The sequence below is a fragment of the Thermobifida halotolerans genome (assembly GCF_003574835.2).
Taxonomy (GTDB): domain Bacteria; phylum Actinomycetota; class Actinomycetes; order Streptosporangiales; family Streptosporangiaceae; genus Thermobifida; species Thermobifida halotolerans.
On the sequence record NZ_CP063196.1, the window covers coordinates 1,952,078 to 2,008,964 of the forward strand.

Annotated in this window: 50 protein-coding genes and 4 pseudogenes (1 of these 54 only partly in view); 25 read left to right on the forward strand and 29 right to left on the reverse strand. The window is 71.7% G+C overall.

Annotated elements, in window-relative coordinates; translation table 11 throughout:
* The 4 genes from NI17_RS08640 to NI17_RS08655 form a co-directional block, all read left to right on the forward strand.
* Positions 1-957: the 3' portion of a cytochrome P450 gene (locus tag NI17_RS08640; RefSeq protein ID WP_084012637.1), read on the forward strand. The gene continues 363 nt to the left of window position 1, outside the view; only the last 957 of its 1,320 coding nucleotides appear in the window; its start codon lies beyond the left edge, outside the window; the stop codon is at positions 955-957.
* A 104-nt stretch (positions 958-1,061) separates the two neighbouring features.
* Entirely contained in the window at positions 1,062-2,030 is a 969-nt protein-coding gene (locus NI17_RS08645; protein WP_119267593.1) for an SDR family oxidoreductase, read from the forward strand.
* Between the two features lie 359 nt (positions 2,031-2,389).
* Complete coding sequence (locus NI17_RS08650; RefSeq protein WP_068691822.1) at positions 2,390-2,581, forward strand: Rho termination factor N-terminal domain-containing protein; 192 nt, start codon at positions 2,390-2,392, stop codon at positions 2,579-2,581.
* A gap of 75 nt (positions 2,582-2,656) precedes the next feature.
* Positions 2,657-2,857, forward strand: coding sequence for a Rho termination factor N-terminal domain-containing protein (locus NI17_RS08655; protein ID WP_068691820.1), 201 nt, complete (start codon positions 2,657-2,659; stop codon positions 2,855-2,857).
* A 112-nt stretch (positions 2,858-2,969) separates the two neighbouring features.
* On the opposite strand, the gene NI17_RS08660 is transcribed toward NI17_RS08655, so the two are convergent.
* A complete protein-coding gene (locus NI17_RS08660; protein ID WP_068691818.1) occupies positions 2,970-3,929 on the reverse strand; it encodes a TIGR03885 family FMN-dependent LLM class oxidoreductase in 960 nt (319 codons plus the stop codon).
* 240 nt (positions 3,930-4,169) lie between these two features.
* Here NI17_RS08660 and NI17_RS08665 point away from each other — a divergent pair, with 240 nt between their 5' ends.
* Positions 4,170-4,880, forward strand: coding sequence for an alpha/beta hydrolase (locus NI17_RS08665; protein ID WP_068691816.1), 711 nt, complete (start codon positions 4,170-4,172; stop codon positions 4,878-4,880).
* A gap of 21 nt (positions 4,881-4,901) precedes the next feature.
* Here NI17_RS08665 and NI17_RS08670 read toward each other — a convergent pair whose 3' ends face one another.
* Positions 4,902-6,491, reverse strand: a complete 1,590-nt coding sequence (locus tag NI17_RS08670) for a carbamoyltransferase C-terminal domain-containing protein (RefSeq protein ID WP_068691814.1) — start codon at positions 6,489-6,491, stop codon at positions 4,902-4,904.
* A gap of 875 nt (positions 6,492-7,366) precedes the next feature.
* Between NI17_RS08670 and NI17_RS24650 the strand changes: the two are divergent.
* Both NI17_RS24650 and NI17_RS08680 read left to right on the forward strand, forming a co-directional pair.
* A pseudogene (locus NI17_RS24650) lies at positions 7,367-7,723 on the forward strand (SAM-dependent methyltransferase); the annotation flags it as partial.
* A gap of 159 nt (positions 7,724-7,882) precedes the next feature.
* Positions 7,883-8,515: a GNAT family N-acetyltransferase gene (locus NI17_RS08680; protein WP_234401959.1), complete on the forward strand. Its 633-nt coding sequence runs from the start codon at positions 7,883-7,885 to the stop codon at positions 8,513-8,515.
* Between the two features lie 83 nt (positions 8,516-8,598).
* Here the strand turns inward: NI17_RS08680 and NI17_RS08685 are convergent, their stop codons facing one another.
* Positions 8,599-9,579 carry a saccharopine dehydrogenase family protein gene (locus NI17_RS08685; RefSeq protein ID WP_068691810.1) on the reverse strand — a complete coding sequence of 327 codons (981 nt, stop codon included), beginning with the start codon at positions 9,577-9,579 and terminating at the stop codon, positions 8,599-8,601.
* Positions 9,576-9,851, reverse strand: coding sequence for a hypothetical protein (locus NI17_RS08690; RefSeq protein ID WP_147416866.1), 276 nt, complete (start codon positions 9,849-9,851; stop codon positions 9,576-9,578). The genes NI17_RS08685 and NI17_RS08690 overlap by 4 nt, the downstream gene beginning before the upstream one ends.
* Positions 9,852-9,891: 40 nt before the next feature.
* Here NI17_RS08690 and NI17_RS08695 point away from each other — a divergent pair, with 40 nt between their 5' ends.
* Positions 9,892-10,569 carry a TetR/AcrR family transcriptional regulator gene (locus NI17_RS08695; RefSeq protein ID WP_068691806.1) on the forward strand — a complete coding sequence of 226 codons (678 nt, stop codon included), beginning with the start codon at positions 9,892-9,894 and terminating at the stop codon, positions 10,567-10,569.
* A 67-nt stretch (positions 10,570-10,636) separates the two neighbouring features.
* Here NI17_RS08695 and NI17_RS24655 read toward each other — a convergent pair whose 3' ends face one another.
* From NI17_RS24655 to NI17_RS08705, 3 genes and pseudogenes are all read right to left on the reverse strand, one after another.
* Positions 10,637-10,942, reverse strand: a complete 306-nt coding sequence (locus NI17_RS24655; RefSeq protein ID WP_267887201.1) for a zinc ribbon domain-containing protein — start codon at positions 10,940-10,942, stop codon at positions 10,637-10,639.
* Between the two features lie 23 nt (positions 10,943-10,965).
* Positions 10,966-12,096, reverse strand: a pseudogene (gene tnpB, locus NI17_RS08700) (IS607 family element RNA-guided endonuclease TnpB); the annotation flags it as partial.
* Positions 12,093-12,662, reverse strand: a pseudogene (locus NI17_RS08705) (IS607 family transposase). The pseudogenes NI17_RS08705 and tnpB, both read right to left, overlap by 4 nt.
* 694 nt (positions 12,663-13,356) lie before the next feature.
* Here NI17_RS08705 and NI17_RS08710 point away from each other — a divergent pair.
* The 4 genes from NI17_RS08710 to NI17_RS08725 all read left to right on the forward strand — a co-directional run bounded on the left by NI17_RS08710 (position 13,357) and on the right by NI17_RS08725 (position 16,971).
* Positions 13,357-14,625: a beta/alpha barrel domain-containing protein gene (locus NI17_RS08710; protein ID WP_199860059.1), complete on the forward strand. Its 1,269-nt coding sequence runs from the start codon at positions 13,357-13,359 to the stop codon at positions 14,623-14,625.
* Positions 14,626-14,737: 112 nt separating this feature from the next.
* The gene (locus NI17_RS08715; protein WP_068691803.1) at positions 14,738-15,760 is read left to right on the forward strand and encodes an AEC family transporter; all 1,023 of its coding nucleotides are present in this window, start codon (positions 14,738-14,740) and stop codon (positions 15,758-15,760) included.
* A 27-nt stretch (positions 15,761-15,787) separates the two neighbouring features.
* Positions 15,788-16,084: an MTH1187 family thiamine-binding protein gene (locus tag NI17_RS08720; RefSeq protein ID WP_119267648.1), complete on the forward strand. Its 297-nt coding sequence runs from the start codon at positions 15,788-15,790 to the stop codon at positions 16,082-16,084.
* Between the two features lie 26 nt (positions 16,085-16,110).
* Positions 16,111-16,971: a fumarylacetoacetate hydrolase family protein gene (locus tag NI17_RS08725; protein WP_068691799.1), complete on the forward strand. Its 861-nt coding sequence runs from the start codon at positions 16,111-16,113 to the stop codon at positions 16,969-16,971.
* 161 nt (positions 16,972-17,132) lie between these two features.
* On the opposite strand, the gene NI17_RS08730 is transcribed toward NI17_RS08725, so the two are convergent.
* From NI17_RS08730 to NI17_RS08740, 3 genes are all read right to left on the reverse strand, one after another.
* Complete coding sequence (locus tag NI17_RS08730; protein WP_068691797.1) at positions 17,133-20,114, reverse strand: glycosyl hydrolase; 2,982 nt, start codon at positions 20,112-20,114, stop codon at positions 17,133-17,135.
* 826 nt (positions 20,115-20,940) lie between these two features.
* Positions 20,941-21,915 carry an aldo/keto reductase gene (locus tag NI17_RS08735; protein ID WP_068691793.1) on the reverse strand — a complete coding sequence of 325 codons (975 nt, stop codon included), beginning with the start codon at positions 21,913-21,915 and terminating at the stop codon, positions 20,941-20,943.
* Positions 21,916-22,158: 243 nt separating this feature from the next.
* On the reverse strand, positions 22,159-24,405 hold the full coding sequence (locus tag NI17_RS08740) for a glycoside hydrolase family 3 C-terminal domain-containing protein (RefSeq protein ID WP_068691791.1): 2,247 nt from the start codon (positions 24,403-24,405) through the stop codon (positions 22,159-22,161).
* Positions 24,406-25,610: 1,205 nt separating this feature from the next.
* On the opposite strand from NI17_RS08740, the gene NI17_RS08745 reads away from it, so the two are divergent.
* Positions 25,611-26,111, forward strand: coding sequence for an OsmC family protein (locus NI17_RS08745; protein WP_068691789.1), 501 nt, complete (start codon positions 25,611-25,613; stop codon positions 26,109-26,111).
* Between the two features lie 625 nt (positions 26,112-26,736).
* Here the strand turns inward: NI17_RS08745 and NI17_RS08750 are convergent.
* The gene (locus NI17_RS08750; protein WP_068691787.1) at positions 26,737-28,209 is read right to left on the reverse strand and encodes an MFS transporter; all 1,473 of its coding nucleotides are present in this window, start codon (positions 28,207-28,209) and stop codon (positions 26,737-26,739) included.
* 136 nt (positions 28,210-28,345) lie between these two features.
* Between NI17_RS08750 and NI17_RS08755 the strand changes: the two genes are divergently transcribed.
* Positions 28,346-29,275, forward strand: coding sequence for a LysR family transcriptional regulator (locus NI17_RS08755; RefSeq protein WP_199860058.1), 930 nt, complete (start codon positions 28,346-28,348; stop codon positions 29,273-29,275).
* Between the two features lie 58 nt (positions 29,276-29,333).
* Here the strand turns inward: NI17_RS08755 and NI17_RS08760 are convergent, their stop codons facing one another.
* A complete protein-coding gene (locus tag NI17_RS08760; protein WP_170163042.1) occupies positions 29,334-30,404 on the reverse strand; it encodes an IS701 family transposase in 1,071 nt (356 codons plus the stop codon).
* A gap of 466 nt (positions 30,405-30,870) precedes the next feature.
* On the opposite strand from NI17_RS08760, the gene NI17_RS08765 reads away from it, so the two are divergent.
* The 3 genes and pseudogenes from NI17_RS08765 (at position 30,871) to NI17_RS08775 (ending at position 32,969) form a co-directional block, all read left to right on the forward strand.
* Entirely contained in the window at positions 30,871-31,305 is a 435-nt protein-coding gene (locus NI17_RS08765; RefSeq protein WP_068691784.1) for a winged helix-turn-helix domain-containing protein, read from the forward strand.
* A 943-nt stretch (positions 31,306-32,248) separates the two neighbouring features.
* Entirely contained in the window at positions 32,249-32,617 is a 369-nt protein-coding gene (locus NI17_RS08770; protein ID WP_068691782.1) for a Scr1 family TA system antitoxin-like transcriptional regulator, read from the forward strand.
* Positions 32,569-32,969, forward strand: a pseudogene (locus tag NI17_RS08775) (Scr1 family TA system antitoxin-like transcriptional regulator). The gene NI17_RS08770 and the pseudogene NI17_RS08775 overlap by 49 nt, the downstream one beginning before the upstream one ends.
* Before the next feature lie 1,016 nt (positions 32,970-33,985).
* On the opposite strand, the gene NI17_RS08780 reads toward NI17_RS08775, so the two are convergent.
* From NI17_RS08780 to NI17_RS08825, 10 genes are all read right to left on the reverse strand, one after another.
* Positions 33,986-35,170 carry an alpha-hydroxy acid oxidase gene (locus NI17_RS08780; protein WP_068691780.1) on the reverse strand — a complete coding sequence of 395 codons (1,185 nt, stop codon included), beginning with the start codon at positions 35,168-35,170 and terminating at the stop codon, positions 33,986-33,988.
* 49 nt (positions 35,171-35,219) lie between these two features.
* On the reverse strand, positions 35,220-36,068 hold the full coding sequence (locus NI17_RS08785) for an ABC transporter permease (protein ID WP_084012634.1): 849 nt from the start codon (positions 36,066-36,068) through the stop codon (positions 35,220-35,222).
* An 18-nt stretch (positions 36,069-36,086) separates the two neighbouring features.
* Positions 36,087-36,989: an ABC transporter ATP-binding protein gene (locus tag NI17_RS08790; RefSeq protein ID WP_199860057.1), complete on the reverse strand. Its 903-nt coding sequence runs from the start codon at positions 36,987-36,989 to the stop codon at positions 36,087-36,089.
* 300 nt (positions 36,990-37,289) lie between these two features.
* On the reverse strand, positions 37,290-37,724 hold the full coding sequence (locus NI17_RS08795) for a nuclear transport factor 2 family protein (RefSeq protein ID WP_068691776.1): 435 nt from the start codon (positions 37,722-37,724) through the stop codon (positions 37,290-37,292).
* A 548-nt stretch (positions 37,725-38,272) separates the two neighbouring features.
* Positions 38,273-39,307 carry an ABC transporter substrate-binding protein gene (locus NI17_RS08800; protein ID WP_170163045.1) on the reverse strand — a complete coding sequence of 345 codons (1,035 nt, stop codon included), beginning with the start codon at positions 39,305-39,307 and terminating at the stop codon, positions 38,273-38,275.
* A gap of 189 nt (positions 39,308-39,496) precedes the next feature.
* Positions 39,497-40,273 carry an SDR family NAD(P)-dependent oxidoreductase gene (locus NI17_RS08805; RefSeq protein WP_068691772.1) on the reverse strand — a complete coding sequence of 259 codons (777 nt, stop codon included), beginning with the start codon at positions 40,271-40,273 and terminating at the stop codon, positions 39,497-39,499.
* A gap of 37 nt (positions 40,274-40,310) precedes the next feature.
* Complete coding sequence (locus tag NI17_RS08810; RefSeq protein WP_147416910.1) at positions 40,311-41,102, reverse strand: enoyl-CoA hydratase/isomerase family protein; 792 nt, start codon at positions 41,100-41,102, stop codon at positions 40,311-40,313.
* Positions 41,103-41,193: 91 nt separating this feature from the next.
* Positions 41,194-42,342, reverse strand: coding sequence for an acetyl-CoA C-acetyltransferase (locus NI17_RS08815; RefSeq protein WP_068691770.1), 1,149 nt, complete (start codon positions 42,340-42,342; stop codon positions 41,194-41,196).
* A 13-nt stretch (positions 42,343-42,355) separates the two neighbouring features.
* Positions 42,356-43,366 (reverse strand): quinone oxidoreductase family protein, encoded by a 1,011-nt coding sequence (locus NI17_RS08820; RefSeq protein ID WP_084012631.1) that lies wholly within the window; start codon positions 43,364-43,366, stop codon positions 42,356-42,358.
* Positions 43,363-44,355 carry a DUF7064 domain-containing protein gene (locus NI17_RS08825; protein ID WP_068691767.1) on the reverse strand — a complete coding sequence of 331 codons (993 nt, stop codon included), beginning with the start codon at positions 44,353-44,355 and terminating at the stop codon, positions 43,363-43,365. The genes NI17_RS08820 and NI17_RS08825 overlap by 4 nt, the downstream gene beginning before the upstream one ends.
* 534 nt (positions 44,356-44,889) lie before the next feature.
* On the opposite strand from NI17_RS08825, the gene NI17_RS08830 reads away from it, so the two are divergent.
* Positions 44,890-45,159: a hypothetical protein gene (locus tag NI17_RS08830; protein ID WP_068691765.1), complete on the forward strand. Its 270-nt coding sequence runs from the start codon at positions 44,890-44,892 to the stop codon at positions 45,157-45,159.
* Here NI17_RS08830 and NI17_RS08835 read toward each other — a convergent pair.
* Positions 45,120-45,929, reverse strand: coding sequence for a hypothetical protein (locus tag NI17_RS08835; protein WP_068691763.1), 810 nt, complete (start codon positions 45,927-45,929; stop codon positions 45,120-45,122). The genes NI17_RS08830 and NI17_RS08835 overlap by 40 nt on opposite strands.
* 111 nt (positions 45,930-46,040) lie before the next feature.
* Between NI17_RS08835 and NI17_RS08840 the strand changes: the two genes are divergently transcribed.
* From NI17_RS08840 to NI17_RS08850, 3 genes are read left to right on the forward strand one after another with little or no spacing between them, the layout of a single operon-like run.
* On the forward strand, positions 46,041-46,553 hold the full coding sequence (locus tag NI17_RS08840) for a hypothetical protein (protein WP_068691761.1): 513 nt from the start codon (positions 46,041-46,043) through the stop codon (positions 46,551-46,553).
* A complete protein-coding gene (locus tag NI17_RS08845) occupies positions 46,550-47,572 on the forward strand; it encodes a phosphotransferase family protein (protein WP_068691759.1) in 1,023 nt (340 codons plus the stop codon). Before NI17_RS08840 ends, NI17_RS08845 begins: the two co-directional genes overlap by 4 nt.
* A gap of 15 nt (positions 47,573-47,587) precedes the next feature.
* Complete coding sequence (locus tag NI17_RS08850) at positions 47,588-48,367, forward strand: enoyl-CoA hydratase-related protein (protein WP_084012630.1); 780 nt, start codon at positions 47,588-47,590, stop codon at positions 48,365-48,367.
* A gap of 69 nt (positions 48,368-48,436) precedes the next feature.
* Here the strand turns inward: NI17_RS08850 and NI17_RS08855 are convergent, their stop codons facing one another.
* Positions 48,437-49,939 (reverse strand): class I adenylate-forming enzyme family protein, encoded by a 1,503-nt coding sequence (locus tag NI17_RS08855; protein WP_068691757.1) that lies wholly within the window; start codon positions 49,937-49,939, stop codon positions 48,437-48,439.
* A 121-nt stretch (positions 49,940-50,060) separates the two neighbouring features.
* Between NI17_RS08855 and NI17_RS08860 the strand changes: the two genes are divergently transcribed.
* The 4 genes from NI17_RS08860 to NI17_RS08875 are packed head-to-tail and all read left to right on the forward strand — an operon-like array spanning position 50,061 to position 53,813.
* Positions 50,061-51,623, forward strand: coding sequence for a class I adenylate-forming enzyme family protein (locus tag NI17_RS08860; protein WP_068691755.1), 1,563 nt, complete (start codon positions 50,061-50,063; stop codon positions 51,621-51,623).
* Positions 51,624-51,653: 30 nt separating this feature from the next.
* A complete protein-coding gene (locus tag NI17_RS08865; RefSeq protein WP_068691753.1) occupies positions 51,654-52,808 on the forward strand; it encodes an acyl-CoA dehydrogenase family protein in 1,155 nt (384 codons plus the stop codon).
* Positions 52,805-53,332 (forward strand): VOC family protein, encoded by a 528-nt coding sequence (locus NI17_RS08870; protein ID WP_119267906.1) that lies wholly within the window; start codon positions 52,805-52,807, stop codon positions 53,330-53,332. The genes NI17_RS08865 and NI17_RS08870 overlap by 4 nt, the downstream gene beginning before the upstream one ends.
* A gap of 31 nt (positions 53,333-53,363) precedes the next feature.
* Complete coding sequence (locus tag NI17_RS08875; protein ID WP_068691749.1) at positions 53,364-53,813, forward strand: nuclear transport factor 2 family protein; 450 nt, start codon at positions 53,364-53,366, stop codon at positions 53,811-53,813.
* A gap of 185 nt (positions 53,814-53,998) precedes the next feature.
* Here NI17_RS08875 and NI17_RS24795 read toward each other — a convergent pair whose 3' ends face one another.
* The 5 genes from NI17_RS24795 to NI17_RS08895 all read right to left on the reverse strand — a co-directional run bounded on the left by NI17_RS24795 (position 53,999) and on the right by NI17_RS08895 (position 56,858).
* The gene (locus NI17_RS24795; RefSeq protein ID WP_481571773.1) at positions 53,999-54,145 is read right to left on the reverse strand and encodes a VapC50 family PIN domain-containing toxin; all 147 of its coding nucleotides are present in this window, start codon (positions 54,143-54,145) and stop codon (positions 53,999-54,001) included.
* Positions 54,130-54,549: a PIN domain-containing protein gene (locus tag NI17_RS08880; protein WP_234401953.1), complete on the reverse strand. Its 420-nt coding sequence runs from the start codon at positions 54,547-54,549 to the stop codon at positions 54,130-54,132. Before NI17_RS08880 ends, NI17_RS24795 begins: the two co-directional genes overlap by 16 nt.
* A gap of 15 nt (positions 54,550-54,564) precedes the next feature.
* The gene (locus NI17_RS08885) at positions 54,565-55,035 is read right to left on the reverse strand and encodes a helix-turn-helix domain-containing protein (protein WP_068691747.1); all 471 of its coding nucleotides are present in this window, start codon (positions 55,033-55,035) and stop codon (positions 54,565-54,567) included.
* 420 nt (positions 55,036-55,455) lie between these two features.
* The gene (locus NI17_RS08890; RefSeq protein WP_199860056.1) at positions 55,456-56,268 is read right to left on the reverse strand and encodes an SDR family oxidoreductase; all 813 of its coding nucleotides are present in this window, start codon (positions 56,266-56,268) and stop codon (positions 55,456-55,458) included.
* A 182-nt stretch (positions 56,269-56,450) separates the two neighbouring features.
* Positions 56,451-56,858 (reverse strand): cobalamin B12-binding domain-containing protein, encoded by a 408-nt coding sequence (locus tag NI17_RS08895; protein WP_068691743.1) that lies wholly within the window; start codon positions 56,856-56,858, stop codon positions 56,451-56,453.
* Between the last annotated feature and the right edge of the window lie 29 nt (positions 56,859-56,887).

Sequence of the window (56,887 nt, forward strand, 5' to 3'; positions counted from 1 at the left end):
GTCGCGGCGTGGCCGGAGCGGCCGCGGATCGTGCTGTTCGACGAGGCGAGCCGGGCGCTCACCCGGGGGGTCTGCGCGTGGGTGGGGCTGCCTCTCAACGAGGCCGACGTGGCGCCACTGGCCCGCGACCTGGTGTCCATGGTCGACGGTTTCGCCACTGTGGGACCGCGCCACTGGCGTGCCCGGCGGGCGCGCCACCGCAGGGAGGTCTGGCTGGCGCGGCTGGTGAAGCAGGTGCGCTCCGGCGCGGTCACCGCCGCGGAGGGTTCGGCGGTCGACGTGGTGGCGCGGCACCGCGACGCCGAGGGACGGTCGCTGGACCCGCACACGGCCGCGGTGGAACTGCTCAACATCATCCGCCCGACCGTCGCGGTCTGCTGGTTCGTCTCCTTCTCCGCGCACGCGCTGCACCTGTGGCCGGAGCAGAGGGAGCGGTTGCGCGAGGGCGGAGCGGAGTACGCGGAGGCGTTCGTCCACGAGGTCCGCCGCTTCTACCCGTTCGCGCCGTTCGTCGGCGGCCGGGCGGTCGACGACCTGTCGTGGAACGGCGAGCCGATCCCCGCGGGCGCGCTCGTGCTGCTCGACCTGTACGGGCAGAACCACGACCCCGACCTGTGGGACGACCCCTACGTCTTCGACCCGCAGCGCTTCCTCGGCCGACCGCCCGGACGCGACGAACTGGTTCCCCAGGGCGGCGGTGATCCGCGCGCCAACCACCGGTGTCCGGGCGAGGCCGTCACCGTCGCGCTGCTCCAGGCCCTCGTGTCCCGGCTGGCGCGTCTGGACTACGGCGTTCCCGAGCAGGATCTGACGATCTCGCTGCGGCGCGTCCCGGCCCGTCCCCGAAGCGGCGTGGTCGTCAGCGACGTCCGTCCGCCCTCCTCCGGCCCCGGCGTGCCCCCTCCGAGACGCCACCGCGTCCGGGAGGCGGACACCGGGAAGCGGGATTCCGCATGAGGGACCGCGTCGACCGGCCGTTTGCGCGCGGGGGCGAAGGGTAGCCGCGCTCCCGTCAGCCGTGTCCGACACGAGCGCCGCCGACACCGGGAGGAGTGGTTTCCGTGCGGGTCAAGGACCGCGTCGCCGTCGTCACCGGCGCATCCAGCGGAATCGGACGGGCCACCGCGCTGGCCCTCGCCGGGAGAGGCGCCGCCGTGGTGGCGGCGGCCCGGGGCGAGGAGGCGCTGGGCGAGGTCGTCCTGGAGTGCCGGGCCCGCGGCGGCCGGGCCCTCGCGGTCCCCACCGACGTGGCCGACCCCGAAAGCGTCGAGACGCTGGCACGGCGGACGGTCGAGGAGTTCGGGCGGATCGACGTGTGGGTGAACGCCGCCGCCGCGGCCGTGTTCGGACCGTTCTCCCGGATACCGCTGGTGGACTTCCGCCGGGTCGTGGACGTGAACCTGATGGGCTGCGTCCACGGTACCCGGGCCGCCCTGCCCCGCATGCGCGAGCGGGGACGTGGCGTCCTGGTCAACATCTCCTCGGTCGCCGGCGTGGTGGCCCAGCCCTACAACCACGCCTACTCCGCGACGAAGTTCGCCGTGCGCGCGCTCAGCGCCAGCCTCCGCCAGGAACTCCGCCTCGAAGGCGACCGCGGGATCCACGTGTGCAGCGTACTTCCGGTCACGATCGACACGCCGTTCTTCGACCACGCCGCGAACCACACCGGACGCAGGGTGCGGGCGATGCCGCCGGTCCACACCCCCGAGCACGTGGCCCGCGCCATCGTCAACCTGGTCCGGTGGCCGCGCCGCGAGATCGTCGTCGGCCCCGGCCGCGGCGTGGTCGCCCTGTCCAGGACCGTTCCGGGAACGACCGAGCGGATCATGGGAGCGCAGGCGGACCGCGCCCAACTGTCGCGCACCGAACCGGCGGCCGTCACCAGCGGCATCCTCTACCGGCCGACTCCGGGGACCGGGGCGGTGCGCGGGGACTGGCACGGCGGGCGCCGTACCGCCGTGCGCCGCCTCGCCGCGGCGGCGGCGCTGGGCGGGCTCACCGCCGCGGCCGTGCGCCACTACCGGCGCTGAGTCCGGCGCGGACCCGGCGCCGTGGCCGCCGTCCCGGCCGCCCCCAGGGCAGCCCGGGACGGCGCGCAGGGGCGTCGAGGAACCGCAGAAGCTCCTGACGTCGGACCGTCCCCGTCCTCCCTCCCGGTGTCCGTCGCTCCGGTTCGGTGTCCCGTCCTGCTCCGCAACCGGCGCCGCCGGGGCCGCTGAGCGGTGTCCCCGGTCATGGGCGGGGCCGCTTCCCACCCTTCCCCGGAAGACCGATTGAGGCATTTATGTCTGCTTTTTGCTGCTCTTGGACGTACCAGCCAGGGCTGGCGGTAGGAGCGGTCACCGAGACGCCGCCCGGCGCCTCGGTGACCGCTTCGAAAGGAGATGGCATGGCCGAGCACCAGAACCCGCACGCCCAGCACGGTGACCAGCGTGTGGAGGCGCTGCGGGAGAAGTACGGCGACCTCGCCAACCTCACCGTCGACGAACTGCAGGAGCGAGCGCGCCAGCAGGGCGTCAAGTCGCCGTCCGGCCTGCGCAAGGAGGAACTGCTCGAAACCCTCACCGGCAAGGGACGCTGACCCGTCGGCCGCCCCGGCACGGCCACCGTGCCGGGGCGGCCGCAAAACCCACGACAAGCAGCACTGGGAGGAACCGTGGCCAAGGAGCAGAACAGCGAGAACGCTCGCGCCCAGCACGGTGACCGCCGTCTTGAGGAGAAACGCGGGAAGTACGGCGACCTCGCGAACCTGACCGTGGAGCAGCTCCAGCAGCGCGCCGAGGAGCAGGGCATCCAGGGCCGCTCCGGGATGCGCAAGGAGGAGCTGCTCGAAGCCCTCTCCGGCGGCAGCAGGTAGCCCAGGACAGCAGAACGCGGGCCCGGCAGTCTCCTGCCGGGCCCGCACTCTGCTGTCCGGCGGGGATTCCGCCGCCCGCGCCGCGCGGCCACCGACCCGCGGACACGGCACGTCAGGCGTTCACCTCGGTGAGCACCCGCTCGCCGAAGACGTCGAGGAAGCGCTCCTGGTCCAGGCCGACCTGGTGCAGGTAGACACGTTCGACCCCCAGGTCGGCGTAGGAGGCCAGTACCTCCGCGTGCCGACGGGGATCGGCGGACATGACGACGCTGCTGCGCAGCGCCTCGCCGGGAATGTGTGCCGTGGCGGCGTCGAACTGCTCGGGCAGTTCCAGTTCCTCGTTCAGCATCGGTGGGAGGGCGTTGAGGCGCCACTGGTCCACGGCCTGCGCGCGGACCAGTTCCTCGTTCTCGGCCCACGACAGGTGCACCTGCACGTGGACCGGCCTGCCCTCGCCGCCGCCCTCGCGGAACGCGTCGATGACCTGACGGAGCCGGTCCAGGGGTGCGTTGACCGTGACGAGCCCGTCCGCCCAGGACGCCACCTCGCGTGCGGTCTGCGGGGTGAGTGCCGCGGCCAGCAGGGGCGGCCGCCGTTCGGGCAGGGTGTGGACGCGCGCGGCCCGCACCGTCACCAGGCCGTCGTGGTCGACCGTCCGCCCTGCCAGAAGCCGCCGCACGATGTCGGCGCACTCCCGCAGCCGCGCGTTGCGCACCGGTTTGCGGGGCCACATCTGCCCGGTCACGTGCTCGTTGAGCGCCTGTCCGGAGCCGAGTGCCACGGCGAAGCGCCCCGGGAACATCTCCGCGAGCGTGGCGACGGCCTGCGCGACGACAACCGGGTGGTACCTGCCTCCGACGGCTGTGACGACGCCGTACGGCAGGGAGGTCTGCGCCATCGCCGCGCCCAGCCACGTCCAGGCGAACCCGGACTGCCCCTGCCGCTCACTCCACGGGGCGACGTGGTCGGAGGAGAGCACCGCGGCGAACCCCGCCGCCTCGGCCCGGCGGGCGAGACCCAGCAGCCGTGACGGCGGGAACTGCTCGTGGGAGGCGTGGAACCCGATCTCCATGGTCGTCTCCTTCGTGACAGGCCAGGTCCGGTACCGGCGCGGACATGCTTCGGATGCCCGGGGAACACCTTCCGGACCACCGACGTCGGCCGCGTCGGCCGGTCCGTGTCCGGCTTCCGGGTTCTTCCGTGGACGCGCTGCCCCTCCGCGCCCGTCGGCAAACGAGAAACCGCCGGTTGGAGCGCCGACCTCGGGGGCAGGCTCCGTGGTGAGCGGAGAAGACGACGGAAGGAGACCGCGATGTCGGTTCCGGAAGAGGCTCCCGCCCACCGGGCACCGGAGGAGAACACGCGACACGGCCGACTGGCCGCCCGTCCGTCCCCCGCCCCGGCGGCTCCGTGGCCCCCGGGCGTCCACCCCGTGGCCGGAGGCGCGCTGCTGCGCGTTCCCGCCGCCCCGGGACCGCACCGGCTGGCCGTGGTCCTGCACGGTGCGGGCGGTACCGCCGAGCAGGCCCTGGAGTGGCTGGCCCCGCACGCCGAGGACGCGCGGCTGCTGCTGCTCGCCCCGCGGGCCGCCGACTCGACGTGGGACGTGATCGTGGGCGGCTACGGTCCCGACGTGGTCCGGATCGACGCGGCGCTGGCGGAGGTCTTCGCGCGCTTCGCGGCGGTTCCGTCCGGGGTGGCGGTGGCCGGGTTCTCCGACGGCGCCTCCTACGCGCTGTCGCTGGGCGTGGCCAACGGGGACCTCTTCGGCGCGGTGCTCGCCTTCTCCCCCGGCTTCTCGGCCCCGCTGCTGCGCCACGGCCGTCCCCGGATCTTCGTCTCGCACGGCGTCGGCGACCGGGTGCTGCCCGTCAACACGTGCAGCCGCCGCCTCGTCCCCGACCTGGAGGAGGCCGGATATCCGGTCACCTACCGGGAGTTTCCCGGCGGCCACGAGGTTCCGCCCGAGGTGGCCGCCGAAGCGATCCGGTGGTGGTCGGCCGACGGGGAGCCGACTCCTTGACGTCCTCCCCGGCTCCGGGGCTCATCCCGCCGCCGCGGGCCCGACGGCGGGGGCGCGGTCGCCGCGGCGGAACCAGACGCCGTCGACCACCATGCCGTCCAGGCCGCGGGCCTCGCAGAACTCGACCAGGTCGGACATGCGGTTGATGAAGCCCATGCCCTTGAAGTTCAACGACGTGTTGCACAGGACGCCCACGCCGTGGCGTGCGGCGAACGCCGAGAGCAGCGCGTGCAGCGGCGCGTTGTCCTCGCGGCGCACGGTCTGTGCCCGCGCCGTCCCGTCGACGTGCGTGACCGCCCGCACGTCGGGGGAGCGCAGCCTGCGGAAGTAGAGCATGTACGGGTCGGCGAAGTCCTCGACGAAGACCCGTCCCGTGTCCTCTGCGCGGCAGCACGGCGCGATGGGGCGGTAGCTCTCACGCTGCTTGATCGTGTTGAGCCGGTCGCGGGTGGCCGCGCGGAAGGGTTCGGCGAGGATCGACCGGTTGCCCAGCGCCCGCGGACCGATCTCCCACCTGCCGCGCACCCAGGCGACGACGTCTCCGGCGGCGATCGCGTCCGCGAGCGCGCCGTGGTCCAGCGGGGTCCTGGTCCAGGTGCGGGGATCCGGGTCGGCGTCCCACTCGAACTCCAGGCCGCTGTAGACGCTCCAGTCGACGTGGGGGTCGCCGGTGGCCGCGCACAGCGCGTCGATCGCGGTGCCGATCGCCGACCCCGAGTCGTTGGGGCACGGCGGGACGAACACCGACGAGAAGTAGCCGGACCTGCGCCACAGCGTGTTCCAGTCGCAGTTGAGGCCGCAGCCTCCCGCGACGCGCAGCGGCAGGCCGGGCGGCAGGTGCTCCTTGGCCGCGTCGGCGAACACCTCAAAGATCCGCCGGTTCAGCAGTGCCGCGGCGGTCTTGGCGGCCTCCGACTCCACTCCCGCGTTGTGGAAGGGGGCGTCGCGGAAGGACGCCTTGGGGGCGGGGTAGATGGTGTCGACCGCGAGGATGCGCTCCACCGCCTCCGTGATCCGCTCGTCGGCGGAGTCGGCGTCGCCGTAGGCGGCCAGCGCCATGAGTTTTCCGCTGACGGCGAGGTCGGGGATCGCCCCGTGGTCGGGGAACGCCGGATCGGCGACGGCGAACAGGAACGCGTAGCGCGCTCCCGGCTCAGTGAGGACCGGGATCTCGCGGACGACGCGGAAGCCGTCGTCCACCAAGTAGAAGCCGCCGGTGATGCCCTCCCAGACGAGGACGGCCTGCTGCGGGTGCGTCTTCCGCGGCGCCATCCCGATCGCCGACATGATGTGCGAGCGGACGTGGGAGGAGGAGAAGTAGGTCGTCTCCCCGCCGAAGAACCGCATCCGCCGCTGCTGGGTGCGGTTGGGGTCGTGGTAGCCGACACCGACGGACCGGTGTCCGGAGCCGCCCACCACGCGCCATCCGCCCAGGGCGACGACGTCGGGAATCCTGCCGACCCGCTCGGCCACCCGGAGCAGTGTCGTGGGGGCCAGGTGCCAGTGGCGTGCGAAGGAGTCCTTCTCCGACTCCAGCGCCAGCGTCAGTTCCCCATCCTCGATCACCGCCATCGACCCGTCATGGCCGGGTTTGATTCCCACCACCAGCATCCGTGGTCGACCTCCTCACAGGGTTCTCCTCGTCCGCGGCGCGTGGCGACCCTCCTGTTGCCGGTCGTCCGGTGAACGCGCGGAGAGGCACAACAGATAACCGGAGTCGGGGTGTCCAAACCAGTGCCGGAAAGTCAGGGGGAGGGGCGCGGCATTCCAGGCAGGCGTCCGGGGTGGGTGGGCGGTCAGGGCACCCCCGGCGCCGCGTCCGCCCGCGCCTCCACCCTCCCGCGCTTTCCGGACCGGCCCGCGCCAGAGGGGGTGCCGGATTGCGGTGTCCGATGTTCTTCCGGCCCGTTCGTCTGTGGGGGCGCGGGTGGGTCGGCTCCGGGGGCGCCTCCCACTCCGGCGCCAGCCCGTGGCGGGCCGCCTCGGACGCCGGGGTGCAACGCCCCGCCCGCCCGGCTTCCCGGCGTTGGTGGCCGAGCGCGGGGAACGGGCGGGATGCCCCGAAGAGACCGCGCGGCCCCGACCGGGGGCGATCACCGCGTGGACGTCGACGGCGGTCCCGGCGCCGACCGCGTGTGGTACGTTCGTCCCGTCGGACGGCCCCTGGCCGGTCACGGACAGAAGGGGAGGTGGGTTGATGGTTGCCGTGTGGACCGCTGCCCTGCGCAGTGCCCGGACCATCCTCACGTCCCGGGCCCCGGTCTGACCTGAGTTCTCCGCCCGCCGATCCCGTCGGCGCGGACGGTCGCCCACGTGTGCATCGGGGCCCCTTTCCTCAGGGGTACACATTGTCCGAACCTTCAGTCGATTCCGTCACCGAGGCCTTCTTCGCCCTGCACCGCGCCCTGCCCCGCCAGGGGCCGGGATCGGACGCCACGACCCGCCGTCTGTTGGAGCTCGCCGGTCCGCTGCCGCCGCGTCCCCGCGTGCTGGACGCGGGGTGCGGCCCCGGCCGCTCCGCCCTGCTGCTGGCCGCCGAGGCCGACGCGGACGTCGTCGCCGTCGACCTGCACCAGCCCTTCCTCGACGAACTGGACGCCGCCGCGGCACGGCACGGCCTGACCGAGCGCGTCACCACGCTCAACCGCTCGATGGCGGACCTGCCCCACCCCGACCACAGCTTCGACGCGGTCTGGGCCGAGGGGTCGGTCTACACCATCGGCTTCGACACCGCCCTGAGGGCGTGGCGCCGCCTGCTCGCCCCCGGCGGCGTCCTGGTCGTCACCGAGATCGAGTGGGCCACCTGCGCGCCCTCCCGGAAGGCGCGCGACTTCTGGGAGGGCGTCTACCCGCTGCGTACCACGCGGGGCAACGTCTCGGCGGCGGAGGCCGCAGGCTACCGGGTGGACGCCCTGTGGCCGCTTCCCGACGACGACTGGTGGCGGGAGTACTACACCCCGCTCACCGAGCGGATCGCGACGGCCGATCCCACCCGGCCCGGGATGGCCCGGGCCGTCGCCGCGCTGCGGGAGGAGATCGCCCTGCGGCGCGAGCACGGCGCGCACTACCGCTACACCGGCTACGTCCTGCGCCCCGACACCGCGGCGCAGAACGGTGCGGCCGGGCCCGCCACCTGGACCGTCCGCGCCGAGGCCCCCGGGGACGCCGCCGCGGTCCGGGACATCCACCTGGCCGCCTTCCCCACCGCCGAGGAGGCCGACCTGGTCGACGCCCTGCGCGGCGACGCCGACGCGTGGATTCCCGGTCTGTCCCTGGTGGTCCAGGCTCCTGACGGCGCCCTCGTCGGGCACGTCCTGTTCACCCGCTGCCACGTGGACGGCCACCCCGCGCTGGCGCTCGCCCCCTGCGCGGTGCTGCCCGCCCACCAGCGCAGGGGCGCGGGAACCTCCGCCATTCGCGCCGGTCTGGCGGCCGCCCGCGCCAGGGGCGAGAACCTCGTTCTCGTCCTCGGGCACGCCGACTACTACCCGAGGTTCGGGTTCGCTCCGGCCTCGCGCTGGGGCATCCGCCCGCCCTTCGAGGTTCCCGACGAGGCGATGATGGGCCTCGCCCTGGACCCGACCCGTCCCGTCCCCTCCGGCGTCATCGCCTATCCGGCCGCGTTCGGGGTCTGACCGGTTCCGCCCCGGGCGGCAGGCGGCGGGGAGGCGCGGCGGCCGGGACGCTCCGCAGGGGTGTTCCGGCCGCCGCGCCTCCCCTACTCGCCGAGGTCGAGGGTGAAACCGTGGGCCGCGAGCTCGGTGAGGAACTCGACGGGATCGACGGCCTGCTCGACGTGCCGCACTCCGGCGGGCAGGTCGGGCAGCCGCCGGGCGAGGAGCGCGGCGGCCAGGCCGGTGGCGCGGCTCTGCCGGTGCCCGCCGAACGCCGCCCGCGCCGTCCCGGCGACGGCGGTCACGGCGAACCCGTCGCCGCCGACGTGGAGCCCGCCCAGCACGGCCAGGAGGACGCCGCGTATCCGGGGGTGCCGCAGCAGACGGGCGACCGCGGGTCGACCGCCCGCCGCGAGCAGCGCGGTGGCGGCGCGCGAGTCCAGGCACAGCCCGGTCCGGGCGTCCTCGATCCCGAGCGTGTCGGGCAGGGTGTACTGGTCGGAGAAGGGGAACCGGCGGACGGTGCGCCGCCCGTGGGGCGGGGGGAAGTCCTCGCGCCACGAGCCGGGCGGTCCGGCCAGGCCGTCCAGGGTCCAGTCGAGGGCCGCGGGGCCGTGCTCCTCGCCCGCGCCCAGCAGCACGCCGACGCGCACCTCCCGCGCCCCCGAGCGGGCGACGCAGTGCTTGGCCAGCAGGTTGGTCACCCCGGGCACCAGGCCGACGCTGAGCAGTGCCGCCGCTCCGCGCTCCCGGGCCAGGCCGTCGAGGGCGCGGACCGCTGAGAGCAGGCGGTGGTCGGCAGAGACGTCCAGGTAGTGGACGCCCCCTTCCAGACAGGTCCGGGCCACCCGGGGGTTGTCCCGGTCGACGCACATGAGGACGGCGTCGGCGCCCGCCACGGCCCGGGCCACGTCGGCCGGGTCGGAGGCGTCCAGGCGCAGCGCCTCGGTTCCGGGGACCGGTCGGGCCCGGTCCGGGTGGCGTCCGGCGACGACAACCGTCGCGCCGGGCAGGAGCCGGGTGAGCGCGGTGGCGGCCTCGCGGCCGACGGCACCGTATCCGCCGATGACGACGACGCGGTTCACGGCTTCCCGGTCCCTTCGGGAGCGGCGGCGAGGAGCGGTCCCGTGGCGCCGAAGGTCGCCCCCAGCCGCCGTCCGGTGTTGGGCAGGCCCGATACGGTTCCGGACCGCCCCTCGGGCGCAGCGCGCGCCGCGGGGGCGGAGAGGGCGAGCGCCGCGGCCGTCTCCGGCAGTGCGACGTTGACGACCGGCACTTCGAGAAGGACGGCGAGTCCGACCGGGGTGAGCGGTGGCGGGGTGAGCGGCCCACCCCGACTCCATGTTTTCGTAGTCACACTACAAGAATGTTTTCGTAGTGGCACTATAGTCAAGTTCATGAGTGAGACGTCACAACCGGCTCCGCGCCGCCCGTCCCGCGCGGCCACCGACCGCGGAGACGGACGCGCCGCCCGTGCCCGGGCCACCCGCGCCCGCATCCTCGCCGCGGCCACCCGACTGTTCACCGCCTCCGGCTACACCGCCACGAGCATCGGCGCCATCGCCGCCGAGGCGGGGGTCGGCGAGCAGACCGTGTACTACTCCTTCGGCACCAAGCGCGCCGTCCTCACCCGCGCCCTCGACGTGGCCGTGGCCGGCGACGACGCCCCGGTCCCCACGCTGGAGCGGCCGTGGGTGCGCGCCGCACTGGACACCCCCGACCCCGCCGAGCAGGTCCGACTGCAGGTGGCCGGGGCGGGCGACATCCACCTGCGCGCCGCGCCACTGCTGGACGTGGTGCGCAGTGCCGCGGCCACCGACCCCGACCTGGCCGAGGTCTGGAACACCAACGTCGAGCAGCGGCACACCGTCCAACGCGTCCTCGCCGAGGCGCTGGCGCGCAAGGCGCCGCTGCGCGGCGGCATGGGCGTCGACGACGCCGCCGACATCGCCCTGGCGCTGCTGAGTCCGGAGACCTACCACCTGCTGGTGCGCGTGCGGGGCTGGACGCACGAGCGCTGGCGGTCGTGGGCCGCCGACGCGCTCCTGCGCCAACTGCTCGACACATCCCGTTGACCGTTGCTGATTCCGTGGTCGGATATCAGCATTCCGCGCATTTCTGCACGGAAGGTCCGTGCCGGTGTCACCACAACGGGGGTTGGGTGTCCTGACGACGGTCTCTCGCTTCCTTCCGCGCACGCGGTTCTGCGCCACCGGCCCGCCCCGCCCCGGCCCTCAGGCCGGGGCGGGGAGTGCGGGTCTTAGGGTCGGCTCTGCGAGGCTTCGACACTGGCGTGTCCCGGTCTCCGGCCACTCCGGTACCGGTCGTGCTGGCCACCCAAGCGGCGAGGTTCCGTGCGGCGTTGTGGTCCCGATCCACCACCAGGCCACAGGCGTCGCAGGTGAAGGTGCGCACGACAGGGCAAGCCTGGCTTTCGCCGCCCCGCATCCGCTGCACGTCTTGGACGAGGCGAACCACCGGTCCGCCACGATGAGCCGTCCCCCGTTCCACGCGGTCTTGTAGGCGAGCTGGCGGCGGATCTCACCGAACCCGGCATCCGCGACCACACGGGACAGGCGCCGGTTGGCCAGCATCCCCGCCACGTTCAGGTCTTCCACCACCACCGTCCCGTACTCGCGGGCCAGAAACGTGGTGAGCTGGTGCAGCGCGTCGGTGCGCAGGTTGGCGACCCGATCATGGATGCGGTTGCGTTCGGCGTCGGCCCTGCGCCACCGCCTCGACGCCTCCTGACGACTACGCCGGTCGGGGCCGCGGCGGCGCGACACCGTGCGGCAGGCGCGGCGCAACCGCTTCAGCTCACCCTCCAGGTGGCGGGGGTTGGCGACGTGGCGGACCCGCCCGCTCGTGTCGGCGACCACCGCGAGGGTCCGCACCCCCAGGTCCACACCGGCCACCGCCCCGGGCCGCCCGGGGGTGGCGGTGGCGCGTTCGACCTCGACCTGGAAGGACACGAACCAGCGGCCCCGAGTGTGGCAGACGGTTGCTGACAGGATCCGCGCACTGCCGTTCGCGAGGCGGCGATGCAGCCTGCGGGTGTTCTCGTGGGTGCGGATCCGGCCGATCACGGGCAGCACCACGTGCCGCCGGTCATCGGCGACACGGAGGGCGCCGGTGGTGAACCGACACGCCAGGCGAGCCCGGTGCTTGGACGTGAACCGGGGGCGGCCCACCGGCGCTCCGGCGCGCTCGCCGCGCCTGGAGCGGGCGTAGTGGTCGAACGCCGCCGCCGCGGCGGCGAACCCGGTGTTGTACGCCTCCTTGGAATTTGCGCTCCACCAGTCACAGAACCGGGGATCATGCCTCCTGGTGGCGTTGCCCGCCCTGCGCAGAGCCGGCAGCGACCAGGCCCGCCACGGGGTGCGGTCGGCCTCGGCAATACCGTAGGACTCCTCGGCGCGGCGCTGCTCCCAGGAGGCCAGCACATGCGCCACCGCCCAGTTGTACGCGGCGCGCGCCGCCCCGCAGTGCGACCTGAGCCGCGCCCCAGCCTCGGCGCCCGGGTCCAGAGCGAACCGGTACGCCTGGACCACACGCCCCGGCGCGGGCGCGAACCCGCGCCCCTTCTTCGGCCTGGCGCTCATCCGTCCACCGCCGTCGCCGCATCAATCGCGGCCTGGGCGCGCCCGCGGGCCGATGGGTGCCCGTACAGGCGGGCACACAACACGGTCAGCACCTCGGTCATGTCCCGCACCAGATCATCGTCGGTCTCCTCGGCGTCCAGCACGACCAGGCGCCGCCCGCACGCCGCCAGCGCCGATTCCAGGTGTTCGACACCGAACCGTGCCAGCCGGTCACGGTGCTCGACCACGATCACCGACACCCCGGCATCGCCCAGGAGCCGGTGCAGCTTCCCGCGCCGCCCGTTCAGTCCGGACCCGACCTCGGTGACCACCTCACACACCGCGAACCCCCGGGCGGTGGCTTCCTGCACGACCCGGGACACCTGCCGGTCCAACTCGGCCTACTGCTCAGCCGAGGCCACCCGGCAGTAGGCCACCGTGCGGCCCTCGGCCCGGGGAGGCTCCGCAACGATCCACGTTCCGGAGGGCGCCTGGTGGACGGGCACGGGCATGCGCCCGCTCCTCACCCACCGCCACGCGGTCTGACAGCTCACGCCCCGCTGGCGCGCCCACTCCGAAAGCTTCACGCCACCATTACACGACCACAGACGACTACGTCTGGTCATGAGACCTGGAACAGATGTCAACCCCCGTTCCCCTCCCCACCGGGCGGGGATTCCCGCCGGGGCCGTGAGACCGCCTCGGCGGACCCCGGCCCCGGGTGCGGCACCGGGAAGCCGGGGCCGGGCCGAGGAGGTCCCGGGGGTGGTCGGGGGCGGATCACCACGGGGTGGCGGCACCCCCCTCCGGCACAGCGCCCTCACCGGTGTCCTGCCCTCCCCTGGGTCCGCGGCCGCGGACTTTCCTCCCCATTCCCGGCTGTCCGCATCCGGCCACCGGAAAATCCATCGGAGACGGCATCCCGCTGTCCAGCTTTTTCATCAGAAGTTAATAATAGTTCTCACGACGCCGCCGATTTCTCATTCATTTCCCGCTTGACAGGGCACACCCCGCAAGGCGAATATCCTGGGGGCCGAAAGAGGGAGAGAGTATCGCAATATCGCGCCTGAGGACCTTCAGCCTTTCCGGACCGTTCGGACGGATTTTTGCGTCCGACAACTCCACTGTCAGATCTTGAGCCGTGTGACGCTCCTCACAGAGGTCGTCGCGCCTTCGAAGTCACCCTGTCAAGGCGGCGGGGATCTCTCGGACCATTTCCGCAGGAAACCAGAACGCCGTTCAGTCGCCAGCCCTTCAGGGCACTCACCGAAGGAAAAGATCTTGTCTCTTTCCATGCCAGCCGGACACACTCCCCGATACACCGATTTCGAGATCGTCGGTCTCTCCGACGAGACCATGCGCGAAGGCGGCGAAAGGGCACTCTACGGTGCCGACGACGAAAGCAAGCTGAAACTCATCGAGGCCCTCGCGGAGGCGGGTGTCCGCGACATCGACCTCGGCTCGGGGCTCACCGAACCGAAATTCCTGCTCCGCTGTCTCCACTCGCAGCACCTGCTCGGCCGGATTCCCGAGGACACGCAGTTCGTCTTCAACCTGACACTGAAGACATGGGAGCCGCTGTGCGAGGCTCTCCAGATCATTCCCAGGGACTACCTGGCGAAGATCCAGGTCAGTCTGGGAATGGTGGAGCACCGCCAGAGCGAGAAACTCCTGGAGCGGGCGCACGAGGCGCTGTCCTCCATCGGTGTCGGCTCCTTCCGCGCCAGCATCCTCAACGCGTTCTCGCACGAGATCGACGAGGACCGGTACGCGTTCATCAACGAGCAGATCGAACGCGTCCGCCAGTTGGGGATCTCCCTGGTCCGGGTGAACGACTCCATCGGCACCCTGTATCCGGAGTCGACGGCGGTCCTGGCCTCGAACCTGGTCAAGGACAACCCGGACATCACCTTCTACCTGCACTCCCACGACGACCGAGGGCTGGGGCTGGCCAACTCCCTCGCTTCGATCTTCCACGGCTTCCAGATGGTCGAGGGCGGAGTCGCCGGATTCGGCAACCGCGCCGGACTGGCGAACGTCGAGGTGCTGAGCCAGATCTTCGCCGAGCGCCGCATCAGCGTCGCCGGCACCGTCCTGGACACCGAGAAGCTCTCCCGAGCCGCGGCGCTCGCGGAGGAGGTCTTCATGGTGCTGCCGAACGTCTACCGCCCGGTCAGCGGCATGCTGGTGCGCAACGAGAACGCGGGCATCGTCAACGTCCCCGACTACCTGGGGGTCAGTCGACCGGTCGACTACTTCCTGAACCCCATCGGGATCTTTCCGACAACGGTCGCCCAGGTGCTGGAGAACAGCGGATTCCCCGAGGAGTACCTCCGGGACGAGGAGTTCCTCGCCGAGGTCACCCGGCGCCTCGTGGGCTACATGGAGGACACCCTCCACCCGGCCAAGCGGGAGCGCTTCGACGCGCTGCTCCACCAGGTCCGGGAGTTCTACACCGACATCGTCCGACTCGACGCCGTGCACAACGTCGCTCTGGAGGTGCTGCAGGACCGCAGCAGCACCGCGGTGGCGCTGCAGGCCGGAGTCTGACCCCTCCTGTCCCGGGCGCGCCGGACGGACTCACCCGCCCGGCGCGCCGCCGAGGACGCCGCAGAGATACCGATAAGCCGCTTTCCGCCGGAGTCTAGGGGGTGGACCTCTGATGGGGGTCGGACCGCTGCTGTCGACGCTGGTCCCGCTGTTCGCCATCGTCCTCATCGGATACCTGGCCAGCTATTTCGGGTCCTTCCAGGGCAACGCCCAGAAGGCCATCAACGACTTCGTCTTCTACATAGCCCTGCCCGCGCTGCTGTTCGGGGCGGTCGTCAACTCCGGACTGTCCGACGGGATCTCGTGGGCGTTCATCGGGGCGAACCTCACCAACCTGGTCATCGGATCGGTGATCGGACTGCTCGGCGGTCTGGCGCTGTTCCGCCGGGAACTGCCCCGGGCGCTGACGACGTCGATGCTCGCGGGCTACGGAAACGTCGCCTACCTCGGCGTCCCGCTGCTGGTGAGCGCGGTCGGGGCGCAGGCGGCGCTGCCCGTGGCGCTGGGGCAGCTCATACACAACATGTTCTTCATGGTCTTCTACCCCCTGTGCGTCACCCTGGCCGTGCGGCGCTCGCGCGTGGTGAACGCGGCGAAGCAGCGCGGACGGGCAGAAGGCGCGGTGGCGGTCGAAGAGCGCTCCCCCGCCCCCGGAGGCGAGAGCACGGGACGGGCCATCTTCCGCAGCGTCGTCCTCAACCCGGTCAGCCTGTCGGTGGTCGCCGGCCTGCTCTTCGCTCTCCTCGGCCTGCGGTTGCCGGGCCCGGTGGCCGACACGGTCGAGATGCTCGGCGGTGCCGCGGCGCCCGGAGCGCTCTTCGCGGTCGGACTCACCCTGCGCCGGGCCGTGACGGCGCTCCAGGAGGGCAGCGTGAGCCCGACCGAACTGGGGTTCACCGTGGCGGTGAAGCTCGCCGTCATGCCGCTCGTCGCGGTCGGCCTGGTCACGTGGGTCTTCTCCATGCCCGAGGTGTGGGCGTTCACCACCGTCGTGATGTGCGGACTGCCCAACGCCGCGACCGCCTACGTCCTGGCGCAGCAGAAGGAGTCCGGAGCCCAGCAGGCCGCCGCGGCGGTGGTCGTCACCAGTGTGCTCTCACTGATCACCATTCCGCTCGTCGCCGTGGTCGCCTGAGGCGGCGGAAAGCACAGAGGAGGAACCATGCTCGTCGCGTTCTCCGTGAGCCCGCTCGACATCGGCGAGTCCGTGGGAGCGGCTGTCGCCCGAGCCGTGAAGGTCGTGCGCGACAGCGGACTGCCCAACCGCACCGACGCGATGTTCACCACCGTGGAAGGCGAGTGGGACGAGGTCATGAGGGTCGTCAAGGAGGCGGTCCAGGCGGCCGGAGAGGGATCCGGCAGGGTCACCCTGGTCCTCAAGGCCGACATCCGTCCGAACGTGACCGACGCGCTCGACGGCAAGGTCGCCTCGGTCGAGGCGCACCTGCGCACCATGTGATCCGGAACGCCAGGAGGAGATCCCCCATGCGTCTTATGCGCGTAGGCCGCGCCGGCGCGGAGATCCCGGCCGTGTACGCCGGGAAGGACCAATACATCGACGTCTCCGACCTCGTCGAGGACTTCGACGCGGCCTTCTTCGAGGCGGGTGGGTCCGCCCTGCTCGCGGACCCCGTCGCCGAACGGCTGGCCGCGGGGGCGTCCCGGCCCCTGGCGGGGCAGCGGGTGGGCGCGCCCGTCGCGCGCCCCCACCAGATCCTGTGCATCGGGCTGAACTACACCGACCACGCGCAGGCGACCGGGCAGAGCCTGCCGGAGGAGCCGGTGCTCGCCACGAAGGCCCCCAACACCCTGACGGGCCCCGAGGACCCCCTGGTCCTCCCCCGCGGCTCGACCAGGACCGACTGGGAGGTGGAGCTCGGCGTCGTCGTCGGCCGCCGCGTGAGCTACCTGCCCGACGAGCGGGCCGCGGAGGAGGCGATCGCCGGATACGTGCTCGTCAACGACGTCACCGAGCGGTTCCTCCAGTTCGAACGCGGCGGGCAGTGGAGCAAGGGCAAGTCCGCGGCCACGTTCAACCCGTGCGGCCCCTACCTGGTGACCCGGGACGAGCTCCCCGACGTCTCGGACGTGGGCCTGTGGCTGGAGGTGAACGGGCAGCGCAGGCAGCACGGGTCCACCAGGAACATGGTCTTCTCCCCCGCCCACCTCGTGTACTACCTCAGCCAGTTCATGGTGCTGGAACCCGGTGACCTGATCAACACGGGAACGCCGGCGGGCACGGGGATGTCCTCCGATCCGCCCTCCTACCTCGCCCCCGGTGACGTGGTGGAGCTGGGGGGCGACCCGTTGGGGACGCAGCGCCACACGGTCGTCGCGTCTCCGTGAGGCGGTGCGGGCCCGGCGCACCGCCGTGTCCTGCGCGGCACCCGCACCGCCCCCAGTGCGGGGTGGTGCGCGTGCCCGTGGACGCGGGGAGCGGGCCCCGGCTCCGAGGCCCGCTCCCCTTGCTCCCACCGCCCCGGTCCACCGCGGGCCGGGGCGGCCTCTCAGAGTTCGACCTGCCCGTAGGGGACCAGTCGCACCGGGCCGATGAGTCCGTACTTCTGCCGGGCCGCGCCGCCGTACACGTCGGGCCGGAAGACCCGCATGCGGTTGATCAGGGTCGTGGCGACCTCGATCTCGATGGTGTTCTTCCCCTTCACCAGGTGGGGGCCGACGTCGACGCGCCGGGTGAGCTGGTCGGCCGGGGGCAGCGGCGTGCCGTTGACCGTCACCCGGAAGGTGTCGGTCACCTCCCCCAACTCCAGGTGGGCGCCGACCCCACCGGTCCACCCCTCGCCGAGGTCGACGGTGGTGGTGTAGCGGCCGATGCCCGAGACATCGGCGAGGTCGGGCAGATCGGTCCAGGGGGCCGGGGAGTCCAGGGTCAGCTCGTGGCTGCTGATGTCGGTCTCGGTGGCGCTCGCTCCCGGACGCCAGTCCTCCACCTCCAGCGTCCAGCCGGTGAGTTCGACGGTGTCGCCGACCTTGTCGACGCGCACGCCGTCGGTGCCGCCGTCGGCGTAGGTGACGGTGTAGTCGCCCGGCTCGGCGGCCCGCACCACGGGCTTGCCGCCGGAGAGGACGACATCGTCGGCGTCGGTGCCGCTCACCACGGCCCATCCGGGCCTGCCGTCGCCCACCAGGTTGTGCTTGGCCAGGGCGATCGCGCTGGACGCCCCGGGGGCGAGCCGGACGCGCACCGTGACCCGGTCCCCGTCCACCCGGTGGACGACGATGGGGGTGATCTGGCCGCTCCACAGGTCCAGGGCGTAGGGACGGGCGTCCTTCACCTCGGTGGTGATGGTCACCTCGTGGTCGACGGCCTGGGTGTCGGAGCCGTTGGCGAAGTAGTACAGCTCCACGTGCTTGTCGCGGCGCTTGGCGTGCAGCAGCGGGGAGGACTGCGCGTAGCTGACGGCGGGCCGCAGGCCCAGCGCGGCGATGCCGTCGGCGATGTCGTCGCGGGTGGCGACCTGCTGGACGCCGGGTTGGGCGAGCAGGTCGGCCATGACCCCGGCCAGCTCGGTGTTGTCCGTCTGGTCGACGCCGGGCGCCTCGGGGGCGCTCCAGTCGCCGACGATGACCATCGGCAGCCCGTCCCGGGCGTAGCGCAGCAGGCGGCGCGCGGTCTCCAGCGGCATGGTGGTCGCGCGGCCGCTGAACGCGTCGCCCTCGAAGACGAGCAGGCGGTAGGCCGGGCCGTCGGGGGCGAGCCGCCCCTTCTTGACCTTGGGGTCGGTCACCTCCAGCAGGCGGGGGCTGACGAACTGGTGGGTCCAGCCGAGCTTGACGCCGGTGCTGCTGAAGTAGGCCGCGCCGAACCCCGAGCCGGCGTAGCCCTTCTGGCGCAGGAAGGCGACGTCGACCGTTGAGGCGCCGGTGCGCAGCAGGTACTGGGCGCGGGCGAAGAACCCGGCCACGTCGGGGGCGTGCCGCCAGGTAGGGTGGCGCGGCCCCCAGGACTCGCTGTAGCCGATGCCTCCGCTGTAGGGGGTGAAGGCGGCGAAGCCGGGCCACTGGGCGCCGGGGGCGTCGGCGTAGGAGAAGCCGTGCAGGACCGCCTGGTTGACGCCGGCCGCGTACTCGCGGGAGATCGTGCGGACCGTGCGCGCCCAGGTGGTGCTGTAGGAGCCGCCGTAGACGGCGCCCGCCTCGCTGGACAGGATCGTGTTGCCGCCCAGGTCGCGGCCGCCCGCCAGGGAGCGGAAGTCGTCGAGGTTCTTGAAGCCGAGCGACTCGCCCTCGGGGATGTCCACGATGGCGGCCTTGGTGACCGCGTCGGTCTGCAGGCCGTAGGGCTGGATCCGGTACTGCAGGCCCAGCTTGTCGGCCCACTTCTTCAGCGGCTTGATGTGCTTGTCGATGTAGAGCTGGCTGAGGGTGTCGTTGTAGTCGTCCAGCAGTCGGCGGTCGGTTGTCGAGTCGAAGGAGAACACCCGATTCTCGTCCTGCTGGATGGCCAGCGGCAGGTAGGGCTTGAGGGCGTATCCGGTGTGCCGCTCGAAGTCCTCCGGCATGGTGGTGGTCCACAGGGTGGCGTCGGTCTCCATCTCGATGGAGTCCTCGAAGAGCGCGCCGCCCGCCTTCTTGAGGAGTGCGCGGACGCGGTTGTTGAGGATCGCCTCTTCCCAGAAGTCGATGACCGCCTGGGTTCCGGTGGTGCTGAAGTGGTCGACCACGTAGGACACCGGTTCGGTGTGCGGGCCCCGTTCCGGGCGCTGGCCGGAGCCGCGCTCCCAGTAGGAGATGACCGCCCAGGTGGCGTCGTCGGGCGGGCTCCAGGTGAGGTTTCCGTCGGTGACGCGGTCGGTGACCTCCTCGACGGTGTCGGCGACGAGCTTGTAGGGCCGCTTGTCGGTGGAGGCGCCGTCGGCGAGCCGGGCGACCTGGACGGCGACCAGTCTGCGCTCGGTGACGCCCTCGGCGGGTTCGACGACCGGTTCGGGCACCGCGCCCGCGAACTCCTGTCCGCCGGAGAGGAACTCCACGCCGTGGGCGAGTTCACGCACGGCCGCGGTGTCCTGCGGGGTGATCGTGGGGACGGCGGCGGGCCAGGCCGGGCCGATGGTGAGGTCGATGGTGACGCCGCGCTTCTCGGCGCGGGCCAGTGCCGCCTCCAGTGCGCTCACCCAGGCGGGGGTGCCCCAGCCGCTGTTGGCGGGGTCGAGGTCCTCGGTGGCGCTGTGGTGGACGTCGGCGATCTCCAGACCACCGAAGCCGGCGTCGGCGACCTGGTCGACCTCGCGTTCGATCTCGGCGGGGTCGACCAGGCCGTGCGGCCACCACCAGCGGAACTTCGCCTGCGCGGCGCGGCCCGGGGCGGGGAACTCGGCGGCGAGGTCACCGGGGGCGGCCAGTGCGGGGGTTCCGCCCAGGGCGGGCGGCACGGCGGCGGCTGCGCCCAGGGCCGCGCCCAGGCCGAGGAACAGCCGCCGGGAGGGTTGGCGAAGTGGCTTGCGGGGGTCTTCGCCGTGCGAATCGCTCATGCTGGTCCTTCTCGGTTTCCGACAGTTGCGCCGGGTGTGCGGGGGGTGGCCGAGGGGTGGTCCGCGGACGTCGTCCGAGTCGGCTTCCCGGAGTCGACCGCGGACCCCGACGGCCGGTTGAAACGTTTCAGCGAAATTACTGACAAGGATTTCTTCGGCGCAACGACGTGGCCACTTCCGGCCAATTTTCCGCCCCACCCGATTCCGCATTGCGAAATCGAGACATCCGCCACTCGGTGGCGGCGAGCCGGACCTCAGAGGATCTCCCAGATCAGAGCGGGTAGCACGCACTCGGAAGACGACTCCCCACACCCCCGCCCACCCGATCTCCGAAGACCGGAGGTGGATGTGCTGTCAGCCACACCCCTCCGACGCGGGTAAACCACTCAGAAAGTGTGGTATTTAACCGCCGCCACCATGACCGCAGGTGAACAAGGGCGCTCAGGGGGTGAACCGCTTCCCCCACCCGCTTGGCGAACGTTTTATTCAGCGCGCCGCTCCGGCTCGCGTCGGAGAGCGGAGGGGGCGCTCCCGCTCTGGCAGGACCCCCGCCAGAGCGGCACCGGGCGGAACACGGCCGCTGCGCCGACACCGGCGGCGTCCGCGCCGCCTTCGAGGGCGTCTGGACGACCTGGAGCACCGTTCGCGCCGTCGCCACGACCGCCGCGTCCGCCTCCTGCTGCGCGCCCTGGTCCCGCGCGGCTCCGACTCCCCGGCAGCCCGACGCGCTGGAGGGACTCGGAAGGACGCGTGCCCGTCCGGGCGCCGGGCACGCGCCGAGGGCCCACCGTCCGGTGAGCCCTCGGGATTCCCTGCGCTCCGAGGGTCAGACGACACCCTCGGGAGTGGCGCCCTCGATCGGCACCGCGTCGGCGGTGAGCCGGTCGATTGCGGCGAGGTCCTCGGCGGTGAGGGTGGTCTCCGCCGCGGCGAGGCTGTTGTCGATGTTGTGGAGGTTGCGCGCTCCGACGATCGCCACGTGCACGCCGGGCTGCGCCAGCACCCACGCGATCGCCAGTTGGCTGACCGTGAGCCCTCCGGCCCCCGCCAACTCCGCCAGCCGGTCGACGACCGCGAGGTTGTGGCGCAGTGTCTCACCGCGGAACGCCGAGGAGTGCGCGCGCCAGTCGCCGGGCCCGAACGCGGTGTCCGCCGTCATGCGGCCGGTGAGCAGTCCGCTGGCCAGGGGGCTGTAGGCCAGCACTCCGATGTCGTGCTTGCGGGCATAGGGCAGGATCTCGTCCTCGACCCCACGGCGGAACAGGTGGTACGGCGGTTGCAGCGTCTCGACCGGGCGGAGGGAGTCGAGGGCGGCCAACTGGGCGGCGTCGTGGTTGGACACGCCGACGTGGCGGACCTTGCCCTCGTCGACCAGTTCCTGGAGGGCGGCGGCGGTCTCCTCCGCCGGGGTCGCCGGGTCGGGCCAGTGCACCTGGTAGAGGTCGATGTGGTCGACGCCGAGAGCACGCAGGCTGGACTCGGCGCCCTGCCGCAGCCAGGCGCGCCGGGCGTCGCGCGGGCGGTCGGGATTCGTGGTGAGGCCTCCCTTGGTGGCGATCACCAGGCTGTCCCGGTCGCGGCGGAGTTCGTCGCGCAGCGCCGCGCCCAGCACCCGCTCCGCCTGTCCGAACCCGTAGGCCTGCGCGGTGTCGAAGAGGTTCACGCCGAGTTCGCGGGCGCGCCGGACGGCCCGCACCGCGTCCCGTTCGTCGAAGAACCCCCAGTCCCCGCCGAACTGCCAGGTCCCGAAGGCGATCCGGGAGACGTCCAGACCTGTCCTGCCCAACAAGGTGTAGCGCATACCTCCATGACAGCCCACCGGCGGTCATCCGCCGGCAAGGCGCACCACCTCCAGGCCCCCAGGAAGGACAAAAGGTGGACAACCGGACGCGAGAGTGCCGCCCCGGCCGGTGAGCCGGAACACGGCGCACCGGGGTGAAGGCCACCTGGAGCTTCCCCGGCCTCCGTCTCTCGGCACCGGCTGGAGGCTCCACCGCCCCGCGCGGAACCCGTGGGGCGGGCGGTGGCCCCGACGCCCTCGGGGTCACTCCGACCGGGGTGACCCGCTGAGCTCCATCAACTGCTCGAGCCGCTCCGCCGGGATGTCGACACCGGTGAAACTCAGGAACTGCCGCAGCGGCATCGAGGCGACCATCGTGAGGAGGTCCTCGCTCTGCTCCGCCTGGCGGGCCTGCTCCTCGCCCATTCCGGCGGTCAGGCTCTCCAGGAACGCCAGGCCGACGACGGGATGGGAGAACCACTCCCCCACGGTGGAGTCGAGTGAGAGCACCTGCGCGACGGCGTCGCCGGTCAGGGTGACGGTCGCCTCGGCGGCGACGTGCGAGGCGTCCTGGCCCACCTGGATCCGGTACTCGCCCGGAGCGACGACCCACCGGCCGAGTTCGATGTCGTAGTAGGCGAAGGCGCGGCGGTCCAACGGCATCTCGACCGTCCGGCTCTCCCCCGGTTCCAGCGCCACCTTCGCGAAGGCGCGCAGTTCGCGGGCCGGACGGCGCACCGGACCGGCGGCGGTGGCGACATAGACCTGGACCACGTGCTTTCCGGCCCGCCGCCCCGTGTTCGCCACGGTGACCTCGGCGACCGCGGTGTCGTCCCCGGTGACCGTGACCTCCAGGTCGCGGGTGGCGAAGGTCGTGTAGCTGAGCCCGTGGCCGAAGGGGTAGCGCACCGGCCGCTCCACGGTCTCGTAGTAGCGGTAGCCGACCATGACGCCCTCGCCGTAGCGGACGTGGCCCTGCTCTCCGGGGAAGTTGAGGTGGGCGGGGGTGTCTCGCAGCCGCAGCGGGATGCTCTCCGCCAGGCGTCCGGACGGGTTGGCGACCCCGAAGAGGAGGTCGGCGACCGCCGGGCCTCCGGCCTGCCCGAGCAGCCAGCACTCCAGGACGGCGTCCACCTCGTCGTGCCAGCCCTCCAGCGAGACGACGCCGCCGTTGGACAGCACGACGACGGTGCGCGGCGCCGCGGCGGCGACCGCGCGGATGAGTTCGACCTGCTCGGCGGGCAACTCGATCGTCTCCCGGTCGAATCCCTCGGACTCCTGTGCCTCCCCGAGGCCCGCGAACACGACGGCGACCTCCGCCGCCGCGGCGGCGTCGACCGCGGAGCGCCGGAGGTCGGCCGCACCGCCGGAGCCGTCGGTGGTGAAACCCCGCTCGTAGTGGACGGTCCGGCCGCGGGACTCGGCCAGGGCGCGCAGGGCGTCGAGGGCGGTGTCGACTCGGGTGGGGTTGATGTGCGAACTTCCCCCGCCCTGGTAGCGCGGTGCGGCGGCGAACTCCCCGATGACCGCGATCGTGGAGAACCGGTCGAGCGGGAGCGTGTTCCGCTCGTTTCTGAGCAGGACCGGGCACTCGGCGGCGAGCTCGCGGGCGAGCGCGTGGTGGGCGTCGGCGTCGAAGCCGTCGGCGGGCGCGGCCCGTTCGGTCAGCTCGGCCACCCGGCGCGCGCTCCGGTCCACGAGCGCCCCGTCGAGCCGCCCCTCGCGGACGGCGTCGACGATCTGCCGGTCGGTGGCGCCCCCGCTGCCCGGCATCTCCAGGTCCAGGCCCGCGGCCAGTGCCGCGACGCGGTCGTTGACCGCGCCCCAGTCGGAGACGACCGCTCCGGTGAAACCCCACTCGTCCCGGAGCACCTCGGTCAGCAGCCAGTGGTGCTCGGAGGCGTAGACGCCGTTGACCCGGTTGTAGGAGCACATCACCGTCGCCGGTCGCGCCTGCGTCACCACGCGTTCGAACGCGGGCAGGTAGATCTCGCGCAGCGTGCGCTCGTCGACGTCCGCGCTGATCCGCATCCGCTCGGTCTCCTGGTTGTTGGCCGCGAAGTGCTTCACCGAGGCGCCGGGGCCCTCCGCCTGGAGGGCGCGGACGTGCGCGGTGGCCAGCACCCCGCTCAGCAGCGGGTCCTCGGAGTAGTACTCGAAGTTGCGGCCGCACAGCGGGGAGCGTTTGATGTTCACGCCCGGTCCGAGCACCACCGCCACGCCGAGCGCCCGCGCCTCGCGGCCGAGGGCCGCGCCGAGCCGGGCGGCCACGTCCGGGTCCCAGCTCGAACCGACCGCGGCGGCCGGTGGGAAGCAGGTGGCCGGTTCGCTGTCGTTGATGCCGAGATGGTCCGTCTCCCCCGCCTGGCGGCGGATGCCGTGCGGGCCGTCGGTGAGGACGATCGAGGGGATCCCGGCCTCCTCGACCGCCTTGGTGGTCCAGAAGTCCCGTCCCGACAGCAGCGAGGCCTTCTGTTCGAGTGTCAGGGCGTCGAGGTCGATCCGCGCCATCAGCGGCTTCCTTCCTGGGTGGGTGCCAGTGCGTCGACGGGGTCCCCGGGGCCGTCAAGGCCGGGGGCCTGCGTTGGTCGCAATACCCGGGGGTTGCGATCCTCAGCCACCGGGACCACCGCGCACCCGCATAGGGGTTGCGGTCCCCAGCCACCACGGAGGGTGGCTACCACAGTGTCTGAAGTGCGCAAACACCTCACTGCTCGGCGACACTCACGACTCAGAAAGGAATGAGGGTTCTCACTGATGTGTGAGTGTTCGGTTCTGCGGTGGGCGCGGGTTCTTTCCGGAGAAACCGGGGAAGGACGAGGCATTCCACCCCGGCCGTCCGGAGCGGGCCACCACCGGCTGGCGGCGGCTGGTCGAGGCACCCCGGGCGCCGAGTCCGGGCGCGCTCTGCGGGCGGACCAGCGCCGAAGGAACACCGGCCACCCCCGGGGGCAGCACCTTGTAGTGCGGGGCCGCCTTGGAGGGTGCGGGTGGGTGGGGCCGTGTCCGGACTCGGCGCCAGGGCGCCTCGACCGGACATCGGCAGCCCGTGGTGGCCCGCTTCTGGAGGGTTCTGTGGAACGCCTCGGCCTCGCCGGAGGTGCGGCGGAATCGCATCCGCCGCGAACCCGGCTGTCAAACCTCGACGAGACCAGCTCTCAAGCCCGAGGAAGCAAAGACCCCCGAACCAATGCGGACCCTGTTCGCTCCGTGCCGGCTCTCAGATTCCGTACACCGCTGACACCACGCGGCACGCCCCGACACTCGGCGGCACCCCGAAGCGCCGCCCCGATGCCGCAGCACCGGAAACACCCGCCCCGCCGCATGACCGGCACTCCCCACTCCACCGGGGCTTCCGCCCTCATCCCCGCAGCACCTCCTCCCCCACTACCGAGGAGTCTTTCCCGTCCTCTCCTCAGCCTCCTCCGCGCCGCGCACGTCCCCGCCACCAGCACCCGGCCGAACCAATATGTGCACGAAGAGCGGGGGCACGTCATGCAGCGTGTCGGCGGGCGGCCCACGTGAAGAGCGGTGCCGGTCCTCACCGCGCCCTGACCGGCAGCGCCGCCCGTTCGCGAGGCCTGGCCGCGCCCGGCCGCCGCAGGCGCTCGGGGGTCCCCGCCGCAAGCGGCGCTCCGTCCTGCGTACGCTCAAAAGGTCCTGAGCGGCGGCCCCGCCGCCGCGTCCCCCCTCCCCCCGACCAATCGGAGATCCCCGTGGCCAAGGAGCACCACTACCGCGTCCAGCTCACCTGGACCGGCAACACCGGTACCGGCACCTCGTCCTACCGCGCCTACCTCCGCGACCACGAGGTGTCCGCCGAGGGCCGACCGGCCATTCCCGGATCGTCCGACCCGGCCTTCCGGGGCGACCCCGCCCGGTGGAACCCCGAGCAGCTCCTGCTCGCCTCGCTCGCCCAGTGCCACATGCTCTGGTACCTGCACCTGGCCACCACCGCCGGGGTCACCGTCGTCGCCTACCGCGACGAGCCGACCGGCACCATGGTCGAGGAGGCTACGGGAGCAGGGCACTTCAGCGAGGTCACCCTGCGACCCCGCGTCACCGTCGCCGACCCGGCGCAGGTCGAACTCGCCGAGAGCCTGCACGGACGCGTCGGGGAGTTCTGCTTCATCGCCCGGTCGGTGAACTTCCCCGTCCATCACCGGCCCGCCACCGACGCGACCGGAACCGCGGACTCCGGGACCCTCCACGACTGACGGCGACGGGACGAGCAGGCGGCCGGTCCCCGTGGCCCCTCGGCGATTGCGGACAGTTTGCGACCGCTGTCCTTGAGAGGAGCCACACGGGCGCCGACACGGCAGCCCGGCCGTCGCTGCCTTCCGCTCCGCGGTCTGCGGGGGCTCCCCTGTCGACCTGCGGTCCCGGCCGGGGTCGCGAACCGGCTCGGCCGCCCGCACCTCGCCCCCGCCCCCGGCGCCCCGACGCGGCGCCGGGGGCGGACCACCGGCACCAAAGCCGCCCGCCTAGAAGCAGCAGCAGCCGGGGTGCCCCCGGAACAGGACGCACCGCGCGTCCAGGTAGTAGCGTGCGTCGCCGCTCTCGGGCCGGTCGCAGGGCGCGAGCAGACGGATCCTCGCCCCCGCTTCCGAACGCCATTCGCAGCATCCATGTCGCACTCTCTCGCAGCGCGTGTCCTTCCGCGGCGAAGCTCTCACACTGCGGCTGCGTGGTTCGGGTCCCGACCGCCCGCGCCGGACCGCTCCGGTCCCCTCGGCGGACGTGGTGCCGTGCCGGTCGCACGGGCCGCTTCCCCGCCGCGGGCGGTCGGCACCGCGGTGCTCCGAGGGCACAGGGTCTCCGGAGCACCGCGGCGGTGGGCGGTCACACGGTGGTCGTCCGCTGGTCGCGGAGCACGACGGGCATGAGCGCGAGCGCGATGACGGCCAGCGCCAGGTTGCCGACGAGCGCGGCGGTGAACGCGGTGGTGGAGACGGCCAGTCCCGCACCGGCGCCCAGGACGACCCCGAAGACCAGCCCCAGCACGGTGACGCCGAAGGACATGCCGATCTGTGTCGTGGTCTCCAGGACCCCGGAGGCCGCCCCGGCATCCCTCTGCGGCACGTTGGCGAGGACCGCGCCGAACAGCGGACTCACCCCCAGCCCCTCGCCGAAGCCGATGACCGCCAGCGCCGGGGCCATGATCCAGCCGCTGAGACCGGTGTCGAAGGCCAGCGCGCATCCCAGCAGCATCAGGGTTCCCGCGGCGTTGACGGCGTAGCCGAGGGTCAGCACCCTCATGCCGATGCGTTCCTGGATGCGGGGCGCCAGCAGTGAGGCGGCGACGAAGGCCACCGCGAGCGGGGTGAAGGTCAGGCCCGCCACCAGCGGCGAGTACCCCATACCGCCCTGCAGGTGCAGGGTCAGCACGAAGAACAGTCCGGCGTTTCCCGCGAAGAACGCCAGCGCGAGGACGTTGCCCCCGGCGAAGCCCGGCAGTCGGAACAGCGACGGGGGCACCAGGGGGTCCCCGCCGATCGCGGCAAGGCGGCGCTCCCAGAGGGTGAAGGCGACGAAGCAGGGGACGGACAGGGCCAGCATGCCCCAGGCCCACAGCGGCCATCCGGCGGCCTGCCCCTCCACCAGGGGGATGGACACCAGCAGCAGCGCGGTGCTGAGCAGCGCGACACCGCGCAGGTCGAGGCTGGGGCGCACGGTGCCGCGCGCGGCGGGCAGGACCGCGGCGGCTATGAGGAGCGTGGCCGCACCGATGGGGATGTTGATCAGGAAGATCGGACGCCAGGACAGTCCGAACAGGTCCGCGCTGACCAGTGCCCCGCCGACGAGCTGGCCGGCGACGGAGGCCAGGCCGATGGTGGCGCCGAAGATCGAGAAGGCGCGGGCCTGGGCTTTTCCGGTGAACGCGGTCTGCAGCACCGACAGCACCTGCGGGTAGAACAGGGCCGCGCCTGCGGCCTGCACGACGCGGGCGGCGATGAGGAGTTCGGGCGAAGGCGCCAGTCCGCACGCCAGCGAGGCCGCGGTGAACAGCGCCAGGCCCGCCAGGTACATCCGGCGGTAGCCGAACAGGTCGCCCAGGCGTCCTCCCGTGACCAGCAGCAGTCCGTAGACAAGGACGTAGCCGGCGACGGCGAGTTCGATCTGGGCGTAACTGGCGTCCAGGTCGGCACGGATCGACGGTATGGCGACGTTGACGATGAACGAGTCCATGATCGCGATGAACGTGCCGGCCATGACGGCGAACAGTGTCCACCTCTGGCGGGTGGACGGCTCCGTCTCTCTCGGCCGGGCGGCCGTGGTGGAGTCGGCCGTCGTGGAGGCGGTTGCTTCAGCCACAGGAATTCGTCCCCTCGTGGAAAGTCTCTCGGAAGAATCGGATCACCGGGGCTCCTCCACTGTGTCGACGATTCCGGTGTGGAACAATGGCGGATCGTGAAAGCAGCGATAAGCCGGGGCAATTCTTGGGAAGACGATGCTGGATCTGCGTGAGATCGAGGCGTTTCTTGCCGTCGCCGAGGAGCTGCATTTCGGACGCGCGGCCGAACGGCTGCAGATTTCCCAGCCCCGCATCAGCCAGCTCGTGAAGACGCTGGAGCGCCGTATCGGTGCGGCGCTGTTCGTCCGTTCCAGTCGGCGCGTCGACCTGACGCCGCTGGGCAGGCAGGTCCACGAGGAGATCGCGCCCGCCTACCGCCAGTTGCAGGGTGCGGTGCACCGGGCCCGTGACACCGCCCGCGGCGTCGAGGGCGTGCTGCGCGTCGGCTTCCTCGGTTCGGCGGCCAACGAGTTGACCCCGCGGATCCTGTCCGCCTTCCGCACCCGCCACCCCGGCTGCGAGGTGGTGATGGTGGAGGCGCACTTCGCCGATCCGCTCGGTCCGCTGCGCCGCGGCGAGGTCGACCTCCTGTTCACCCGGCTGCCGGTACAGGAACCGGACCTGGTGGTCGGTCCGGTCGTGGTACGCGAACCCCGCATGCTCGCGGTGAGTGCCACCCATCCCTTCGCCGGACAGGAGCGGGCCAGCCTGGAGGACCTGGCCCGCGACCGGGTCTTCGCCGTGGCCACCCCCGCCCCGGCCTACTGGTGGGACTTCCACGTTCCGCCCGTCACGCCCAGCGGGCGTGCCGTGGAACGCGGCCCGGCGGTGGCGACCTTCCAGGAACTGCTGGCGCATATCGCCGCCGGACACGGCATCTCCCCGGTCGCGGCCTCCGTCGCCCGCTACTACGGCCGGCCCGACATCGTCTACGTCCCCATGCCCGACGCGCCGCACACCGAGGTGGCACTGGTCTGGCGCGCCCAGGACGTGACCGCGCGCGTCGAGGCGTTCATCCAGGTGACGGCCGACGCCGTCCGGCTCAACGGCGGACCCGCCGGTGCGGAGGAGGAGAAGGAGGACTGACACGGACCGCCCGCCCTCTCGCGGCGGGGAGGCGGGAGGCGGGCGGTCCGACCCGGGGTCACAGGGGCGACAGCACGGCCTGTCTGCACAGCAGGTCGTAGGCGTAGGCCGCTGACACGAGGGTCATGTGGTGGTGCCAGCCGGGGAAGGAGCGTCCCTCGAAGTCCCGCAACCCGAACCTCTCCTCGGTCGGGTTGCGGTTGCGGCTGCTGTCGGTGTGCTGGACGGCGAGGGCGAAGACCTCGCCCACTCGGTCGTAGGGGAGATTGGTGAGCCAGTACCGGGTCAGGTGGGGATCGTTCTGGGGGGAGGCCGCGACCAGGCGGAGGCGGGAGGGGAACGGGTCGCTCCTGGTCCTGACCGGCCGGTGCACGACGCAACTGGCGACGTGGTACTGCTGCTGTCCGCCTCCTTCCGGGACCGGGACCGTCTGGCGCCACAGTTCGTAACCGGACCGGATGCGGTGGCGGACGGTCGTGGTCCTGGTGGGGCCCGGCCGCTCGGCCGGGCGGCCTGCCTCGGCTCCCCTGGCGGGGGCCGCGAGGGCGATCTCCGCCGTGTCGCCCACCTCGACCAGGAACTGCAGGCCGCGTCCGAGGAGACCGCTGATCAGCGAGTCGGAGTCGGGGGTGCAGTGCAGGTCCGCGATCACGGGTACGGGAGGAAGCCCCCAGTCACGGGCGACCGTGTCCGTGAGGTCGAGGATGTGCGCCCAGACGGGCATCTTGGTGACGCCGTCGGGGATTTTGGCCCTGCTGCGGCGCTGCTGGTCGCCCAGCCACGCGTCGGGGATCAGCAGGCGCCAGTCCGCGGGGACGGCCCCCTGGTCGGTTGCCAGGTAGAGGCCGACGCCCACCTGGCAGTTGATGGTCTTTCCGGCGTGGGGGATGAACCGTTTGGCGACCCCCACGGAGTGGCAGCCGCGTTTGGGAATGATGGCGTTGTCGATGACCCAGGCGCTCACCTCCGTGCGGGAGTCGACGTATTCGGCGATGGCCCTGCGAATCTCCGGCCACTCCCACGGACTCTGGTTGATGAACTGCTGAACGGACTGGACCGCCGCTACCGGGTCGGCTTCGCCGGAACTGGCCACGATCTTGCGGACCGTTTTCTTTCCCTGGACACTCACTGATCGAGGTTTGATGGTCGGGTTCGCCGCGGATGCGGTTCCGCCGCACCCCCGGCGAGGCCGAGGCATTCCACAGAACCCTCCAGAAGCGGGCCACCACGGGGTGCCGATGTCCGGTCGAGGCGCCCTGGCGCCGAGTCCGGACACGGTCCCACCCTCCCGCGCCCTCGGAGACGGTCCCGCACCACGGAGAAACCGGCCCGGGGCGACCGGTGTCCCCGCCCCTCATCCGCCTGTGGAGGCGCGCCCGGACTCGGCGCCCGGGGGCGCCTCGACCAGGCACGGCCAACCCGTGGGGCCCGCCCCGGACGGCCGGTGCGGAATGCCTCACCTTCCCCCGAACTCTCCGCGAAGACCCCGCGCCCACCGCAGAACCGAACACTCACACCTCACTGAGTTTTGACCGTTCGTTTCCTGAGTGGGTACGTGCCTACTCACTTGGGAACTCTCTTCGAGGAGGGGCGTCATGGACGCCCACGGCAAGCAGCAACGCCGCTTGACCGCGGCCGCCCTGTTCGAGCAGGACGAGAGGTCCGACACCCGTATCGGCGACCTGCTCGGCGTCACCGCCCGCGCGGTCAACCACTGGCGGCGCGCCTGGCACCAAGGCGGCACCGAAGCGCCGACGAGTAAGGGCCGCACCGGCCCCAAGGGCTGTCTGGACCCCGAACAACGCCACCGGGTGCGGCGGGTGATCGCCGAGACCTTCGGTGCCGCCTACGCCGACCCCTCAGGAGTGCGGCGGCTGTTGAAGGCGATGGGGTGGTCGGTGCAGATCCCGGCCCGTCGCGCCGTCGAACGCGACGAGGAGGCCATCGCGGCCCGGGTCGAGCAGACCTGGCCGCGGATCGGAGAAAAGGGGCCGGGATCGTCGTCGCGGACGGGGCCGGCGCGGGACTGACCTTGTGCCGCACCTGGGCGCCGGTCGGGCAGACGCGGTGCCGCACGTGGTCAAGGGCCGCCCGGCCACGATGTCGATGGCCGCGGTGTGCTGCCACCGCCGCAGTCACGGGTCGCGGACGCTGTTTCCGTACCCGCCCGGGGTGGTATCACGACCGTGACCTGGTCGTCTTCTTGGACGGTGTCCACCGGGTCCTGGACGCGCGCGGCGATCGAGGATCGGGAGTGGTTGGAGATGGAGACCTGCCTTCCCATACCCCGGAACTGAACCCGGTGGAGGATGTCTACTCCCATCTCAAGGGCACAGCGTTGGCCAACCTGGCGGCGCTGTCCTCTGCGGAGTTGGGCCCAGCGGTCCGGTCGGGTCTGCGTCGGCTGCGGTACCGCCCCGATCCGGTGGACGGTTTCCTCACCCACACCGGACTTCAACCCGGAACCAAACAATCAAACCTCAGTCAGTTGCTGCCTCGCAGCCGGTCAGCCCTATCAGGCCGATCAGGAGCACGAGCGGGGGGACGCATGCACAAACCCCAATCAGAAATTGATATTCCGATTACTTTCAGAATCGGAGCATGATTTTAGCCAGCCCTGCCCAACCGCCACAGCCGCATTCCAGGCATTCGGCACCACCAAAAATGTAGAGAGCACCACATGATTCCGCTGCCGCACATGCAAAAGTGGCAAACTCCGGAAATACAAAGGCGCGGGAGACTGCCTCTGCGGCAACTGCCCGCGCTGTTTCGGAGTAATTGTGAGTTATCTGCCGAATGGCCTACTCGGCGGCGGCCTTGGCGCCCACATCGGTCTGACCGGCCCCTTTTCGCTGCTGGAATTCGAGGACGAACCGCCTGTCGGACACACCGAGAACCAACCGATGGGAGCCGGAGAACGAGCGTGGCACTCGTCCACTCCCCGCTCAACCGGTACGGGGCCGAACGGCACGGATGACGGGTCGAGCACGGCAACCGCCTCGCCCTTCCCGCTTCGACCCGGTACGCCTGGAAGCGGCCGCCACCCACATCCGCACCTTCGAGCTCGGCTTCATTCCCGGCCTGCTCCAGCACGAGCGGTACGCGCGCACAGCGATCCGCGCCGCCAGTGGAGCCGGACTCAGCGAGGAGGAGCTCGACCACTTCGTCTCCGTGCGCAAGCAGCGCCAGCAGATCCTCACCAGAGACGAGAACCCCGTCGACGCCGTCGTCCACAAAGCCCTGCTCCACCAGCACCTGGACGAACCCGACGCACCGCCCAACTCCGCCGCCTGGTGGAACACGCCAAACGCCCCAACATCACCGTCCAGGTCCTTCCGCTGACCGCCGGCACCCACCCGGCGCCTTCACCCTCCCGGCCACGTACCGGCTGGAAACCGCCCACGTCGAACTCATGACCAGCGACGTCTACATCGAGGAGCCCGCCAGCATCCAGCGCTACCAAGCCGCGTCCACCACTCTCGCCGAGCTGCCCTTGTCCCCCGAAGCGTCGGCCAGGTTGCTTTCCGACAAAATAGACATCGAAGTTGCGATCCTCAGCCACCCCGGAGGGTGGCTGCCACAGTGTCTGAAGTGCGCAAACACCTCACCGCTTGGCGACGCTCACGACCCAAAAAGGAATGAGAGTTCTCAAGCAGACACAAACCTCCTCGAGAACCTCCCCGCAGATCCATGACCACTTCAGGTTCCGAACCACAGCACCAACAAGGCTGTCTCATGGGAGAAGATGTCAGGCCGGATGCTACCCCAGCCCTCTGCCACAGCCCCTGAGACCGGCCCTCAAGACCAAGGAAGCAAAGACCCCCGAACCAATGCGGACCCTGTTCGCTCCGTGTCGGCTCTCAAGTTCCGTACGCCGCTGACACCGCGCGGCACGCCCCGACACTCGGCGGCACCCCGAAGCGCCGCCCCGATGCCGCAGCACCGGAAACACCCGCCCCGCCGCATGACCGGCACCCCCACTCCCCCGGGGTTTCGCTCGTCCCCGCAGCGCCCCCTCCCCCACTGCCGAGGAGTCTTTCCCGTCCTCTCCTCAGCCTCCTCCGCGCCGGTGCGGACCGGTCGAGGCACCGCCCGCCCGTGCTCGCCCACCCCGGAGGCCGGGGCGGAATGCCTCGCCTTCCCCGGTTCCGCGAGAAGAACCCGCCCCACCGCAGAAACCGGTCCCCGCACCCCGGTGGGCGCGTCCGCCAGTTCGGCGCACATGGCCGTGTCGTACGCGTTCAGCGCTTCGGTCCGGTCGGGATGGAGCGGCCCGAGCCATCCGCCGTCCGGCACACCGCTCCCGCCTGCCTGGTGTGGACGCGGCGGTGCACGGCTCGGGCTGCGGTCCCCACCGCCGCGCGGGAAGCGCGCGGCGGGCCCCGGGGCGTCGGCGGCTCCCTGTTCCGGACACGCTCGGCGAGAGCTTCACGGCTGTCCGTCGGCCTTCTGCCGGATGCGTCCGGTGTCCTTCGGGTCCTCCTCGGACAGCCCGCCTCCTCGGCCTCGCCGAGCCGTGAAGGCCGTGTTCTGCTCCCCGCGATGGTCGTGACCGAGAGTCCTTCCGCAGTTCGGACAGGAAGTCGTTCACGGACCTGACCGCGGCCGGTGAGGCGTCCCGGCGAGCGCGGCCACCCTGCGGCACCGCCGCTGACGGCCGGGGCGCCGTGGCGGACATCCGTGGCGGGGACCGCCGGTCCTCGGCGGCGGTCAGTCCGCGCGGTCCCCTACGGGGGTCAGGTGCGCGGGGGTGAGTTCCCCGGGGCCGGAGACCCCCATCATGGTCAGGGCGCGGACCATCTCCTCGCGGAGGATCCGCAGCACGGCGGCGACGCCCCGTTCGCCTCCGCCCGCGAGCCCGTAGACGGCCGGTCGGCCGACGAGGCAGGCGCGGGCGCCCAGGGCCACGGCGACGACGGCGTCCGCGCCGGACCGTATTCCGCCGTCCACCAGGACCTCGGCTCGGTGCCCCACCCGCCGGACGACCGCGGGCAGCGCCCGGACGGTGGGCTGCACGGCGTTGAGCTGGCGCCCCCCGTGGTTGGAGACCACGACCCCGTCCGCGCCCAGGTCCACCACGCGCTCGGCGTCGTCGGGGTGGAGGACGCCCTTCACGAACAGCGGCCCGTCCCAGCGGGAGCGGATCCACTCCAGGTCGTCCCATCCGATGTCGGCGGTGAGGTTCTCCGACTGCACCTCCACGGAACCGACCGAGTCGGCGCGGGCGCCGTCGGAGACCAGGTTGCGCAGCGTGGTGCGGCGGTGCCGCAGGTATCCGTAGACCCACCGGGGGCGCAGGGCGGCCTCCAGGACGCGGCGCGGGGTGAGGGTGGGCGGGATGCCCATCCCGGTGCGCCGCTCCCGCAGCCGGTTTCCGTACACGGGGACGTCGACGGTCACGAACAGCGCGGTGTAGCCGCTGTCGCGCGCCCTGTCCAGCAGGGACGCCATCAGGGACCGGTTCCGCCACGGGTACAGCTGGAACCAGTGGTGTGCTCCGGCGCCCCGCGCCACCTCCTCGATGCCGTAGGTGGAGGCGCTGCTGAGCACCATCCGGGTGCCGTTCTGCTCGGCGGCCCGGGCCAGGCCGAGGTCTCCGTGCCAGTGCGCGGCCCCGGCCAGTCCGACGGGGGCCACGACGACGGGCAGGCCGAGCCGGGTTCCGGCGACCGTCGTGGTGAGGTCCACGTCGGCGGTCCTGGTGAGGACCCGCTGGCTGAGGTACCAGTCGCGGTAGGCGGCCCGGTTCTCCCGGAGGGTCCGCTCGTCGTCGGCGCCGTTCTCGATGTAGGCCCAGACCATCGGGGGGACGCGCCGACGGGCGCGCCGACGCCACTCCTCGACGTCCAGCGGCTCGGCGCGGCCGGTGAGCCGGTACCGGAACCCACCGCTCACGGCGCGGTCCCGGTCCGGCTCGCGGTCCGCGGTCGGCCGGAGGCCGCCGTCAGGTGTTCTGCCATACCAGCAGGCGCCGCTCGGCCATGTTGAACAGCCAGTTCACGATCATGGCGATGACCATCAGCTCCACCAGGATGGCGAAGACCGTGTTGATCTGGTACGAGGAGGAGTACAGGACGATGTCCTGGCCCAGGCCGCCGGTGGCGGCCACCATCTCCGAGGCCACCACGCCGAGCAGCGCGTAGGTGAAGGTGAGCCGCAGACCGGCGAACATCGTGGGCACGGCCGAGGGCAGCACCACCTTCCACAGCAGCGCGAAGCCCTTCACGCCGACCACGCGCGACATGGTCATCAGGTCGGAGTCGACCGACCACACGGCCGAGCGGGCGTTCTCGGCGAGGATGAAGAAGACGATGCTGACGGCGAGGACGACCTTGGAGGTCATGGTCAGGCCGAACCAGGCGATGAACAGGGGGGCCAGCGCGATGCGGGGCACGCTGTTGATCGGGGCGAGGAAGGGCCCGAAGATCGAGTTGAGGGTGGGGCTCAGGCCGAGGAGCAGTCCGGCGAGGGTTCCGGAGACCGAGCCGATGACGAAGGAGACCCCCACGGCGGCGCCCGTGGCCTCCAGGGAGGCCAGGCTGCGCTCCGACGGCAGGTACTCCACCATCGCGGTCCAGACTCCGGTGGGCTGGCCGAACAGTGTCGGGTCCACCCACTCCCGCCGTGACGCGGTCTCCCACAGGACGAGGAAGACGACGCAGATCAGGACCCGGGCGGTGTTGACGAACGCTCTGGTCTGCCAGAACTCGGGGCGTTTGGCGGGTTTCCTCGGCCCGTTGTCCCCGGACGCCGGTGTCGGCGCGGGCCGTGCGGTCTCGGTGGCGGTGGTCATGGTGTGCTTGTCTTCTCCTCAGTTGGCGGTGCCCGGGCCCCGGCCGCCGATGGCGCCTTCGAGCCGTTCGAACAGGCCGTGGGTGATGTTCTGGAACTCCTCGGTGAACTGGAGTTCGCCGAGGATCTCGGCGCGCGGGCGCGGCAGGTCGATGACGCGGTCCTCGGCGATCCGCCCCGGATGGGGCAGCATCACGATCACCCGGTCGGCGAGGAGCACCGCCTCCTGCAGGTCGTGGGTGACGAAGATGACGGTCTTGCGTCGGTCGCCGTCCTGGTTGTGCTCCCAGATCCGGAGGAACTCCGCCTGCAGGGTGAGCTTGGTGCGGGCGTCCAGCGCGGCGAAGGGCTCGTCCATCAGCAGCAGCGACGGGTCGGAGGCCAGCGTGCGGGCCAGTGCCACCCGCTGCCGCATGCCCTGGGACAGTTGGAGCCGGTACTGGGATTCGCGGCCCTTGAGGCCGACGAGCTCCAGCATCTCGCGGGCCCGCTCCTGGCGTCGCCCGCGTCCCCAGCCGCGGGTCTCCAGGGGTAGCTCCACGTTCCTGCGGGCGCTGCGCCACGGAAGCAGGGCGTCCCGGGCGAACATGTAGCCGATGTCCATGTTGGGCAGTCGCGGGCTCCTGCCGTCGAGGACGACCTCGCCGTGGGTGGGTTCCACCAGTCCGGCGAGCATGTTGAGCATCGTCGTCTTGCCGCAGCCGCTGGCGCCGACCAGGGCGACGAACTGCCCCGCGTGGATGTCGACATTGACGTCCTGCAGGGCCACCAGCTCCCGGGAGTCGGAGGAGCCGTCCTCGCTCCCCCGGCCCGAGAGCCGGAACACCTGTCTGACGCCCCTGAACGAAATCAGCGGGGATGCCGTGGCGGCGGCGGAGGGGGCGGCTTGCACGTCCGCCCTGCTCTCAGTTCTGGATGTCAACGTTCCCATCTCCTTCGGAATCCGCGGAGCCGAAGACCCCGCCCGACAGAACAGCGGGCTGCGCTCCAGTGGCCCCTCGAGTGACCGGAACCACACGAGAAAAATCTCACGTTGAACGACAAATATCAATACTGTATGTCGAAAAGGAAGGGGGAGGAGCTGCCGAAACAGGCGGCTCCGCTGAGCCCGCCGCCCGGCCGTTCGTGCGCGCGCCACGGTGGATCGCCGGGGGCGCGGGGTGCGCGCGGCCGCCCCGCGCCCGTGCCGGTCCGGCGGCGCGGAGGCGTCCGCGGGGCGGGCTCAGGACAGGACGGCGGGGTTGCCCCGCGTCCACGTGTGCACCAGTCGCCGTTCGCTGATGCGCCAGCCGCCGGGGGTGCGGACGAACCGGTCGACGTAGGTGCCCGCGATGACGTACTGGTCCCCTCCCGGGGTCTGGTTCCTCACGTGCTGGGCGATCAGGTAGGTGCGGCCCCGCGCCCCGCCCTCGCCGTCGGGTTCGACCAGTGAGGTGCCGATGAAGTGCTGGCTGGCGTCCAGCGGCTCCAGGGAGGCGCGCACCACCCCGACGATGGCGGGCAGGCCGCGCGGGTCGCCGACCCGGCCGTAGGCGGCGACGGCGTCGGGGGTGAAGACCCGCTCCAGCAGGTTCCAGTCGCGGCTGTCCAGCGCGACGCAGTAGCGGGCCAGCACGTCCGCGATGTCCAGGCGGTCCTGGACGGACAGGTTCTCCATGGTCTCCCTCCGGGGGACTCGGGTGCCCGGCCGCCCCCGTCGCCGCGCCGCCCCGCCACCGGCTCTGTCCGGGAGTGCTCCGTCCTCCGGGGCGGTGGTGAATCGGATCTGTGTCTTCGTGCCCGGCCGCCGGGCGGGCGTGACCGCTGTTCGACGGCGCGGCGCGGGGACCCCGCCGGGCACCGGTCGGGAAACAGCCGGAGGCTGATCCCCGTGCGGATGCGGGATGGCCGCGGTTCGTGGCCGTGCTGGAGCACAAGGCCGCCGAACACGGCCGGACCTCCGGCAGGATCGACCGGTACGCCCCCACCTCCCGGAACCGCTCGGCCCGCGGCACCAGGAACTGCTCCCGGCCCCCCGCACCCGGACGTGCCGGGCGCGGGGGAGCGTGCCGGTCCCGCGAGGCGACGCGCAGTGGGGGGACGGAGCGCTCCCCAGACCGGAACCCGTGGTCGCGGCACGGCGCGGCGGAGCGGGAACCCACCGGGGCGGTCACCAGACCGCGGCAGGAACCCCCGCCCCTTCGACCAAGGGGCGGGGGGCGAAAATCAATCCTCGCGGGTGTTGTGCACCAGGGAGTCGTAGGACGGTTCGGGGTCGGCCTCCAGGATGCCCAGTTCGACGTAGGCGTCGAAGGTGGTGTCGAGCCGCTCCCGGTCGAGTTCGGTGGAGAAGTCGCCGTAGGTCTGGTCGAGCACCAGTTCGGCGACCGGCCTGGTGACTCCGGTGTCCTCGGCCAGCAGGTCCAGGCTGGTCTCCCGGTTGGCGGGGTCCTGGATGAACTCCAGTGCCTCGTCGATGGTCTCGCAGAACGCCGCGGCGGTCTCGGGGCGCTCCTCGACGAACTCGGGGGGAGCCACCCAGCCGCTGCCGTAGTAGTCCTTGTAGGCCGCGGGCCCCTCGGGCATGTAGAGCAGCGGCTTTCCGGATTCGGACTCCAGCACGTACTGGGTGCCGGTCGGGTTGAACTGGGCGACGTCGACGCTGCCGTTGTCGATCGCCGCGATGGCCGCGCTGCTGCCGCCGCCCAGGTTCACGTAGGTGACGTCCTCGACCCCGGCCTCGGCGAGCGCGGCGGCGAAGATCTTCTGCAGCCCCGAGCCCACGGGGGTCTGGATGCCGATCTTCTTGCCCTCCAGCGCCTGCAGCACCTCCTGCCAGGTGGCCCCCTCCTCGGTCGAGGGGAGGTCGCTGTCGACGGGAGCCATCAGCGTGGTCTGCAGGACGCTGATGCCGCCGCAGAAGAAGAATCCCGGGTCGCCGGCCTGCCAGCCCTGGCCGAGGGTGCCGACGGTCACGATGCCGACGTCGGAGTCGGTGGCCTCCAGGCCCTGCATACCCTGCAGGTTGGCGGGCTGCTCGGTGACCTCCAGCTTGATGCCCCGCTGCTCGAACATCCCCTCCTGTTCGGCGATCATGACGGGGAGTCGGTAGGACTGCGCCGGAAACATCATCACGCGGACGGTCTCGTTTCCCTCCGCGCCCTCGGCCGTGTCCTCTCCTCCGCAGGCCGTGGCTCCGACGGCGACCGCCAGAAGGGCGGCCGAGGCGAGCGCGGCACGGGAGTGTCTGGGTTTGCGCATGATGAACCTCCACTGTTCGAAGCCCCGCATTACAGCCCCGTTACGTCAGCAAGTCTTTCACGTTGAACGGAAGATGGGAACTCTTGACGAAGAAGAAACCCGAGGAAAAGCGGAGACGGCGGGCGGTCTCCCCGGGGAGGAAACCGCCCGCCGTGGGTGCCGTGCGCGCACGGCGGGCGGGGACGGACGTCAGTGCAGACTCCAGCCGCCGTCGACCGGCAGGGTGATGCCGGTGATGTAGGAGCCCGCGTCGGAGGCCAGCAGCAACAGCGCCCCGTACAGCTCCCGCGTCTCGCCGATGCGCCCCATCGGGGTGCGGGCGAGGACCTTCTTCGCGCCCACCTCGGACTCCAGCAGGGGGTCGGTCAGCTCGGAGGAGAAGAAACTGGGGGCCAGGGCGTTGACGCGGATGCCGTACCGGGCCGACCACTGCATGGCCAGGTCGCGGGTCATGCCGTTCATCCCGGCCTTGGAGGAGGAGTAGGCCACCTGGGGGATGTCGCTGCCGCTGATGCCCAGCACCGAGGAGACGTTGACGATCGAGCCGCCGTGCTTGGCCCTGATGCAGGCGCGCCCGAAGGCCTGCGCCGTGTAGTAGGCGCCGATCAGGTTGACGCCCAGGACCCGGTTGAAGTCCTCGGGATCCTCCTTGTGGGCCGGGGCGGCGTGGCCGACCCCGGCGTTGTTCACCAACACGTGGACGTCGCCGAGCTGCTCGACCGCGGTGTCGATGAGGGCGTCGCAGTCCTCCAACCGGGAGACGTCGGTCCGGACGGCGACGCAGCGCCGGCCCATCGCGGTGATCTTGCCCTTGACCTCCTGGAGGCGGTCGACGCGACGCGCCGCCAGGACCACGTCGGCGCCCGCGTCGGCGAGCGCCTCGGCGAAGCCGACCCCGAGGCCCGAGGAGGCGCCGGTGACGACGGCGACCTTGCCGTCGAGTCTGAACTGGTCCAACACGCTCATGGCTGTTTCCGATTCCTCTCCGTGGTGCTCACGGTGGTCACTCGCCGCGGAAGACGGGCTCGCGGCGCTCCTCGAACGCCCTGCGCCCCTCGGCGACGTCGGCGGAGGCGAAGATCGCGGGCATGAGGTTCTCGCCCTCGCGGTAGTGGCCGCCCGCGGCCTTGTTGAGGGTCCACTTGGTGGCGGCGACGGCGAGCGGGGCGCGCTTGGCCATCCGCACCGCCAGGTCGGTGTACTCCCGCACCAGGGACTCGTGGGGGACGACCTTGTTGACGAAGCCGAACTCCTGGGCCTCCTTCGCGGAGACGTCGTCGGAGGTGTAGGCCATCCAGGCGATCCGGCGGCGCCCGATCATGTCGACGCCGCGGGTGATGGTGACCGCGGGGACGAGCCCGTGGTTCATCTCGCGCAGTCCGAAGCGCGCCTTCTCCGAGGCCAGGACGAGGTCGCAGGCGAGCGCGATCTCGGTGCCGAAGCCGAAGGCGTAGCCGTTGACCGCGGCGATGACGACCTTGCCCAGCCGCTCGATGGCCTCGAAGGGCGCGTGGGCGAGCCGGATGAACCTGCGGCAGTTGCCCATGCTGTCGAAGGTCATGCCGCCGAGGTCGGCGCCGGCGGAGAAGGCCCTGCCGGTGCCGCCGGTGAGGACGACGGCGCGGACGCGGTCGTCGTTCTCGAAGGAGCTGACGGTCTCGGCCAGCTCCCCGAAGAGCGTCGGGCTGCCGGCGTTGAGGACGTCCGGGCGGTGCAGGGTGATCACCGCGTACCGGTCCTTCGGATACTTCTCGACGTAGAGGGTCTCCTTGTCCACGCGTTCCATGTCGGCCATGGCGATCACTCCCTATTTCTCGAGTTTCACGTTCAACGTTAAGCATATGGCGCAACGGCGGTCGGGGCCAGGTGCGCGGTCGGACCGTTTCTCAGAGCGCCTCGACGACGGTGGCGTTGGCCATACCGCCGCCCTCGCACATCGTCTGCAGGCCGTAGCGTCCGCCGGTGCGGCGCAGGTGGTGCACCAGGGTCGTCATGAGCTTCGCCCCGGTCGCGCCCAGCGGGTGGCCCAGGGCGATGGCCCCGCCCAGGGGGTTGGCCCGCTCCGGGTCGACGCCGAGCTCACGCAGCCAGGCCAGCACCACGGGCGCGAACGCCTCGTTGATCTCGTAGTGGTCGATGTCGTCGAGCGTCAGCCCCGCCCTCTCCAGCACCCGCCGGGTCGCCGGGATGGGGGCGCTCAGCATCAGGATCGGGTCGGCGCCGGTGACGGCCATGGCGTGCACCCGGGCCAGCGGGGTGAGGCCGTGCCGCCTGACCGCCTTCTCGGAGGCGACGAGCAGGGCCGCCGCCCCGTCGGAGATCTGACTGGAGACGGCGGCGGTGATCCGGCCGCCCTCGGCCAGGGGCTTCAACCCGGCCATCTTCTCCAGGGAGGTGTCGGGCCGCGGCCCCTCGTCCGCGGTGACGCCCGCGTAGGGGACCGTCTCCGCGTCGAACGCGCCCGCCTCCCGGGCCGCGATCGCCCGCCGGTGGCTGTCCAGGGCGAACTCCTCCATGTCCGCGCGGGTGATGTCCCACCTCTCGGCGATCAGTTCGGCCCCGCGGAACTGGGAGACCTCCTGGTCTCCGTAGCGGGCGGTCCAGCCGGGGCTGCCGTAGGGCGCGCCCATGCCCTGCTGCTCGCCGACGACCGCCGGACTGGAGATGGGCACCAGGCTCATCACCTCCACTCCCCCGGCCAGCACCAGGTCCTGGGTTCCCGACATCACGGCCTGGGCGGCGAAGTGGACGGCCTGCTGGGAGGAGCCGCACTGGCGGTCGATGGTGGTGCCCGGGACGTGCTCGGGCAGCCCTTCGGCCAGCCAGGCGGTGCGGGCGATGTTGGTCGACTGCGCGCCGAGCTGGTCGACGCAGCCGAGGATGACGTCGTCGACGTCCGCGGGGTCGACTCCCGCGCGCTCGACGGCGGCCCTGAGGACGTGGCCGGCGAGGTCGGCGGGGTGGACGTGGCTCAGGCCGCCCTTCCGGCGCCCCACGGGGGTGCGGACAGCGCTGACGATGTATGCCTCTGCCATTGTTCTCTCTCGTTCAGGGAGCGGGGGTCATGGTCACGACCGTGCGGCCGACGGACCGCCGGTCGGCGAGGAACTCGTGTGCCGCGGCCACCTCGGCGGCGGGGAAGACCCGGCCGACCACGGGGACCGCGCCGCGGTCGCCGAGGAGCCGCAGCACCCGGTCGACGGAGGGGCGGACCAGCTCGGGGTGGTGTTCGAGCCACCGGCCGAGCGTGAAGCCGGACACCGAGATGCCCAGCTCGAACAGGGTGTGCAGGCGGAACCGGTCGCTGCTGCGGCCGCTGCTGGCCCCGACGCTGACCAGGCGGCCTCCGGGACGGACGCAGTCCAGACTGCGGCCGAGGACGTCGCCTCCCACCGACTCCAGCACCAGCGGCACCCCGCGCCCCCCGGTGACCTCGCGGACCACCTCCGCGAAGTCGGTGGTGGTGTAGTTGACCACCACGTCGGCGCCCCACCGCCGGACCTGCTCGGTCTTGGCGTCGGAGCCGGCGGTGGCGATGATCCTGCCCGCCCCGTAGGCGCGGCACAGCTGCACGCAGGCCGACCCGTAGGCTCCGGCGGCGGCGTGGACCAGGACGTCCTCCCCCTCGGCCAGGCGGCCCATGGTGACGACCGCCGCGTCCGCGGTGAGGTAGGGGCCCGCGGCGCCCGCGGCCTGGACGTCGCTGAGCGCCTCGGGCACCGGGTGGACCTGGTCCGCGGGGGCGGCGACGAACTCGGCCGCGGCGCCGCCCCTGGGGATCACCCCGAAGACGCGGGTGCCGACCGCCGGGCCCACGGTGCCGGGGCCGAGGGCCGCCACCACACCGGTGAGGTCGTGGCCGGTGACGTAGGGCGGGGTGGGCGCGCCCGGATACCTCCCGGCGCGCTCCAGCAGATCCGCCCAGTTGACGGCGAAGGCGCGCACCCGGACCAGCACCTCGCCCGGTCCGGGCTCCGGCACGGCGACCTCGTCCCAGCTCAGTACCTCGGGGCCGCCGTGCCGGGCGAAGCGCAGCCCCCTCATGGTGCGGCCGCTCATGCCTCGGAGATCCCCGCCGGGATGTCCTCGATGATGCGGTCGTGGTACTCGGAGATCCCGTAGCCGGTCCTGCCCCGGTAGTCCAGCTCGACCAGGTACTCGGCCAGGCGCGCGATCTCACCGTTGCGGCGGTTGCGCAGCGGGACGACGTGGAAGACGGAGCCGGTGGCGTCCACCCGCTCGCCCGACTCGGTCCACATGGAGACCCTCATCGAGGTGGCGTAGTAGGGGGCGCCGCCGTACTCGCTCTTCACCGTGACCCTGTCGACCCGTTCCATCACGCCGTCGCGCAGCACCATGCCGTTGCCGGGCGACTGGGTGTCGCCGATCTTCTGGGTCCAGGCGACGAAGCCGTTGCGCTCGTCGACCATGCAGGAGATCCAGCGCCAGTACTGCGGCCCCTGCCACACGCGCGGGCCCCAGGAGTGGTCTCGGAAGCCCTGGCCGTCGACCTCGCGGCGCTCGCCGTCGACCTCCACCCAGCCCCGCACGGAGCAGGGGCCCTGGTAGTGGCCCACGGCGATGCTGTCCTCGGCGCCCTGGATGCCGGAGCCGTCGCCGAGCCCGTAGACCGGGATGACGTTGTCGTAGTGCAGCTCCAGCGAGACCGGGACGACCGGGCTGGTGGTGAAGGCCCGCTTGGGGTTCTCCAGGTCGGTGCCCGCCTTCAGCAGGTGGGCGGTGCTGTCGAAGGTGACCTTCATCTTCTTCAGCGGCTCGACGACCTCGAACTTCAGTCCGGCCGCCTCGAACCGGTCGTTGCTGTCGATCGGCGCGCGGTCGAAGCGGATGGCCGCTGCCCCGCCGGGCAGGTAGATCAGGACGGTGACCTCGGAGTGGCCCTCGTTGACCCGGTTGCCCATCCGGATGAGGACGGCGAAGCCCGAGTTCCCGTCCACAAAGTTGTAGTAGGCCGACTCGTTGAACTGCGGGTGGTCGGTCGGCTCGTGCATGTACTCGTCTTCGGCGAGGATCGGTGCGCTACCCATGTAGAGATTTCACCCTTAACGTTACATGTTATGCAATACCCTGTCTGATAATTTTTACGTTACACGTCACATCTTTGGGGTGGGAGACACGGGGCAGCACACCACCGCACCCCCGGCGGCCTCCGGCAGGCCGCGGCTCGGGCTGATGCTGGCCGGCGGCGGCGAAACCACCGCCGCCGACAGGCGGACCCGGCCGCACGCGCGGAGGAGGCGGGCTACGGCGGCGTCTACCCGGCCGAGGCGCGGCGGTCCGGATTCGCCGCCCCGACCGCGGCGTCCGAACGCACCAGCCGGGTCAAACTGGGGCCGCCCTCAACGCCCACGCCCGCACCCCGATGGTGGCCGGGACGAGCACGGCCGACCTCGACGAGCTCTCCGGGGGCCGCCTCGTGCCCGGGGCGGGCAGCGGCAACCGGGTGACCAACGAGAGCTGCCGGGGCCCGTGGTGCGCCCCCCGCGCGGGATGCGCGAGTACGTCGGACTGCTGCGGCTGGTCACCTCGGCCCGGCGCGGTGTGCGGTCACCGACGAGGTGGTGGACCGGCTGGCGGTGGCGGGCACGCCGCGCGAGTGTCTGCGACGGCTCTCCGAGTACGCCGACGTGGACGAGATCCTGCTGGTCAACGTGGGCTGGATGCGGTATGAGGCGGGCTCGGCCGACCGCGACGTCCGCCGCTCGCCGCTGGCCTCCTACGAACCGCTGCCGGAACTGGCTGCGGCGGGGGAGGGACCGGCCACCGGGCGCGCCCGCCTCGGCGGGCGCGCTCAGCGGCGGTCGAGACCGCACCGCTCGGCGACCCGGTAGCCGTGCGCGGCGGCCCAGAAGCGGTTCTGGAGCACGGCGCGCACGGCCGGCCGGGCGAAGAACTCCTCGGCCCACTCCCGCTGGTCGAAATAGCACTCCACGAACGCCTGGCGGGGGGTGGTGGAAAGCATCCGGGGCAGCGGCCGCTGTCCGGGCTCGTCGACCGGCTCCGTGGCCTGTTCCTGGAGCACGTGGTCGACCAGGATCTGGCGGACGCCGAAGGCCGAGGACGCCTCCTGCGCCAGGACGGCCATCCCCTCCGCGAGGTGGTGCCGGGCCTCCTCCGGGTCCGTCCCGTCGCGGCGGTCGAACTCGAAAAGGTACTTCTCCAGCGCGGTCTGCCCGCCCAGCCGGTCCAGCAGGACCTCCTCGCGCACGCGGAAGGGGCGCAGCTCGCGCAGGAAGAGGCGGTGGTCGGCCACGATGGTCTCGCGCAGTCCGTCGGCCAACTCCAGACCGCGGCCGGGTCGGAAGCGCAGCACCACGTAGCGGAAGGCGCGGGGAGGCCGCTCCCAGCCGCCGAGGAGGTCGTACTGGGCCACGGCCCGGTTGGTGTGGTAGCTGACCACCTGGTCCATCTCGCGCAGGAAGTGCCGGGCGAAGCGGGTGTGCACCCGCGTGTAGTACCGGTCGGCCTCCTCGGCCGTCACGGTCGAGGCAGGCAGGAAGTGGGAGACGGTCTTCGCCCAGCCTCCGCCGCCCGTCCGTTCGGGCCGGTCTCCCGCTTCCGGGGGGTCGCCGCCCGCTTCCACCGTCGTCGTCCGCTCCATGACCTTATTTGACCATTGACGTCATAGGTCAAACAAGAGATCATTATAGAGATTCACCTTTTACGTTAGATCCACACACAGACGATTCGCTCCCGGCCGGAAGGGGTGCCCGTGCGACCGTCACCGGACGAACTGCTGGACAGTCTCCGTCTCTCCCTCAACGAGACCCTACTGCCCAAGGTCGAGGACCGCTGGGCCCGCTACGTCGGAACCGCGATGGACCTCGTCCTGCAACACCTGAAGCTGAGGCTCGCCCACGAGGGCGACGCGCTGGCCGAGGACGACGCCGACATGCTCGCGGTCCTCGCCGCTCTGTCCGCCCGCGCCGCCGCACTGGCCGGGCAGGAGACCGGAGGCGGGGCCCCCCGGTGGGAGGAGCTGGCCGAACTGGTCGCCGGTGCCGCGCGTTCCGGGGACACCGAAGCGCGCGGCGCCACGGCACGCAACGAGGAGTTGCGCGGGGTCGTCGTCGCGGTGATGCGGTGGCTGGACGAGGCCGACAGCGCCGACCCCGCGGTACGGGAGATGAGAGACGAGGTGTACAGATTGGTACGGCGACAGGTCGACCGGACCAGACCCCTGGTGGAACCGCTGTTCATGTCGTTTCGGCCGGTGGCGTCATGAGCGCCGCGGCAGGGGAGGCGGTCGGGTTCGACCGCGACCGCGTCGGCTCCTACCTGCGTGACCGGTTGGCGGCCGACTCCCTGGAGGTCACCAAGCTCAAACGCAACGTCGGCGGCATGTCCCGGGAGACCTGGTTCGTCGAGGTCTCCGGTACGCGCGGCGGCGCCCCGTTCACCGACTCCCTGACGATCCGGGTGGACCACCCCGAGGGATCGGTGGTCCCGGTCAGCCTGGAACGGGAGTACCGCGTCTTCGCCGCGCTCACCCCCACCGAGGTTCCGGTCGCCGAGGCGCTGTGGTACGAGACGGACGGGTCCCTGATCGGGCGGGCGCCGTTCTACGTGCGCCGCACGGTGCCGGGCTCGGCGTCGGCGGGCAGGCTGTTCGCGCCGGGCAACGAGGAGACGCGCCGCAGGATCGGCCGCCACCTGGCCGAGCGGCTGGCCGCCGTGCACACTCTGGACTGGCGCGCCGCCGGGCTGGGCGACTTCATGGCGGTGCCGCAGCGCCCCGAGGACTGCGCCCTGCTGGAACTGGCCCACTACGAGGAGGCCTACCGCGCCGCCGACCCCGAGCCCATGCCCGTGGTGGAGGCCCTGTTCTCCTGGCTGAAGCGCAACGTGCCCACCGAGGTCGAGCGCGTCTGCCTGGTCTGGGGCGACGTGGGCGTGGGCAACTTCATCTACGACGAGGACCGGGTGGTGGCCCTCACCGACTGGGAGCAGGCCCACCTGGGCGACCCCATGAAGGACTGGGCGTCGGCGCTGTGGCGGGGCGCGGACGCGCTGCTGCCCCGCGAGGAGATGTTCGAGGCCTACGAGAAGGCCGGCGGCCCCAGGATCGACGAGGAGCGGATCCGCTACTACTCGGTCTTCATCGACGCCGAGTACGTCTGCACCTCCTTCCCCCTGCTGAGCGAGTTCGGTCCGGACCGGGTGCGCGACGCCACCTTCGCCCGCCTCGGCATGGGAGTCCCCTACATGTGCATGGACCACGGTCTGCGCACCATCGGCTACTGACCCCCGGGAGTCCCCGTGTCCTTGGAGACCTCGCTCACCGACCGGGTGGGCCTCATCGAACTGAACCGCCCCGACCGGATGAACGCCATGACGGTCGACCTGGTCCGCTCCCTGGGAGACGAGGCGGCCTCCCTGGTGGAGCGGGGCGCCCGCGCCCTGGTGCTGACCGGGCGCGGCCCGGCGTTCTGCGCCGGGGCCGACCTGTCCCTGGTCGACCGGGCCCTGGCCGAAGAGCCCGCTCCGGTGCTCACCCCCCTGGTGGAGGAACTGCACCGCTCCCTCAAGCGGCTCCGCGGCCTGCCGGTGCCGCTGGTCGCCGCCGTGGAGGGGCCCGCGGTGGGGGCCGGGATGGGCCTCGCCCTGTGCGCCGACCTCCGCATCCTCGGCGAGGGCGCCCGGCTGGTCCCCGGTTACATGGGCATCGGCTCCTCCCCCGACGGCGGGGTGTCGTACTTCCTGACCCGGATGCTGGGGTCGGCCCGGGCCCTGTCGCTGCTGCTGCGCAACCAGCCGGTCTCCGCGGCCGAGGCCGCGGCACTGGGGCTGGCCGAACCGGCCGTGCCCGACGGTTCGGCGCGCCAGGCCGCCCTGGCACTCGCCCGGTCGCTGACCTCCGCTCCCCCGCTGGCCCTGCTGCGGGCGCGTGAACTGGTCGACCGGGCGAGCACTCTGGGGTTCGCCGAGCAGTTGGACCTGGAGCAGGAGCGGGTCTCCGAGCTGTGGAAGACCCACGACTTCACCGAGGGGGTGCGGGCCTTCCTGCAGCGGCGTCCGCCCGAGTTCCGCGGCGACTGACCTCGACCGCCCCGCGAAGGGGGGTGTCCCCGCCGCCTGCCGCGGCGGGGACACCCCCCCTTTTTTGTGTCAATTCGCCAGTCGGGCGCGCAGCTGGTGCTTGAGTACCTTGCCGGTGACGTTGCGCGGCAACCGCTCCACCCGTTCCCAGCGGCGGGGGACCTTGTAGCCCGCCAGCCGCTCTCTGGTCCAGGCGGTCAGTTCCGCGTCGGGGGGCGCCTGTCCCACCAGCACCGCGGTGACCACCTGGCCCCACTTCGGATCGGGTGCGCCCACCACGGCGACCTCGGCGATGTCGGGGTGTTCGGCGAGCACCGCCTCCACCTCGCGGGGGTAGACGTTCTCCCCTCCGGTGATGATCATGTCGTTGCGCCGGTCGGTGATGTGCAGGTAGCCGCGGCTGTCCCGGTAGCCCATGTCCCCGGTGTGGAACCAGCCGCCGCGCAGCGCCTCGGCGGTGGCCTCGGGCCGGTTCCAGTACCGCAGCATCACCGAGGGCCCCCGGCAGATGACCTCGCCGACCTCCCCCCGGGGCACCGGGGTGTCCTCCTCGTCGACCACCATCACCTCCAGACCGACCGCCTCGGTTCCCCCCGAGGACAGCTTCTCGGTGTCGGCCGGGTCGTGGTCGGCGGGCCGCAGGATGGTCTGGCCCCCGGTCTCGGTCATGCCGTACTGCTGGTGGAAGCCGCAGCCGAAGCGTTCCAGGGCGCGTCGCAGCGGTCCCGGCTCGATGGAGGAGCCGCCGTAGACGATCAGTCGCAGCGCGGACAGATCGACCTTGTGAATCAGGTCACTTTCCAGCAGCATGGCAATGGTCGTGGGGACCAGGACCGTGGTGGTGACGCGCTCCCTCTCCATGACGCGCAGGGCCGCATCCGGTGCGAACTCCGGGAGCATGACGACGGTGGCCCCGACCGCGATGTGGGCGTAGGAGAGGAACGCGGCGATATGGAACATCGGCAGGCTGGCCTGGTGCACGTCATCGGCCCTCGCCTCCAGTTCGACCGCGTTGGTCATCACCCGCGCGGTGAAGCCGAGGCGGTCGACGACCGCGCCCTTGGGGGAACCGGTGGTGCCCGAGGTGTAGAGGATGGTGGCGGGCAGTTCGGGGTCGTCCGGGTCGGCGTCGGGGTCGGCGGTGGCGCCGCGGAGGGCGGCGTCGTAGGAGGGCAGGTCCTCGGGCGTACCCAGGCCGAGCACGTGCGCGATCCCGACCTCGGCGGCCAGGGCGGCGGCCCGCCGCTCCTCGCCGCGTCCGGCGATGAGCAGGTCGGGCGCGCAGTCGGAGAGGATGAAGCGCAGTTCCCGCTCGGCGAGCCTGGTGTTCAGCGGGACCAGAGCGAACCCCGAGCGCAGGCAGGCCGCCTGGATCTCCGGGTACTCCAGTTCGTTGGCGGCCAGCAGGGCCACCCGGTCGCCGGGGCGCAGCCCGCTGTCCCTGAAGAGCGCGCCCAACCGTCCCACCCGCTCGTCCAGTTCCCCGTAGGTGATCCGCCGGTCGCCCTCGACCACGGCGGTCTTCTGCCCGAACCGGGTCGCCGGTCCGCGGACGAGGTCTAGGTAGCGCATGGCACCTCCGCAGCAGAAATCCAGATCGGCATCTTACGTATACCGTTAGATCACGTTACAGTGAGCGTGTCGGGAGTGCCAGAGGCGCTTCTCCCCCTTCTCAACCGCAAGGAGCGCGTGAATGCTGGTCAGCGACATCGTTCGCCGCAACGCCCAGTTCTTCGGTGACAAGGAGGCCGTGGTGGTGCCCGGGGGCCTCACCCGGACCTGGTCGGACCTGGAGGCCCGCACCAACAGGTTCGCCAACGCCCTGCTCGGTCTCGGCCTGACCAAAGGCGACCGGATCGCTCTCTTCTCCCCCAACTGCGGGGAGTTCCTCGAGTTCTTCTTCGCCACGGCCAAGTCCGGGGTCATCGGAGCCGCGGCCAACATCCGCCTGTCCGCCTACGAGCTGTCCTCCTACCTGTCCTACGTGGAGCCGGCCGCGGTGCTGGTCCACGCCGACCTGGCGGAGGGCGCCCGGACGTGGCTGCCCGACGTCCCCTCGGTCAGGCACGTCATCGGCTTCGGCGGCGACCACGGCTGCGACCTCGACCTGGAGCAGTTGATCGCCCGGGCCCGCGCCGACGACCCCGGAGTCGACATCGGCGAGGACGACGTCTACCAGCTCGGCGCCACCAGCGGCACCACCGGAATTCCCAAGGCCGCCGTCCTCACCCACCGCAACGCGATCGCGGCCCTGCACAACTGGCTCGCCGAGCTGCCCATCCCCGAACGCGGCACCGCGCTGCAGTGCATTCCCATGTTCTTCAACCCCGGCGGCCCCTCGGGGCTGCACCCGGTGCTGCTGAAGGGCGGACGCACCGTGATCCCGCCGGCGTTCGACCCGGCCGAGTTCCCCCGCCTGGTCGAGGAGTACCGGGTCACCAACACCACCATCGTGCCCACGATGGTGCAGATGGTCGTCTCCCAGCCGGGCGTGGAGAACCACGACTTCTCCTCCCTGCGCGGCATCATGTCCGGCGGTTCGCCGTACGTGGTCGACGTCCTCAAACGCGCCCGCGAGATCCTCGGAAACGTCCTCTTCCCGCTGTACGGCATGGCCGAGAGCTACTCCTGCGGCGCGGTGCTGCGGCCGGAGAACCAGTTCACCGAGGGCACCGAACAGCAGGTCGGCTGGCTCGCCTCGCTCGGCAAGCCGCTCACCATGGTCAACTTCCGCGTGGTCGGCCCCGACGGCGAGGACGTGCCGCACGACGGAAAGACCTCCGGCGAGATCTGGCTGTCCGGCCCCTCGGTGTCCCCCGGCTACTACAACATGGCGGAGGAGACCGAGAAGAGCCGCGAGGGCCGGTGGTTCAGGACCGGTGACGTGGCGATCGTCGACTCCGAGGGCTTCGTCACCATCGTGGACCGGCTCAAGGACATGATCATCACCGGCGGCATCAACGTCTTCAGCGTCGAGGTCGAACGCGTCCTGCAGGACCACCCCGAGGTGGAGCAGGTCGCCGTCATCGGCGTCCCCCACGAGCGGTGGGGCGAGGCCATCCACGCGGTGGTGCGCCGCCGACCGGGCTCGGCGCTGACCGAGGAGGAACTCGTCGACTTCGCCGCGCGGCGCCTGACCGGCTACAAGAAGCCGCGCTCCGTGGAGTTCGTCGACGCGCTGCCGATCAGCGCCACCGGAAAGATCCTCAAGAAGGAGCTGCGCAGGCAGCGCGCCCAGATCCCGCAGAACGCCTGATCCCGCGCGCCAAGACCAGGAGACGAAGCCATGGATTTCACCCTCAGCGCGCAGCACCGGGAGCTGCGCCGCACCCTGCGGGAGTTCTTCACCCGTGAGGCCCCCCTGGAGGAGGTCAACCGCCACGACCGCGACGAGGAGTTCAACGCCGAGCTGTACCGCAAGGCCGCCGGGATCGGCCTGTGCGGCATGGCCTTCGGCGAGGAGTACGGAGGCAGCGACGCCGACCAGATCTCCCTGTGCATCGCGGTGGAGGAGGTCGCCCGCGCCAGCTCCGCCCTCGCCTACGCCTGGCTGCCCACGGCCACGTTCTGCGCCAAGGGCATCGCCCGGTTCGGCACCGACGAGCAGAAGAAGGAGATCCTGCCGAAGGTCGCGGCGGGCACCGTGCGCATGGCCATGGGCCTGACCGAACCGGACGCCGGATCCGACCTCGCCCACCTGTCCACCAGGGCCGTACGCGACGGCGACGACTTCGTCATCAACGGGCAGAAGGTGTTCACCACCGGCGCCGACACCGCCGACCACATCTTCGCCTTCGTGCGCACCGACCCCGACGCCTCGCCGTCCAGGGGCCTGTCGGTGCTGCTGGTGCCCCGGCAGACCGAGGGCGTGACGATCCGCCCGCTGCGCAAGCTCGCCGGCCAGGCCACCCACACCTGCGAGGTGTTCCTCAACGACGTGCGGGTGCCCAAGGAGAACCTCGTCGGCGAACTCGGCCGGGGCACCGCCATCATCTTCGACCTGCTCGACGCCGAGCGGATCTACGTGGGCGCCGAGGGCACCGGACTCGGCCAGGGGGCCCTGGACCTGGCGCTGAAGTACGCCCAGGAGCGCGTCCAGTTCGGCAAACCGATCATCGAGCACCAGGCGGTCGGGCACATGCTCGCCGACATGGCGATGGACGTGCAGACCGCGCGGCTGATCACCTGGCAGGCGGCCTGGCGGCTGGACCAGGGCCTGGACTGCACCCTGGAGGCCTCCATGGCCAAGGTGCACGGCTCCGAGGCCGGGACCCGCTGCGCGGCGCGCGGCATGCAGATCCTCGGCGGCTACAGCTACATGGTCGAGTACGGCATGGAGCGCTACTGGCGCGAGACCAAGCTGTACGAGATCGCCGGAGGGACCAACCAGATCATGCGCAACATGATCGCCGGACAACTGGGCCGACGGGAGCTGTGGTGACCGGACACGAGCCCGCCGACCTGCCGCTGGGCGTCACCTACGACCACGCGGCGATGGCGGCCCGACGCATCAGGGACCTCCTCCCGCTGTACCGGGACGTCCTCGGCGGCGTGTTCTACCTGGGCGGCGACAACGCCCGGGTCGGCTACCGCGCCGTCCAACTGGAGTACCCGGGCGGCGGCAAGGTGGAGTTGATGGAACCGCTGCCGGACTCGACGTTCCTGGACAGCTTCTTCGCACGCCACCCCCGGGGCGGGGTGCACCACGTCACCTTCACGGTCGCGGAGGACATGGAGATCTTCGAGGTGGCCGCGGCCCTGGAACGGTCCGGCTACCGGGCGCACGGCGTCTCCACCGCCGATCCCGACTGGCACGAGGCGTTCCTCCACCCCCGCGAGACCCACGGCACCCTGGTGCAGATCGCCCGTCGGCGGGGCACCGCCCACGGCCGCGCCACGGACTACACCCTGGACGACGTCCTGGCGGGCAGGGCCCCCAACGGCTGCGGCGTCCCCAGTCCCTGACCCCCAGATTCCCGCACGAGGAGTTCGCACCATGACATCCCGACACACCGCCGACCAGACCGAGATCCGCGACCTGACCGCGCGCTTCACCGACGCGGTCAACCGGCGCGCCCCCGGGGAACTGGCGGACCTGTTCGCCGAGGACGGTGAGTGGCACGTGCCCGGCGTCCCGGAGGCCACCGGACGCGAGGCGGTCAGCGCGCTGCTGGAGAACCTGCTGGGCAACTTCCCCCACCTGATCCAGCTCACCCACAGCGGACACGTCGACGTCTCAGGCGACACGGCCACCGCCACCTGGTACCTCACCGAGTCCGGCGCCGACGCCTCCGGCAACGGCTTCGACTTCACCGGCGTCTACACCGACAGCCTGGTCCGCACGGAGGACGGGTGGCGCTTCGCCCGCCGCTCCTTCGCCTTCCTGCGGCGCACCCGCTCGGAGGCGAAGGCCCGCTGGTACCCGCATCCGCGCTCCGCCGCCTGAGCGGCACGGGCCCCGGTCCGCGGGGGGCTCCGGCGGAAAGCGAAGACGAGGACGGCGGGGCATTTCAGGGATGCGGCCCGGGACAGGCGACCGGGGCTTCTCCGAAATGCCTCGCTCTCCTCCCGGCCTCTCGCCGGTTTTTTCGCGCACCCTCCGACCGCTCACCCCAGGCGGGTCGGAGGCACTCACCTCAGGTGCCGTCGTACCTCTGCCGCGAACCCCGGAACCCCGGTACGCTCCAGCAGGGCCAAGACACCGAGGACGGTGGTCGGCTCCCGGCGGTAGGAAGCAGCCTGCCGTTCCAGTACGTCAAGTGTCAGCCCCGGATACAGATCGGCTGGTCGAGCAGGAAGTCGTCCGGATGCGCGGCGGTGATGTCGTAGGGCTTGAGTGCGGTATCCGGAAAATCCCTGGTGTTGAAGGTGACGATGACCTCGGCGCCCGCTCGTACGGCCGCGGCGAGTACGTGGCGGTCCTTGGGATCGTTGTCCATACCGTCGATGAGCGTCTCGTAGCCGCGCACCATCGCATCGGGAAAGGCGCGGTCCATGTGTGTGATCCTGCGTCCCACCCTGTCGGGGGCGATGCCGCGCTCGACCACGTTGCGGCCGAGCTCGTCGAGGACGTGCTGAGACCACAGTGGCCGGTAAGCACCCGCGCTCGCCAGCCGCAGCAAGGTGTCGCACAGGTAGGCGGGATAGAGCACACAGGTGTCGAGGAAGGCGGGAAACGCCACAGCGACGCGTCCGATCTACCGAGTGGTCCGGGGAGTGGCTGTCGCCTCGTACAGGTCGGCCTCCTCGGCGTCGGCGGCCATCCGGTCCAGAGCCTCCTCGCGTTCCCGGCGGGTCCGGCTCTGGTAGTCCAGGACGTCGCGCAGCAGAACGCGGCGATGCCTGCCCCGCATGCTGAACGGGATCTCGCCATCATGGAGGAGCCGGACCAGGGTCGGCCTGGAGACGCCGAGAAGCTCGGCGGCCTCCTGTGTGGTCAGCATCGTGTTGTGCGGAGCGATCGAGATCGCCAGGCCCTGGGAGAGTGCGGTGACCACGTCACGCAGGACCTCGTAGACCTCGTCGGGAATCTCGGTCTGGGAGCCGTCCGGGCCGACCAGCCGTGCGCGTGCAGGAGTCGGTGTCCCGACCAGCCCGCGTGCGAACCTCGCCAGTTCTCCCGGGTCTTCAGGGGGCAGGACCGTTCGTTCCCGCGGAGTGCTTGCCATGCCTCCACACTACCCGTAATCGAAAAAAACGAAAGCCAGAGTGGTGTTCGTTCTCGCCTCGGCCATGCTTGCGGCGCGGGAGAAGCAGGGGAAAGCGAGACATTGCGGCCGGGCCCCCGGGGTGACCCGCCCGGCTGGCAGCGGGGAGGGCGCCCCGGCATCGGTTCCGCCCGAGCCCCCGCAGACTCCCCGTCCGTACCCCGCCGACCGCAGCCGGACACCCGTGCGCGGATGCCCGCCGGAACGCGCGCGATCGATCCCGGCGGGCAGGTGTTCAACATGATCCAGTCAGGAATCCCGGCCCTTCAGGGCTGGGAGGAATGGCTTCTTCGTCAGCGCCCGGACGCTAGTCCGGGCGCTTCTGGCTCTCGATGTACCGGACCCGACACGAGGGCCCGGCCGACGAGTCGCCGTACGCGCCTACCGGCGTCCCGGCAGCTCGTCCATGAACTCGTACAGCCCCTTGGACAGGTGGTGGCCGCCGTCGATGGTGAGCACCTCCCCGGCCACGTACGTCGCGTCGTCGGACAGCAGGTAGGCCGCCGCGCGGGCGGTCTCCTCCGCCCTCAGCAGCCGCCCGGCCGGGATGGCGTCGATCAGCCGCCTGCGGATCTCGGGGTCACCGGCGAGGAAGTCGGTGCCGCCCACCGGCATCCACCCGGGGGCGACCGCGTTGACCCGCACCCCCCGGCCGGCCCACTCGGCCCCGAGGGTGCGGGTCATGGCGAGGACGCCGCCCTTGGCGGAGGCGTTGTGCACGATCCCGGGCGCGCCCGTCCACGCGTAGGGGGTGAGCACGTTGACCACCGCTCCCCCGCGACCGGCGGCGAGCCAGCGGCGCCCCAGTTCGGAGGTGCAGTGCCAGGTGCCGTTGAGCACGATCCGGACGACCGCGTCGAAGCCGCCCGGGGTGAGCTTCTCGGCGTCGATCGGAAAGAGCCCCGAGGCGTTGTTGACCAGCCCGTCGACCTCGCCGAGCAGGTCGGCGGCCCGGTCGAGCATCGCCGCCACGGACTCGGGGTCGCGGACGTCCACGGTGACCGCGAACGCTCTGCCCTCCCCGAGTTCGCCGTCGATCCGTCGCACGGTCTCGTCCAGGCTCTCCCTGGTGCGCCCGCACACCACCACCCTGGCGCCGAGCCGGCAGAACTCGGCGGCCATGGCCGATCCGAGCCCGCCGCCGCCTCCGGTGACGACGAGGCCCTTGCCGTCCACGCCTGACAACGCTGCCACGACGATCCCTCCCTCAAAAGAACCGGCTGTGTGATGTGCGCCTGCGCGCCGCCCGGTCCCGTGCCGGACCGGGCGGCGCGTGGGACCCGCCGCCGGGTGTGCGGGCCCCGTCGCCCCGACGCCGACGGCAATCCGCCCGCGGTCCGGCGGCCGCGGCGTCGGGGGCTTTCCGGTTGAGCCGGTCAGGCGAGGCTCGCCGTGCCCACGTTCTCCCGGATGTAGTCGGCGACGACGCCGCCGGGCAGGCCGGGCGGGAAACAGCGGTGGACACCCAGCTCTCTGAGGGGTTCGAAGTCCACCTCGGGGATGATGCCGCCCATGATCACCAGGACGTCGGTCATGCCGCGCGCCTTCAGCGCGGGGACGAGCTCCCTGGCGACCTGCATCTGACCGCTGGTCATGATGCTCACCGCGACCACGTCGACGTCCTCCTGCAGGGCCGCCTCGGCGATCTCCTCCGCCACTCCGAACCGGAAGTAGACGACCTCCATGCCGGCGTCGCGGAGTTCACGCGCGATCAGTTTCGACCCGCGGCCGTGAACGTCGATCTTCTTCTTGGCCAGTAGGACCTTGATGCGCTCCTGGGACACGGTCCACTCCTTGTGCTGTGTGCGGATCG

Coding starts and splice junctions, on each gene's coding strand:
- NI17_RS08855 (WP_068691757.1), bottom strand. CDS start 49,939: ATGCGCTACCTAGACCTCGTCCGCGGACCGGCGACCCGGTTCGGGCAG.
- NI17_RS08860 (WP_068691755.1), top strand. CDS start 50,061: ATGCTGGTCAGCGACATCGTTCGCCGCAACGCCCAGTTCTTCGGTGAC.
- NI17_RS08875 (WP_068691749.1), top strand. CDS start 53,364: ATGACATCCCGACACACCGCCGACCAGACCGAGATCCGCGACCTGACC.
- NI17_RS08715 (WP_068691803.1), top strand. CDS start 14,738: ATGGGGGTCGGACCGCTGCTGTCGACGCTGGTCCCGCTGTTCGCCATC.
- NI17_RS08765 (WP_068691784.1), top strand. CDS start 30,871: ATGGACGCCCACGGCAAGCAGCAACGCCGCTTGACCGCGGCCGCCCTG.
- NI17_RS08785 (WP_084012634.1), bottom strand. CDS start 36,068: ATGACCACCGCCACCGAGACCGCACGGCCCGCGCCGACACCGGCGTCC.
- NI17_RS08865 (WP_068691753.1), top strand. CDS start 51,654: ATGGATTTCACCCTCAGCGCGCAGCACCGGGAGCTGCGCCGCACCCTG.
- NI17_RS08735 (WP_068691793.1), bottom strand. CDS start 21,915: ATGCGCTACACCTTGTTGGGCAGGACAGGTCTGGACGTCTCCCGGATC.
- NI17_RS08725 (WP_068691799.1), top strand. CDS start 16,111: ATGCGTCTTATGCGCGTAGGCCGCGCCGGCGCGGAGATCCCGGCCGTG.
- NI17_RS08755 (WP_199860058.1), top strand. CDS start 28,346: ATGCTGGATCTGCGTGAGATCGAGGCGTTTCTTGCCGTCGCCGAGGAG.
- NI17_RS08820 (WP_084012631.1), bottom strand. CDS start 43,366: ATGAGCGGCCGCACCATGAGGGGGCTGCGCTTCGCCCGGCACGGCGGC.
- NI17_RS08835 (WP_068691763.1), bottom strand. CDS start 45,929: ATGGAGCGGACGACGACGGTGGAAGCGGGCGGCGACCCCCCGGAAGCG.
- NI17_RS08795 (WP_068691776.1), bottom strand. CDS start 37,724: ATGGAGAACCTGTCCGTCCAGGACCGCCTGGACATCGCGGACGTGCTG.
- NI17_RS08665 (WP_068691816.1), top strand. CDS start 4,170: ATGTCGGTTCCGGAAGAGGCTCCCGCCCACCGGGCACCGGAGGAGAAC.
- NI17_RS08845 (WP_068691759.1), top strand. CDS start 46,550: ATGAGCGCCGCGGCAGGGGAGGCGGTCGGGTTCGACCGCGACCGCGTC.
- NI17_RS08885 (WP_068691747.1), bottom strand. CDS start 55,035: ATGGCAAGCACTCCGCGGGAACGAACGGTCCTGCCCCCTGAAGACCCG.
- NI17_RS08670 (WP_068691814.1), bottom strand. CDS start 6,491: ATGCTGGTGGTGGGAATCAAACCCGGCCATGACGGGTCGATGGCGGTG.
- NI17_RS08695 (WP_068691806.1), top strand. CDS start 9,892: ATGAGTGAGACGTCACAACCGGCTCCGCGCCGCCCGTCCCGCGCGGCC.
- NI17_RS08730 (WP_068691797.1), bottom strand. CDS start 20,114: ATGAGCGATTCGCACGGCGAAGACCCCCGCAAGCCACTTCGCCAACCC.
- NI17_RS08720 (WP_119267648.1), top strand. CDS start 15,788: ATGCTCGTCGCGTTCTCCGTGAGCCCGCTCGACATCGGCGAGTCCGTG.
- NI17_RS24655 (WP_267887201.1), bottom strand. CDS start 10,942: ATGCGGGGCGGCGAAAGCCAGGCTTGCCCTGTCGTGCGCACCTTCACC.
- NI17_RS08810 (WP_147416910.1), bottom strand. CDS start 41,102: ATGGCCGACATGGAACGCGTGGACAAGGAGACCCTCTACGTCGAGAAG.
- NI17_RS08815 (WP_068691770.1), bottom strand. CDS start 42,342: ATGGCAGAGGCATACATCGTCAGCGCTGTCCGCACCCCCGTGGGGCGC.
- NI17_RS08770 (WP_068691782.1), top strand. CDS start 32,249: ATGACGGGTCGAGCACGGCAACCGCCTCGCCCTTCCCGCTTCGACCCG.
- NI17_RS08800 (WP_170163045.1), bottom strand. CDS start 39,307: ATGCGCAAACCCAGACACTCCCGTGCCGCGCTCGCCTCGGCCGCCCTT.
- NI17_RS08650 (WP_068691822.1), top strand. CDS start 2,390: ATGGCCGAGCACCAGAACCCGCACGCCCAGCACGGTGACCAGCGTGTG.
- NI17_RS08805 (WP_068691772.1), bottom strand. CDS start 40,273: ATGAGCGTGTTGGACCAGTTCAGACTCGACGGCAAGGTCGCCGTCGTC.
- NI17_RS08825 (WP_068691767.1), bottom strand. CDS start 44,355: ATGGGTAGCGCACCGATCCTCGCCGAAGACGAGTACATGCACGAGCCG.
- NI17_RS08740 (WP_068691791.1), bottom strand. CDS start 24,405: ATGGCGCGGATCGACCTCGACGCCCTGACACTCGAACAGAAGGCCTCG.
- NI17_RS08680 (WP_234401959.1), top strand. CDS start 7,883: ATGGCCCGGGCCGTCGCCGCGCTGCGGGAGGAGATCGCCCTGCGGCGC.
- NI17_RS08660 (WP_068691818.1), bottom strand. CDS start 3,929: ATGGAGATCGGGTTCCACGCCTCCCACGAGCAGTTCCCGCCGTCACGG.